The sequence below is a fragment of the Curtobacterium caseinilyticum genome, from assembly GCF_030363035.1.
In the GTDB taxonomy this organism is placed as follows: Bacteria; Actinomycetota; Actinomycetes; order Actinomycetales; family Microbacteriaceae; genus Curtobacterium; species Curtobacterium caseinilyticum.
Genome location: NZ_JAUCMN010000007.1, coordinates 55399 through 112028, shown reverse-complemented (window position 1 = coordinate 112028; position 56630 = coordinate 55399). Strand labels below are relative to the sequence as shown.

The following is a 56630-nucleotide window of genomic DNA, read 5'->3' as shown; positions in this document are numbered from 1 at the left end:
AGCCACGTGCGAGGGGAGCACGCACTGCAGACCGTATCTCGCAAGCCGATCGTTCCACTCCGCTCTCCGAGACGAACGACCTGTTCCCTTGCAAGTACCAGCCTGGAGCGAGCGCCCCTAGGAAAGCCCCCCTACTGGCCGCACAGTCTTCGGTCATCTCCAGGCGGGCCGATAGCGTTTCACGTGGAACGCTTCGGCCGCCTGTCGCTGGCCGTAGTACCCGCCGTCGTCCTGAGCGATCGGAGCTTCAGGACGCCCACCGCCGCGAACAGCGGCTTGGCGAGGACCATCTCCCCGAGCCGGTACTCGGATGCAGGGATGAGTCGATCCGCGATGATCGGGGCCTGACGTCGCAGGTACTCCCGGGCCTTCGCGGCATGGAGTCCGTTCGAGGCGATCGCGAGCCGATCGGTCCGCTCGAGTACAGGCAGCGCCAGCGCGATGTTCTCCCACGTTGACCGGCTCGCCACGTCGAGGAGGAGGGGTCCGCTCCAACCGAGCCTACGGATGCTCACCGCGAGGTGCTGGGCCTCCGACGTGTCACCCCGCACTGCTCCCCCGCAGCACAGGATGGTCACGTCGTACCCCTGGCTGCGCAGGGCTGCGGCGGAGCGGACTGCGATGCGTGCGCGCCATCGGTTCACCGGATTGGGATGCGTCTGCGGATTGACGAAGCCCAGGGCGACCACGACCGCGTTCGCAAGGGACGGTGTGCGCAGCCCGGAAAGAGTTGAAGGCCGAGTTCGCAGGGTTCGATCCGCCACGACCACAGCGGCAGCATGGACGAGCTCACCCCAGATGAACGGGGCCAGCAATGCGGTACAGACGAGGACTGTTCCACGTGGAACACTCCTGCGCTTCTGCACGATCAGCGACGGTGGTCGCGTATTGCCTGTTCGGCGAGCTCGGCGTACGTCCAGCCGAGGTCGAACCCCGACGCACTGAGCGCCTGCGGCACGAGCGAGGTCTCCGTCAGCCCGGGGAGGACGTTGGCCTCGAGGAACCACGGCGTCCCAGCGGAATCGATGATGAGGTCGACCCGCGACAGGTGCCGGAGCCCGAGCGCGGTGTGGGCGGCGACTGCAGCCTCCGCCGCGGAACGAGAGTGCTCCCCCGACAGGCGCGCCGGCGTGAAGAAGGTCGTCTGTCCCGCGTTGTAGCGCGCCTCGAACCCGTAGGTGCCGCTCTTCGGCACGATCTCGACGGCCGACAGGGCGACCGGGCCGTCCCCGGTGTCGATGATCCCGACGGCGACCTCGGTGCCGCGGATGAGCTGTTCCACGACGACGTCGTCGCAGTAGGTGTAGGCGGTGACCATCGCGCGCGGCAGGTCGTTCGCGTCCTCGACGAGGGTGACGCCCTGCGCACTCCCGCCACGTGCTGGCTTCACCGCGAGCGGGACTGGGTGCTCGGCCGCGATGGCATCGAGGACCCCGACTGCACCGAGCTCGCGGAAGACGTCGTGCGACAGGGTGACCGATCGCGGGGTCCGCACGCCCGCGCGCGCGACCAGCGCGGACGCGGTGGGCTTGTCCCATGCCAACCGCGCTGAGGTCGAACGCGAGCCGACGAACGGGATGTCCAGGGCCTCCAGGACGCCCCGCAGCGCGCCGTCTTCACCGGAAGCACCGTGGAGTGCCGGCCACACCACGTCGGGACGCGATTCACGCAGGGCCGGCAGCAGCGACGCGTCCGCGTCGCGGAGGTCGACCTGCCAACCGTAACCGGTCAGGGAGTCGGCGACCCGACGGCCGGAGCGGAGGGAGACGTCTCGCTCATGCGAGATCCCTCCCGCGACGACGACGACGTGACGACGGGTGAGCTCGGCCATGCGAGGGTCCTCCGAGGATGCTGGTGCGGAAAGTGCTGATCAGGAGACGTTCGGCGGCGGCGCAACGACCGAGGCGTTCGTCTCGGTGACGGCGCTCGGACGCGTGGCGTGCCCGAACGTCTCGATGAGCTCCAGCTCGTCGTTGATGACGGTTGCCAGGCGCTTGACGCCGACGCGGATCTGCTCGGAGGTCGGGTAGCAGAACGACAGCCGGATGTTGCCACCGCCCCGACCGTCCGCGTAGAAGGCCGTCCCCGGGGTGTAGGCGACGAGCTCCTTCACGGCGCGCGGGAGCATGCCCTTCGAGTCGAGCGACTCGGGCAGCGTCAGCCAGACGAAGAACCCACCGTTCGGCTTCGTCCACGTGAGGTCCGGCAGGAACTCGCCCAGGGCGGCCATCATGGCGTCCCTGCGCTCCGCGTAGAGCCCTCGGAAGGTGTCGACCTGCCCCTTCCAGTCTGCGGCGTCCAGGTAGGCGTTCACGACGTACTGACCGAAGGAGTTGGGCGCGAGGACCGCCGACTCGTTGGCGAGGACGAGCTTCTCGCGGATGGCGTGCGGCGCGAGGGCCCAACCCACGCGGAAGCCCGGTGCGAGGGTCTTCGAGAACGAGCCGAGGTACACGACGCCCTCGTCGTCGATCGAGCGGATCGCCTGCGGCGCCGGCTCGTCGAACCAGAGCAGCCCGTACGGGTTGTCCTCGAGCACGAGGATGCCGTTCGAACGGCAGATGTCGAGGATCTCGATGCGGCGCTCGCGGCTCATGGTGACGCCAGCGGGGTTGTGGAAGTTCGGGATCGTGTACAGGAACTTGATCCGCTTGCCCTGCGTGCGGAGGTTCGTGATGGCTTCGCGCAGGGCCTCGGGCACCAGCCCGTGCTCGTCGGTCGTGACGTGGACGGTCTCGGCCTGGTACGAGCGGAAGACGCCGATGGCACCGACGTACGACGGGGACTCGGCCAGCACGACGTCACCCGGATCGATGAACAGCCGTGTGACGAGGTCGAGCGCGTGCTGCGACCCAGTGGTGACGACGACGTCCTCGGCGCTCGCACGGATGCCCTCGAGGCTCATCACGTCGACGATGTGCTCGCGCAGGGACCGCAGACCCTGTCCCCCGCCGTACTGCAGCGCCATCGCGGCGTCCTCGGCCATCACCCGGTCGAGCGAACCCGTGACGAGCTCCCGCGGCAGCGCCGAGACGTACGGCATGCCGCCGGCGAGGGAGACCACCTCGGGGCGCGAGGCGACGGCGAACAGGGCTCGGACCTCGGAGGCGCTCAGCCCGGCGGTGCGCTGGGCGTAGGAGTCGTACCAGGGGTCGAGGCTGTTGCCGTTCGTCATCGAGTGCTCCGTTCAGTGGGACATTCCCGCCACACTACGACATCGGTCCCCGGGACAGCGGTGCGCGGCGGGGGCCGATCCTGAAGCTGTGGCCCGCCCGTCGGCAGCGTGCTCCCCGGAACGGCGAACGGCCCCGCCCTCCGAGGAGAGCGGGGCCGTTCGCGGTGTACGGGTCTGACTACGCCAGGAACTCGGCGAGGTCGGCCTCGAGCGCCGGCTTCGGCTTCGCGCCGATGACGGTCTTGACGACCTCGCCGCCCTTGAACACCTTCATCGCCGGGATCGACGTGATCTGGTAGTTCATGGCCGACTGCGGGTTGTCGTCGACGTTGAGCTTGACGATCTCGATCTTGTCGGCGTGCTCGGCAGCGATCTGGTCGAGGATCGGCGAGACGGCGCGACACGGGCCGCACCACTCGGCCCAGAAGTCGACGAGGATGGTCTTGTCGGACTTGAGGACCTCGTCCGAGAAGGTGGCGTCGGTGACGGCCTTTGCGTTGGACATGTGTGCTCCTTCGAGAAGTTCAGTGGCTGTAACGACGTCGTCGCTGCAGTATTCCGTCGAGGGTCAGGCCCGTGCGGCCTCGACGTCGATCGTGGCCGGCGACTCGGGCGTGACACCCTCGGCCTGGTCGGTCAGGGCGTCGTCCAGCTCGGCGAGGTACTTCTCCGCGTCGAGCGCCGCGACCGTGCCCGAGCCGGCAGCCGTGATGGCCTGACGGTAGGTCGGGTCGATGACGTCACCCGCGGCGAAGACACCCGGCAGGTTGGTCTTCGACGAGCGACCCTGGACCGCGATCGTGCCCTCGGGCGCGATGTCGATCTGGCCGTGGATCAGGTGCGTGCGCGGGTCGTTGCCGATCGCGATGAACAGGCCGTCGAGCGCGAGCTCCGACTCCTCACCCGTCACGGTGTCCTTGAGGGTGACGCCGGTCACTGCCGAGTCGCCCTGGATGCCCGTGACCTCCTTGTTCCACGCGAACTCGATCTTCGGGTCGTTCATCGCGCGGTCCTGCATGATCTTCGACGCACGCAGCGAGTCCTTGCGGTGGATGACCGTGACCTTGTCCGCGAACCGGGTGAGGAACGTGGCCTCTTCCATCGCGGAGTCGCCACCACCGACGACGGCGATGTTCTTCTGGCGGAAGAAGAACCCGTCGCACGTGGCGCACCAGCTCACGCCGTGGCCGGACAGGCGCTCCTCGTCGGCGAGCCCGAGGTGGCGGTAGGCCGAGCCGGTCGCGTAGATGACCGCGAGGGCCTCGTACGTCTCGCCCGAGCCGACGGTGACCTTCTTGACGTCACCGGTCAGGTCGACGGAGACGGCGTCGTCGTACAGGACCTCGGCGCCGAACTTCTCCGCCTGCTCCTGCATCTTGATCATGAGGTCGGGGCCCTGGATCCCCTCGGGGAAGCCCGGGAAGTTCTCGACCTCGGTGGTCTTCGTGAGCTCGCCGCCGGTCTCGACGCTGGACGCGACGATCAGGGGCTTGAGCTCTGCGCGCGCGGCGTAGATGCCGGCGGTGAACCCGGCAGGACCGGAACCGATGATGATGAGCTGGCGCATGCCTCGCTGCCCTTCCGTTGAGTGCTGACCGGGTCAACCCATGCTACCGGCGGGACATTCCGCCCAGCCGGTCGGCGCAGTCGGCCGTGCCTGACGGGGCCGGGCGCAGCCGTCGGTCAGCGGCCGAGGCGCTTCTTCAGCAGGGCGACGGCGTTCGCGATCTCGCCGTTCCGGGTCACGACCAGGACGCCGAAGTACACGACGGCCATGACGGCTCCCGCGAGCACGATGGTGATGAACGCGCCGGTGCGGTCGGACATCGCGAACCCGTTCTCCGAGAAGGCACCGAGCGCGAGGACGACCCCCGCTCCGGCGGCCCCGGCGACCAGGGCGGCGATGACGAACTGCAGGTGCGAGCGGGTGACGACCGGGCCCTCGATGCCGTTCAGGCGACGGCGCACCAGGACGAGCGCGATGATCGTCTGCGCGGTGCCGGCGAGCGTCGTGCACGCGGCGATCGAGACACCGACGACGGACTGCGGGAACGTGGCGACGGCCAGGGCGCCGATCACGAAGAGCACGGACTGCACGCACTGCATGAGGAACGGGGTGCGGTGGTCGTGCATCGCCCAGAAGACGCGCTGGATGATGAAGAGCATGCTGAACAGCACCAGGCCCGGCATGTAGGCGAGCAGGACCGCGCCGATGGTCAGCGCTCCGTCGAAGGTGTTCGCGAACATGCGTCCGAACGGCACCGAGACGACGATCAGCGCCACCGAGGCGAACACCGTGAACAGCCCGACGATCCGGAGCGAGAGCGAGAGGTTCCGCCGGACGGCGTCCAGGTCCCCGCGCTCGGCGTCGTGCGTCATCCGGGTGAAGTACGCCGTCGCGATCGACACCGCGAAGATCGAGTGCGGCAGCATGAAGAGCAGCCAGGCGTTCTGCAGCACCGCGTTGCCCGCCGCGCCGGTACCGAGGGACGCGACGCGCGACTGCACGATGCCGGCGAGCTGCGTCACCAGGATCATCGCGAACAGCCACCCGGCCGCGGTGCCGGTCGCCTTGAGCCCGACCCCGCGCCAGCGGAAGTCCGGACGGAACGAGAGTCCGGCGCGCTTCCAGAAGAACGGCAGGAACGCCGCCTGCGCGAACACCCCGAGCGACGCGCTGCCGGCGAGGACCGCGATCTTCGGCAGGGTCCACGCGTCGACCGACGAGTTGACGTCCTGGCCGCCGAACAGGGCGATGAAGACGACGAGTCCGGCGATCGCGATGACGTTGTTGATCAGCGGCGCCCAGGTGAACGGTCCGAAGTACTGCTTCGCGTTGAGGACCTCACCCAGGAGCGAGTACAGCGCGTAGAAGAGGATCTGCGGCAGGCACCAGAAGGCGAACGCCACGGCGAGGTCGGTCTGTGCCGGCGTGAAGCCCTTGCCGTCGTCGGCGGCCTGCTGGCTGTACACGAAGACCAGGAACGGTGCGAGGACCGTCGCGATGATGGTGATGACGACGAACACGCTCGCGCCGAGGGTCACGATCTTGTTGACGTACGCGGCACCGCCGTCGCGGCTCTGCTGCATCGACCGGACGATCTGCGGGATGAGGACCGCCGAGAGCAGGCCGCCCGCGATGAGCGCGTAGATGTTGTTCGGCAGCTGGTTCGCGAGCGCGAAGGCGTCGGCACCGGGCGACTTCGCCTGGCCGATCGCGTACGCGAGCACGAAGGTCTTGCCGAAGCCGAGGACGCGCGAGAGCATCGTGCCCGCCGCGAGCATCGCGCTCGCCCGTCCGAGGTTCCGCTCGGCCGCGGGCTCCGCGTCGACGGCGGGCTGCTGCTGCGTGCTGATGGTCGGCTCCTCGGGTTCGGTGACGGGTTCCTCGCGGTCGCGGGGTCCGTCGGGGAGGCGCGGCTCGCCTCCGTCACGCACCGGCGCGTCCGCAGGACGCGGACCCACCGGCTGCGGTGCGGGCTGTGCAGGAGCCGTCACGGTCGTGGCGCCGGCCACCGCGGCGGCGGGAGCCGCCTGCGCGACGTGGGACGGGCCTCCCGACCGGGCAGGCGCGCCGGGGGCGTCCGGCTGCACCGCGAGGGGCCGGTTCGGGTCCTCGTCGTCCTCGTCGTCGAGCTCGCCGTTGCGCCGACGGATGCGCTTGCGGACGCTGCGGAAGATGCCGAAGCCGAACAGGGCGACGAGGCCGATCGCAGCGATGGCCGTGATCACGGTCTCCCACTGCGCCTGCACGTTCAGCTCGACGGTCGAGGGCTGCGAGATCGTGACGCCGGTCGGGGTCGTCAGCGACATCGTCAGCGTGACCTTGCCGTTCGCGACCGACCGGACCGGGATGGTGGCGCGCGTCGACGACTGCGGCTGGAGCTTCACCTCGATGTCGTTGCGGACGACCCGCAGCGCGGAGCTCGAGGGCTGCACGCTCAGACGCACCGTGACGGGGTAGATCGACCGGTTGCGGATCGAGACGGGGAGCGACGACCGGTCGCCGAGCAGGGTCAACGAGCTGGAGTCCGGGATGCTGACCTTGCTGACGAGGTTCGCCCAGGACGCCACCTGTGCGTCGACGGCCGTCGTCAGAGCACGCGGTTCCGCCCGCCAGGAGTTCGAGGCCAGCGCGAGCAGCGCCAGCCGGGCGGGGGCGGTGACCGCGGTGGGGTCGTCGACGGCCGAGGCGAACCCGGTCAGGGTGCGTTCGCCGTCGACCAGGCGGCGGAGCTGGTCGAGCCGGTCCTCGCCGTCGCTGGCGGGCGCGAGCGTGAGCGACCCGGCCGTCGCCTTCGCCGCGGTCGAGAGGTCGGACGGCGAGACCCACGGGGTGTCCTCGAGGGCGTCGAGCGCGCGGCTCAGCCGGTCGGAGTTCGTCGGCCAGTCGCGGCCGAGCGTGAGGAGCACGGGACTCTCGGCGGTGCCGGCGCGGGCGGCGGTGGCGAGGGTCGCGGTGAGCTCGGCCATCGAGGCGTCCCAGTCCTGCTGGTCGGAGGCCTCGGCTGCGTCGCGGAGCAGGGTGGACATGCCCTGGTCGGAGACGAGCACGCGCTGGCTGCCGATCCGCTCGGACGCGGCGATGGTGGTGTCCGGGCCGGCGGAGGTGTTGCCGCTGGCGAGGATCGTGGTCTGCGTGCCGGCCTTCGCGAGCGCGGGCAGGTCGTCGGCGGAGACGGTGTCGTCCTGGGGCCAGGCGATGCCGTCCATCGAGTACGGGAAGTCGAGCAGGGTCTCGGTGGTGGGGAGCATCGGGGTCTGGTCCCCCTGGCCGTCGCCGGTGCTGCCCTGGTCGCCGTCCTGCGTGCCGGAGGCGTCGGTCGCGCCGGCGGTCGGGGTCGTGGGGTCGGTCGGCGCGGAGGACGCGTCGGTCCCCACGCCGTCGGTCCCCACGCCGTCGGGACTCGCGGTGTCGCTCGGCGCGGTCGGGGTGGGGGTCGGGGTGCTCGCGCCGGGGAAGTCGTCGTCGTCCACGAGCTGGTCGAGGGAGACGACCCCGGGGATGCCGTCGGCACCGGCCTGCCGCAGCCCGGTGACGTCGGCGTCGGCCCACGGCAGCGCGAAGGTCTCGTTGCGGAGCGACTCGAGCCGCTGCAGCCAGGCGGTGGCGGACGACGGGGCGTTCTCGCCGAGGATGCGGATCGACGCGATGATCCGCGGGTCGACGGCGACGGCGACGTTGTGGTCCTCCGCCGCGTCGAGCTGCTGCGTCAGCGTGCCGTCCACCGAGGTGGCGGAGGCGAGGTCGTTCGCCCCGACGAGCCCGTCGACGGTGTGCGGCAGGGTGATCGGCATCGCGACCGAGACGCCGACCGGGGTCTGCTGGAAGTCCGGGTACCAGGTGATGGCCGAGCGGGCGACCGCGAAGGTGTCCCCCGCGGTGTACTCGGCGGCGATGCGTCGGGCGCCGAAGGACGAGTACCCGCCGAGCGCGACGTTGCCGGAGACGATCGTCACGGTCTGGGTGACCGATCGGTGCGCGGGGACCTCGGGAACGTCCACCGTGTCCATCGGGGCGCCGAGGTAACCGGACGTGCTGGTGTCGCTGAGCCAGTCGGACAGGACGTCCCGCGTGCTCTCCGACCGGAAGATGTCGAGCTCGGCGGTGCCGGCGGGGACGTCGCGGTCCGTGTCGTTCGTCACCGTGACGGTGAGCTCGAGGTCCTCACCACGCCGGACGACCCCGCGGTCGGCCGGCGCGACCGAGACGGTGGTCCTGCCCTCGTCGGCGGCGGTCGGCTCGGCGGTCCGGGTGGTGGACCGGTCGACCGTTGCGGCGTGCACGGCGTCCGTGGCCGAGGGCGTGGCGACGAGACCGATGGCGACGAGGGCCGTCGCAGCGGCGGCGAGCGTGGAGCGGAAGATCTGCATACAGGAGGGCCCGAGGGTCGGTTCCGGCCGTGCACGAGCATACGAGGGGCGAGCCATGACGATCCCGTGCGCGCTCGGACTGTGCAGAACTCGTGGGCGGTCATCTGGGAAGATGGAGCCGTCATGCACTCCGTTGCCCAGGCCGTCGAACGACTCGACGCACTCGCGTCCACCGAGCCCGTCGCCCTCCTCGCTCGGGCGTTCGCCGACGCCGGACACGAGCTGGCCCTGGTGGGTGGCCCGGTGCGGGACGCCTTCCTCGGGCGCCCGGTGACCGACCTCGACTTCACCACCGACGCGGACCCGGACCAGACCCTGCGCATCGTCGAACCGATCGCGAGCGCCACGTGGGACGTCGGCCGCCAGTTCGGCACCATCGCGGCGCGGATCCGCGGCGAGCAGGTGGAGATCACCACGTACCGCAGCGACGTCTACGACGGCGAGACCCGCAAACCAGAGGTGGCCTTCGGCGACACCATCGAGGACGACCTGCTCCGCCGTGACTTCACGGTGAACGCGATGGCGCTCCGACTCCCCCAGCGCGAGCTCGTCGACGTCCACGGCGGCGTCGAGGACCTGCTCGCCGAGCGGCTGCGCACCCCGCAGGCCGCGACCGTGTCCTTCCGCGACGACCCCCTGCGCATGATGCGGGCGGCGCGGTTCACCTCGCAGCTCGGCTTCACCGTGTCGGACGAGGTCCGCGCCGCGATGACGGAGCTCGCCGACTCGATCGACATCGTCTCCGCCGAGCGGGTGCGCGACGAGTTCGTCAAGCTCCTGGCGACCTCGGAGCCCGTCGCGGGCATCCGTCTGCTGGTCGACACCGGCCTCGCCGAGCGGTTCCTGCCCGAGCTGCCGGCGATGCGCCTGGAGATCGACGAGCACCACCACCACAAGGACGTCTACGAGCACTCGCTGACGGTGCTGACCCAGGCGATCGGGTACGAGGCCGAGCGGCACGCGGGCGAGGTCCCGGACACCGTGCTCCGCCTGGCGGCGCTCCTGCACGACATCGGCAAGCCGGCCACGCGCAAGCTCGAGCCGGGTGGCGCCGTCAGCTTCCACCACCACGACCTGGTCGGCGCGAAGCTCGCGAAGAAGCGACTGCGGGCGCTGCGGTTCGACAACGACACCATCGCCGCGGTCGCGCGCCTGATCGAGCTGCACCTGCGGTTCTTCGGCTACACCGAGGGTGCCTGGACCGACTCCGCCGTCCGACGCTACGTCCGCGACGCCGGTCCGCTGCTCGAACGCCTGCACGAGCTCACCCGCTCCGACGTGACCACGCGCAACCGCCGCAAGGCCGACCGCCTGGGCTTCGCGTACGACGACCTCGAGGACCGCATCGCGGCCCTGGCTGCGCAGGAGGAGCTGGACTCGATCCGCCCGGACCTGACCGGCGACGACATCATGCGGATCCTCGACATCGCGCCGGGGCGCGCCGTGGGTGAGGCGTACCGCTTCCTGCTCGAGGTCCGCATGGACGAGGGCCCCCTCGGCGAGGACGAGGCCGCGGCGCGCCTGCGCGCCTGGTGGGCCGAGCGCGACGCGACCGCCTGACGGGACGCGACCGCCTGACGGACCGGAGCCGACCTCCACAGCCGGTGGCGCGCCTCCAGGCCGTCCGGTAAGCTACTCGGGTTGTCCTCTGCGCACTCGCGCACGACACATGCATCAACCCTCCTGCTCCGGGAACCGCCCGGAGCCGCCGAGACCAAAGGAGGTGGGTTCCGCATGCACCAGTACGAACTGATGGCGATCCTCGACCCCGAGATCGACGAGCGCACCGTCGCTCCCAGCCTGGACAAGTTCCTCGCGGTCATCCGCAACGACGGTGGCACCGTCGACAACGTGGACGTCTGGGGCCGTCGTCGCCTGGCCTACGAGATCGCGAAGAAGTCCGAGGGCATCTACGCCGTCGTCGACTTCACCTCGACCCCCGAGGCCGCCAAGGAGCTCGACCGTCAGCTCGGTCTCTCCGAGGCCGTGCTCCGCACGAAGGTCCTCCGCGCTGAAGAGGCGATCGCCCAGGTCGCCGCGCAGAAGCAGCGCGACGAGGCCCGCGCGGCCCGCAAGGCCGCGAACGCGACCGCGAGCGCCGAGTAGGTCATGGCCGGCGAAACCGTCATCACGGTGGTGGGCAACCTCACCGCGGACCCCGAGCTGCGCTACACGCAGAACGGGCTCGCGGTGGCGAACTTCACCATCGCATCCACCCCTCGCACGTTCGACCGTCAGGCGAACGAGTGGAAGGACGGCGACGCGCTGTTCCTCCGCGCGAGCGTGTGGCGCGAGTTCGCCGAGCACGTGGCGGGCTCGCTGACGAAGGGCTCGCGCGTCATCGCGCAGGGTCGTCTGCGTCAGCGCTCCTACCAGGACCGTGAGGGCCAGCAGCGCACGAGCATCGAGCTCGAGGTCGACGAGATCGGCCCGTCGCTCCGCTACGCGACCGCGCAGGTCACCCGTGCTGCGGGTGGCTCCGGCGGCGGTCGTGGCCAGGTCGGAGGCGGCAACGCTTCCGGTGGTGGCCAGGGCGCGGGCGGCGGCTGGAACGGCAACAACAACGGCGGCGGTCAGTCGGACGCACCGTGGTCGCCCCAGGGCGGCCAGCAGGGTGGCAACGCACAGTCGAACGACGTGTGGAGCACCCCCGGTGGCTCGTACGACGACGAGACCCCGTTCTGATCCCCAGCGGTCTGACGGACACACAACTTCTTCTTCTCTAAGGAATCACAATGGCTGGAAAGAGCACCGGCGACCGCCGGAAGCCTCGCGGCAAGGGCGGCAAGAACGCCGCTCCCGCGAAGTCGATCAAGGTCGGCGTCATCGACTACAAGGACGTCGCGACCCTTCGCAAGTTCATCTCGGAGCGTGGCAAGATCCGCGCCCGTCGCATCACCGGCGTCTCCGTCCAGGAGCAGCGCCTCATCGCCCGTGCCGTGAAGAACGCCCGTGAGATGGCGCTCCTCCCCTACGCCGGCTCCGGCCGCTGATCAGGAGGATCACCATGTCGAAGCTCATCCTCACCCACGAGGTCTCCGGCCTCGGTTCCGCCGGTGACGTCGTCGACGTCAAGAACGGCTACGCCCGCAACTACCTCATCCCCCAGGGCTTCGCTGTCGCGTGGTCCAAGGGCGGCGAGAAGCAGGTCGAGTCGATCCGCGCGGCCCGTGCCGCTCGCGAGCTCGCCACCATCGAAGAGGCCCAGGACCTCAAGATGAAGCTCGAGAACGCCACCATCCAGCTGTCGGTCAAGGCCGGCAAGGACGGTCGTCTCTTCGGTTCGGTCCGTCCGGCCGACGTGGCCGACGCGGTCCAGGCGCAGGGCGTCGGTTCGCTGGACAAGCGCAAGGTCGAGGTCCCCGCGACCATCAAGACCGTCGGTGACCACGAGGCCACCGTCCGCCTGCGCGAGGACATCACCGCCGTGATCTCGCTCAAGGTCGTCGCCGCCAAGTAAGGCCGCACCACCACCGTCGAAGGGCGGGTCTCCTCCGGGAGGCCCGCCCTTCGTCGTGCGTGCACGTCGCGTCCGCCGGTGGTCGCCGCACGACTCGGCTCGGCTGGTCGACGGAGGTCCCGTTGCACCCGGCGCATCGAGGACCTCGCGCTGGCTGGTTACTGCTCGCGCAGGTCCGGCGATGCTGTGAACGGCCCGGGAACACTCCCCACAGCAGGGTCCGTTGTCAAGTCGTTCTACACAGTCCCAGGGGCCGATTCCACAACCTTCAAGGTGCACTTGAACCACGGTTCTCCACACATGGTGTGAACGGGGAAACCCCAGGTCAGCAGCTCGAACGTGTGTTCGTCGTGCGACTTCTCCACATGGTCATCCACAGTTGTCCACACGGCTCCCCGGCGTGTTCCGCACCCTCTCCACAGAGTTATCCACAGGGCCGTTTGCTGGGGATAACTCTGTACCCGTAGCGTGGCCCAGCGACTCGCAGACGTCAGTGGATGTCGGTCGTCAGGGGTAGGAATTCCGTGCGGACCGTGGTCCGCACCGTTGCCACAAGAGGGAGTCCGTGTGTCGATCGCGCATCTCGATCCGTCCCCGCAGGACCTGGCCGACCGGGGTCCGGAACGGACGCCGCCGCACGACCTGCTCGCCGAGCAGTCCACGATCGGCGGCATGCTGCTGTCGAAGGACGCTGTCGCCGACGTGATCGAGACCGCGCGCGGGGTGGACTTCTACATCCCCAAGCACGAGGTCATCTTCGACGCGATCCTGTCGCTCTACTCGCACGGCGAGCCCACCGACGTCATCGCCGTGACCGACGAGCTGACGAAGACCGGCCTGCTGTCGCGGGCCGGCGGCGCCGAGTACCTGCACAGCGTGACGAGCATGGTGCCGACGGCCGCGAACGCCGGGTACTACGCCGCCATCGTCGCCGAGAAGGCCGTGCTCCGCCGTCTCGTCGACGCCGGTACCCGCATCGTGCAGATGGGCTACGCGTCCGAGGGCGAGGTCACCGACCTCGTGAACAGCGCACAGGCCGAGGTGTACAACGTCGCGGGCGGCGTGCAGACCGAGGACTACGTGCCCCTGACCGACGCCATCGGCGCCGCGATCGACGAGATCGAGGCCGCGAAGGGCCGCGACGGGCAGATGACCGGCGTGCCGACCGGGTTCAGCGGTCTCGACGCCCTGACCAACGGCTTCCACCCCGGACAGCTCATCATCGTCGCCGCGCGACCCGCCCTCGGCAAGTCGACGCTCGCCCTCGACCTGTGCCGCGCCGCCGCGCTCAAGCACGACCAGACCGCCGCGTTCTTCTCGCTCGAGATGGGTCGCGCCGAGATCGCGATGCGTCTGCTGTCCGCCGAGTCGAGCGTGCCGCTGCAGAACATGCGCAAGGGCACCGTCGACTCGCGGGACTGGACCACCATCGCGCAGACCCGCGGGCGCATCAACGACGCCCCGTTCTTCATCGACGACTCCCCCAACATGACGCTGGTCGAGATCCGGGCGAAGTGCCGTCGACTCAAGCAGCAGCACAACCTGAAGCTCGTGGTCATCGACTACCTGCAGCTGATGACCTCGGGCAAGAAGGTCGAGAGCCGTCAGCAGGAGGTCTCGGAGTTCTCGCGTGCGCTGAAGCTCATGGCGAAGGAGCTCGGCGTGCCGGTCATCGCGCTGTCGCAGCTGAACCGTGGTCCGGAGCAGCGTGCGGACAAGAAGCCGATGATCTCGGACCTGCGTGAGTCGGGGTCGATCGAGCAGGACGCCGACATGGTCATCCTGCTGCACCGTGAGTCGGCGTACGAGAAGGACAACCCGCGCCAGGGTGAGGCGGACCTGATCGTGGCGAAGCACCGCAACGGGCCGACGGACACGATCACGGTGGCGTTCCACGGGATGTTCTCGAGGTTCGTGGACATGCCGCAGTAGCGTTCTGTCGTTGTGAAGACAGGAACGAAAGTGTCTGGGAGTGCCCCAAACTGTCCGTTTCGCTCCAAGTTTGTCTGACCCTGAGTTCCAGGTTGGCAAGGGAGCGGACTAGATCGGCCTGAGCGCAGCTGCCGGGCGGCGGATCGCATCTCCTCGTCATGCGGAGTTCCGCGCTCGTCAGTGCCGGCGAAGTGGCGTCTGACCAACAGCTGTCGGTCGCCGACAGTTCGTGTCTCCATGCCGCGGATCCTGTCGTTCGGAAGCTCAGCGACAGATTGCCTGACAGTGGCGCCTCAAAGCCGTGTCGCTGCGCTTATGACCTGTCCCCTTCGCGTACAACTTGCCGCCAGGTTGGCCCGCGCGACGCGACCGAATACATTACGCACCTCCACTGCGAAGGATCGATGACCACCTATGTGAGACCAAGGTTGCCGGGAGTCGGCGCGAGTAGGGATTTCTCAGCGGTGGAGTGGTCCTGGTCGCGGCAACGGCCACAGCGCAGCTAAGTCTGGTAGCTGATCCTCTACCGGGCAGAGCCGTGTCGGGCGATCACGCCGCCGAAGGAGTTCCCGATGACGACGAAGGGCTCATCGCCGAGGTGGTCGTAGACGTCGGCGAGTACCTCGTCGGCCACGTCGACCGCGCTCTTCGTGGTCGCGGTCGCCCCGGCAGCTTCGACCCACGGAAGGTCGAGGAGCACCAGCCGCCGCGGCAGATCCTGCACCACGTCCGCCAGCGGCAGCATGATCCGGAGGTCGACACCAAACCCACGCAGGTTAATCAGCGGACGACCAGAACCAAGGACTTGCGCGACCACCGAGCAGGCTCATGAGCAGCCCGTCCCGATAGCCCGACCGGCTATCGAGCGCAGGTTCCGAGTCCGAGGAGTGTTGGACTCATTGCTCGTGCCGAGCGTTTTTGCGCCCTTGAGCTAAGACTCTACGACGAGGATTGGTGGTCTGAGTACATACGCCTGATATGGGAAACGAGTTCGGCTCTGGTCGAATGCGTCATGGAGCCGCGAACAAGAGGTCTCCACCGGCTGGGGGCGACGCTGTAGGGGTTGCCTTTCTTCGAGATAAGCGACGCTGCTCCCGTGATGACGACGCCATGGCGGGCTCGTGAGATGACGACCAGCAGCACGCGCAGTTCTTCGGCGCGCTCGCTCGCGCTCTTCGCAAGGAAACTCGGCATATTGCCCTCATCAAAACCGGGAATGAAGACCCAATCGAACTGCTGCCCTTTGCCAACGTGTGCATTCAACAAGTGGATCCCCGGTGTGATCCCTTCTGCGACGTCCTCTGCAGCTCGTAGGCGGGAGACAGCGGCCATCACAGACCCGGATTCGGCGACCATCTCGTCGAGCGCGTCAAGGGCTTCGACGAGTGCGGCGAACGTCTCTGAGTCCGCCGACTCGGCATTGGTCAGAACGTGTGTGCGCAGTTGGTCGAGGGTCGGGGTGGCGCCGAGACGGTCCACAGCGTCGTGGATCCGAGAGATGACCTCTGGGTCATCGGTGGCAAGGTCCCAGCGCCTGGCGGGCGTACCCGACCTCGTGAACGCGCTGTCCACGGGTTTCCGCCGCCAGCCTGAACGACAGATCACGCCGATTGTCGCTTCCGGCGCTCGTTCGTGGATCTCCGCTGCCGTCGTTCGCACGAAATTGGCTTCATCCGCTCCTGTCTTGAAGAAGAAGCCAGCAGCAGTTCCCCCTTCGAACCAGTTCTCAGGGTCTGCCGCTGCGAGCGGAGCGCCGCCAAGCTCGACCGAAACCGCGCCGAGGATCCGAAGAACGTTTGGCGACGATCGGTAGGACGTGCCGAGCGAGAGCGGGTCACCGCTGATCCGTCGGAGAAGACGCTCGTTCTCAGCAGGGCGAGCGCCCGTCCAGCTGTATATGCCCTGGAGCGGGTCGCCAACGACCGTGCGGCTGCGATCTGATGAACGCAGTACGATGTCCAGCTGCTGTGGGGAGAGGTCCTGGAACTCGTCCACCATCACCGATTGAAAATGGGTTCGGTACAGGCGAGCGATCTCTGGTACTCGCAGCAGCCGCTGGCCGTGACGGAGGAGATCGTCGTAGAACAACACCCCGGTGCGCTGTCGGTGTTCTTCGACGAGGACGCTACGTTGATCGCCCGTGTCACGTAGTCGGGCGAGCACCTCATCGTCGCTGTAGGGCCCGCGTTTCGCTTCGCCGAGCTGGCTATTGATGAGCGCGCGCACGCCGTCCGCTTCCCGCTCGGTGAGTCCCTCAAGGTAGGCATCAACGATGTCCGGTTGAGTGCGGTCGGTGGGTATCTCGAAGTCCACGGGGATCCCGAGGGTGCGACCGTGGCATCGGATGATCTCGGCGCTGTGACCATGGAAGTTGTGGACGACCACGAAACGCCGTTTTCGTTCGACGCCGAGGACGTCGTTCAGCCGGCCGTTGAGGTTCGTCTTCGCCTTGTTTGAGAAGGTGAGAGCCAGAATCTGGCGACCTTCTGCGAGCAGACTGATTTGCTGCAATGCCCGATGAGCGAGCAGCTCGGTCTTGCCGCAGCCTGGTGCGGCGATCACCAATAGGTTCCGCTGGTCTGTCTCGACGGCTTCGTCGAACGCCTGTCGACGAGTGGTCACGAATCCGTCCGTCGTTCGATTTCGACGAGCAGCGCATGGACGCTTTCCATGGCCTGGACCTCCGCAATCGTGAGTCCCTTGCTCACGGCCAACGCCGATGGGACTTTCCGGTTGACTCGTGGCTGGCCGCCGCTGGATCGGCAGTACTTCGCGATGGCCTCTGGCGTCATCGAGCTGATGTCTTCGGTGGCGCACGCGGCGCGGAGTGCATCGAAGTCCTTTGCGACGCCAGCATTCGTCAGACGAGTTGCCATCACTTGGACACCGAGAGCTCGGCAGTATTCGTCCTCGAGGTCGGCCTTCGAGACGAAGACGGTGCGCCCAACGACGTCGCGTTCTCGTCCGCCCACAGCGCCGATCCATTTGCCCTTCTCGGCATAGTCGACAAGACCGAGCATATCGATCCCGAATCCGGCAGGTCCGAGCAGCTTGTATACGGCGGGGAAGTTTTCGGCGCCGCCAAGTTCGAACACGGACGCCCCGATGCGGTCGAGAGAGATTCCGAGTGTTCGTGCCGCAGCCTCGACGATGAGCCGGTCGGCGACACCTTCGACCGCGATGACAATCCGGGCGGTGAGCGCTTCGATCATGCGCGGTGACCACCAGTGCGCCTGCACCCGCTCTTCGAGCGTGACACGGTCGGGATCGAGCTGGTGGCAGACACCGTTCGGATCAACGGCGACGACTGCACTTGGATCAAACTTCTGAACGATGTACGGCGAGTGCGTCACGAGGATCTTTTGGTTTCGATCCGACGCGAGTAGGTCGGCGACGGTCCGCTGGCTCGACGGGTGCAGGTGAATCTCCGGCTCATCGATCGCAATGACGTTCGCGGCGCCCTCGGCGAGATCGAACAGCGTCATGGCGATGAGTTGACGGATACCGTCGGACTGCTCAGAAATCGGAACGTATCCATCGTCGGACCGGGTGTACAACGAAACCCCTTCGAGAACCGAGGCGGTGGGGTCGGCGCTGCTTCGGACGGCGAGCTCCTCGGGTGTGATTGTTCGCGGCATCGCGTCTGAAAGTCGGTTGGCGACGCCGGACAGGAGTTCGGAGAGAGGGGCGCTCCCCGCCAGCGTGGAGTTGAAAGAGTTGAGGATCTCGCCGAGCGCCACTCGCTCATCGCCCAGGTCCGGTTCGAGTGCCCGCAGCAGCGTCTTGACTGCACCGGTCGGGCTTTCGAGCTGCGCTGCGGACGCTTGTCGGACGGCCGGGAGATACCTCCAGCCGAGAGTCGAGATCTGCTCTCTGGTCAGTGGACGGACCTCACCCCGCCCTGGGCTCCACCGCGAGATCAGCACGGAGTCCGTATCGTCCGGGTCAACGACGACTTCAAGTCGGACATCGAGCGACTCCGTCTTTGTGAGTGGGTCGCTGTCGATCTCACGGTAGAAGGCCGCTCGTTCCGTCTCCGAGAAATCGACGAACTGCACGGCGACGGTAAGTGGTTCATCCGCCGCGGCCAGGTCTTGCACCGACAGTGACTGGTAGAGCTGCGCGGCGGATCCCAGAGCGAGATCGATCGCTCGAAGCACGGATGTCTTCCCGACGTCGTTTGCTCCCACGATGACAAGATGGCTGCCGACGTGCAGGTCGAGGTCGGCGATGCGCGAATAGTTTTTGATGGTGATTCGCGATAGTCGCATCGCTGAGCTCCTCGGTCCGGTGGACGGACCGAGTCGGTGCTGACCGTCCTTCACTTCCCGAGCATCGTTGCACAGCGGTGCTAAAACTTTCAGGCGACACGAGCACGCGGCGATCCACAGGTCAATCGGCAGCGCGTCTTCCGCCGGTGCCGCTTCTGTGTCGACTCATGACCTGGAGGTGTGATGCAACCTAGGAAGCATCCCGAGGGCTGACTGCCCCGCAGACCGTTGGGTTACCGGACGAGCAGACCTGGTGCTCATGGAGCTTGGAAGCCGGCCGCCTGGAGCACCTTCTGCCCGGCGTCGGAGCGGATGTAGTCGCTCAACGCTGCGGCGAGGTCGGGGTTCTTGCTCTCCTTGAGCACCGCGATCGGGTACGTGTTGACGGCGGAGGAGGCGTCCTTGAAAGTCACTCCGTCGACCTTGCCGGCGGCGCCCTTGACGTCGGTGACGTAGACCAGGCCGGCGTCTGCCTGACCGGAGCTGACCTTCCCGAGCACGTCGGTGACGGACTGTTCCTCGCTGACGGGCTTCAACGTGATGCCGGTGGCCTGCTCGACCTTCTCCGTAGCCGCGCCGCAGGGGACGGGGCTGGCGCAGGTGACGACCTGCACGCCCGCGTTGGTGAGGTCCTTGAGGTCGGTGATCTTCTTCGGGTTGCCCGGTGCGACCGCGATCTCGAGCGTGTTCTTCGCGAAGTCCTCCGGTGAGCCCTGGAGGTCACTGCCGGCGAGCTTGTCCATGTTCTTCGTGTCCGCCGACGCGAACACGTCTGCCGGCGCGCCGTTCTGGATCTGCGTCACGAGGTCGCTGGAGCCGGCGAAGGAGAACTCGATCGTCGTGCCCGGGTGCGCGGCCTCGTACTGCTTGCCCAGCTCGGTGAACGTCTTCTGCAACGACGCGGCCGCGAACACCGTGATCGAGCCCGTCGCGGACGTCGACGACGCCGACGGCGATCACGAGCTGGCCGTCGTGCTGCCAGCGGTGCACGAGGTGAGCAGCAGCGACGCCGCAGCGACCGCGGTCAGGAGGACGGGCAGGCGGGTGGCGCGGTGCGGCATGACGGGATCCATTCGACGGGTTGCGCCGCAAATGCGGCGATCATCCGCTATTCAACACGAATCTGCGCAGGAAACCGTCGTCACGGGTTGGCTCGATCTGTACGGCCGTCGTCCTGATCACCGCTGGCGGCAGGGGTCGGGCCGGCGGTTGGCTGAGGGCATGAGAGATGAGCGTTCAGTCGCGAGCGGGTCCGATGGCAGTGCCGGCGATGCGAACTACGGCGTGATCGGGACCGGGTACGCGCAGTACCGGCGCCCGGAACCCGAGTTCACCGCGGCGATCCGGACTGCGCTCGGCGACGCGCGAACGCTGGTGAACGTCGGAGCGGGAGCGGGCTCCTACGAACCAACCGACCTGGACGTCACCGCCGTCGAGCCAAGCGCCACGATGCGTGCACAACGTCCCGCAGGACTCTCGCCGGCAGTCAACGCGACCGCTGAGGACCTTCCGTTCGACGATGACAGCTTCGACGCGGCCCTGGCGTCGTTCACCGTGCACCAGTGGCGGGATCTGCAGGCTGGGCTCCGAGAGGTCCGCCGCGTGACGCGCGATCCGGTCGTGATCCTCACCTGCGACCCAGCGGCGCTCACCCGGTCGTGGATCAACGACTACGCACCCGAAGTCATCGCCACCGAAGCCAGCCGGTACCCATCGATCGACGCTCTGCGCGTAGGACTCGGCGGAACCGTCAGCGCTGCGTCGGTGCCGATCCCACTCGGATGCGTCGACGGGTTCAGCGAGGCGTACTACGGCCGGCCCGAAGCACTCCTCGACCCCGGCGCCAGGCGCGCGAACTCCGCGTGGAGCTTCGTCGGCCCGGACGTCGAAGAACGCTTCGAGCGCACGCTGCAGGCTGACCTCGACTCGGGCGCGTGGGACGCCCGGCACGGGCAGCTCCGCGTCCAGCCGACGTTCGACGGGTCGCTGCGCCTCGTGGTGGGGCGCCCGTGACGACAGAGACGGTGCAGCGGCAGGGGAAGGTGCTGTGGCCGGTCGCGGCGTGGTTCTGGGCGTTGCAGTTCGCGGTGCTGAACCCACTGCTGGCCGTGCTCCTCGTGACGCTCTGCGGCGCGACGCCAGCCGAGGTCGGCTGGGTGCTCGGGCTCTACAACGTCGGCGGGTTCGTCGCGTCCCTGGTGATCCCGACCCTCGCGGACCAGACTCGGAACTACCTGCGGCCGCTGGTGTTCTGCGCCCTCGGCGGCGTCGCCCTCGTCGCGGTCCTCGCCCTCACGACGTCGCTCCCCGTGGTCGTGCTCGCCCTGGTCATCCTCGGCGGCCCGCCCGGGGTCGGGTCGACGCTGCTGTTCGCGCAGCTCCGCCACGAAGGCGCACCACCGGCGCAGGTCATCCGGACCCGCGCGATCTTGTCCTTCGCCTGGGTCATCGGCCCACCCCTGGCAACCCTCGTCACCGGGACGGCCGGCTCCCCAGCAGCGCTGGCGCTGCTCGCCGGCATCGGCCTGATCAACGTCGTCACCGCGCTCCTGCTCATCCGCCGTCGCGGGACCACTCACACCGATGACGCTGCGCCTCGACCGCGGCTGTTGGCGCAGCTTCGCGGGTGGAACCGCTGGGGTGTCGTCGGAGCATTCACACTCCTGCAGGCCACGAACATCGCCACCGTCACCATCGCGACCCTGTTCGTCGTCCACGAGCTTCGAGCGCCGATCATCTGGGCCGGTGCCACGCTCGGTGCTGCCGCTCTTCTCGAGATCCCCGCACTACTGCTGATTGGCCGACTCCAGGAACACCGCTCCGTCCGGCTCCTCCTCGCCGGCGGCTGGGCGTGCGGAGTCGCCTACTACGGCCTCGTCGCACTGGTCCATGAGCCGTGGCAGCTCCTGGTCCTGCAGCCACTGAACGCCTGGTTCTTCGCGACCGTCGCCGGCCTCGGACTGACCGTGTTCCAAGACGTCTTCCCGAGCCCCGGGCTCGCCTCAGGGCTCTTCACCAACACCCGCCGCGCCGGAGCCGTCCTCGCCGGCCTCCTCATCGCCGCCCTCGGCACCTCCCCCGACCCGTACCGGGCCGTGCACATCGCCGCGGCAGTCATCGTCCTCACCGTGCTGGCCGCCGCCGCTGCCGCCACCACCCGTGCACGCGACGAAGCGCGCTAGGTTCAAGGTCGTGAGCACAGACCGCGACCACCGAGTGGCGGTCCTCGTCCTCGACGGAGCAAAAGCGCTCGACGTCGGGATCGCCGCGCACGTGTTCGCAAAGCGCCCGAGCATGCCCTACGAGGTCCGCGTCTGCGCCGAACACGTCGGCACCGTCGACGGGTGGAACGGCCTCGCCTACGCCGTCAGCCACGACCTGGACACCCTCGCCTGGGCCGACACCATCCTCGTCCCCGGCTACCGGAACCCCGCCGACGTCACCACACCTCCAGCGGTCATCGCAGCACTCCGCGCCGCACACGAACGCGGCGCCCGGCTCGCCGCGATCTCGACAGGCGCGTTCACCCTCGCCGCCGCCGGCCTCCTCGACGGGCAAGCCGCGACGACGCACTGGCACTACACCGACGTCCTCCGCGACCAATACCCGGACGTCGACGTCGACGAGCACGTGCTGTTCGTCGACGCCGGCAACGTCCTCACCAGCGCCGGTGCCGCGAGCGGCATCGACCTCTGCCTCCACCTCATCCGCCGCGACCACGGCGTCGCCCTCGCCAACCACGTCGCCAGGCGCCTCGTCAGCGCTCCCTACCGAAGCGGCGGTCAAGCTCAGTACGTGCCCCGGACCATCCCCGAACCGCTCGGCGACGTCTTCGCCGCCACCCGAGCCTGGGCGCTCGACCACCTCGACGACGACCTGTCCCTCGCCACCCTCGCTCGTCAAGCGAACGTCTCCGCACGCACGTTCTCCCGGCGATTCACAGCCGGCACCGGCATCACCCCGATGCAGTGGGTCCTTCGCGCCAGGATCGACCGCGCTCGGGAACTCCTCGAACGCACTGACCTCACGATGAGCCAGGTCGCAGAAGCGACCGGGCTCCGATCAGACGCGAACCTCCGACGCCACTTCGGCAGCATCATCGGCACATCCCCCACTGCCTACCGAGCCGCGTTCCAGGAGTGAGGCAGTTGGCTCATCGACCGATCCGATCATCGGAAGCAGCTGACTGTCGTTCACACCTCCCAGTCGGATCGGTACGTCCTGTCTCGAAGCAGACTCGCGAGCTCGACATGGACCGCCATGGTTTTGTCTAGCCTCGCCGCCCTGTCGACGGTGAGAACCCCTTCGTCCCAGTCACGCTCCGAGATGTATGCCGTGTACGGGTTCACCACGCACTTGAAGTCGAGCATCAGGGACTGCGCGAGGACGCCGGTGGCCATGTAGCTGTGCGGTAGCCCGGCAGCACACACGAAGGTGACGACCTTGTCGAACCAGGCAGCGCGCCTGCCGTTCCCAGTCGCGCCGGTGGCCTCGATGAGTGACTTGACGACCGACGATGGGGCCCAGTTGTATATCGGGAACGCCAACACCACTCCATCGGATTCGCGAATGGCATCGTGCAGCGCACTGAAAGCGTCACTGTTGAACACCCGGTCGTTATCGAACGCCGGTAGCGCGAGCGTTCCGAGGTCAACGATCTCCGACCGGTGGCCCCTCGCTGCCAGGAGCGCTACCGACTGATCGGCGAGCTGGCGACTGGAACTGGCGGGATCGAGGCTGCACGAGATGACCGGCAGGCGCAGGGAACTCATCCCTGCACGGTATCGAGTCAGGAAGGGATGCAGTCGTCTCGATAGCCGATGGCTTACCGGACGCCTCGTGCTGCTCCGGCAGCAGACGAGCTGAGGGGACGAAGGTGCCTCGTCCACGCCACCGCGAACGCGATCACGATGAGGAGGATCGCGCTGACCAGCCCGGTTCCCACGGCGAGACCGCCGCGCGCGTTGGGAAGGGCGACGAAGTCGGCGAACGATGCTCCGATGGGACGGGTGAGGACGTACGCGGTCCAGAACGCCGTCACCGCGCCGATGATCGACGTCGCGCGCGCGAGAACGACGAGGATCATCGCTGCTACGAACACGAGGCCGCCGCTGAGGTAGCCGAGGTGCAAGGTGCTGGCGGCGAGGTCGCCGGCGGCGGTCCCCATCGCGAAGGTCGTGATCACGGCGGCCCAGTAGAACAGTTGCCGACGGGTGGTCGTGATGGTGTGCACGTCGACGGTGCCTTCGGTGCGGCGCCAGAGAACGAACACGGCGACGAGCGCTGCGAGGAACACCGGGGTCGACACTAAGTACGGCACACCGAGGGCGACGTGTGTGACGTCGGCGACCATCGTGCCGAACACTCCCACCATCGACACCGTCCCCCAGTAGAGCCAGGGTCGGTACCGGTCTGCCCGGAGTTGCACGACGAGGACCACGAGGAAGAGGGCCGCGGTGACGAGGACGGTCGGGGCGGGGTCGAACCGGGTGACCAGGAAGTCTGACAGCGCTTCGCCCATCCCGGTCGTGAGGACCTTGATCAGCCAGAACGACGCCGTGGGCTCCGGCACCCGGTTCCGCGAGCTCACCTGCCGTCTCCGGTCGGCTGCGACGGTGCGGACGAGGTGTTGCGGTTCTTCCGCGCGACGTGGCGGCGGCGGAGCGCGCCGATCACGATCGGGAGGATCGAGACGAGGATGATGACGATCATCAGCGCGTCGATGTTGTGGGCGATCAGCGGGATTCCGCCCAGGAGCACGCCGACGGCGGTCAGGCCGCAGGCCCAGGAGATCGCGCCGATGAGGTTGAACAGCAGGAACCGTCGGTAGTGCATCTGCGCGGTGCCGGCGGCGAGCGGCACGTAGGTCCGGACGATCGGGACGAACCGGCCAAGGACGAGGCTGAGGCCGCCCCACTTGGTGAAGAACGCTTCCGCTTCGTTGAGGCGGGCGGTGGTGAGGATGCGGGCGTCGTCCTTGAACAGTCGGCGGCCGTAGCGTTTCCCGATCCAGTAGCCGACCTGGTCACCGGCGATGGCGGCGATCGATGCCACGAGAGCGACCTGCCACGGCGTCACGCCGAGCGTGCTGCTGATGATTGCAGCAGTGACCAGGAGCGAGTCGCCGGGCAGGAAGGGGAACAGCACGCCGGACTCGATGAAGATCAGCAGTGCGATGCCGGCGAGGACGTACGGACCGAACGCGTGCAGCACGGATGCGGCGTCGAACAGGCTCACTGCGAGCGGAACGGTGGAGAGCAAGGCGGTCCTTCCAGGACAAATCTTGGCGACCGTCCAACGAGTGGGGCGGCCGACAGAGTTCAAGCGTCAGGCGGTCAGGTGGCTGCGCTGGGCGGGTTCGTCGCGGCGGAGACGGATCACGAGGAAGGTGCTGATCGCGGCGATGATGACGAGGAACACGACGCTCGTGGTGATCGTCCCGATCCCGAGTCCGCCGTCCTTCGTCGACGCGGACAGCAGGTCTCCGGTGGATGCGCCGAGCGGTCGGGTGAGGATGTACGCGATCCAGAAGCAGAGGACCGGGCCGCGGCGGCCGATGAACCAGATGGCTGCGGTGAGGGCGATCGCTCCGGCGAAGAGCAGCAGCGACGGGAAGTACCCGAGTCCGGTCTGCTCGGCGATCAGGTCGCCCGCGGCAGTCCCGAGGGCGAAGGTGAACAGGATCGCGAGCCAGTAGAACGCTTCCCGCCGGACCGTGTCGATGCTGTGGATCGAGAGGGTTCCCTCGACGCGGAACCAGATCGCGAACACGGCGATCAGCGCGACACCGAACACGGTCGTGCTGACAGCGAGAGGGACGCCGAGCCCGTCTGTGAGGTTGTCGGTGACGCAGGTGCCCACGATGCTGATCAGGACCACGGTCATCCAGTACAGCGGCGGCCGGTAGGCGCGGGACCGGAACTGCAGGACCAGGAACACGGCCAGCGCGACCGTCATGATCAGCGTCGTCAACGGCAGCCCGAGGCCGACGGTGTCGCTGAGGAGATCCGCCGCCGTCTCACCGACGGTCGTCGCGAGGACCTTGATGATCCAGAACGACGCGGTCGGGTCGGGCACCTTGTTCGAGCGTGCCCGGGTCGGCAGCGGCGCGGCGGGCGAGTGGGACATGGCGTTCTCCTCGTCGTGACGGGCGGTGCCGCGGGGTGCGGGACCGGCGATGCTCCGACGGTAGGAAGCGGTGTGCAAGACTCCGCCAAGAATCGTGCCCGGCCCCGTGGTCGGGCTTTCTTGGCTGTTCCTTGGCTGGCGGAGGTGAGGATCGGGCCTGCCGGTGCTGCTCTGAGTGAGGCAGGATCGAGCCAACACGGCGACACCGGAACGCTTCCCCCTCGCGTTCCGGTGCCGCTGGTCCGGAAGGGGTCACATGTCGGCTGGGTGGCGGTCATCGATCGCGGACACGGTGACCCGGTGGTCCAGCCGGTCTGCTTCGGAGAACGATCCGGACCGGTTGGCGTTCCGCGGGTCGGTGATCGGCATCGCGCTCCGGGTCGCGGTCGTGTCCGCCGCGCTGGTCATCGCGATCATTGGCCTCGTCGTGGTGTACGTGCTGTGGCAGCTGACACCGAACCAACTCCACGAGCGCCCCGGGCCGACCGACATCCACATCTACCTCGACACCATCGACCTCAGCATCGCGGTGATCGGTGTCGGCGGTCTCGCGATCGTCCTCGCCGGTGTCGCCGCATGGCTGATCGCCCGCCGCGCGGTGCGGCCGATCGCCGAAGCTGCCCGGATGCAGCGCACCTTCGTCGCCGACGCGAGCCACGAACTCCGGACCCCGCTCACCGTGCTCCACGCCCGCGTACAACGTCTGCAGCGCATGACCCCGGCGGACGACCGGCGGCGGCCGGTCGTCGACGAGCTGCGCGGTGACACGCAGGTCCTGATCGACATCGTCAACGACCTCCTCGACGCAGCTACCGGATCCAGCGAACCGAACGGTGCCGCCGACCTCCGGGCGGCGATGGACGTGGTGCACCGCGACATGAGCGTGCTCGCGGCCGACCGGAACGTGCACCTCGACATCGATCCGATCGACGCGCGCGTGGGGGTGTCCGAGACGCAGCTGCGCCGCTGCCTGGTCGCGCTGACCGACAACGCCATCGGCCACACACGAACCGGCGGACAGGTGCGTGTCACCGCGGTAATCGACAGGGCTCGTGTGACGATCCGCGTCGCGGACAACGGTCCCGGCGTCGTCGGCATCGAGCCGGCACGGGTGTTCGACCGCTTTGCCCACGGCACCCCCGTCGACGCCACCGCGACGACGACTACCCGCACCGGGTACGGCATCGGGTTGGCGCTGGTCCGCGACATCGCCCTCAGAGCAGGCGGCGATGCAGTCGTCGAACACACGGACAGCAGCGGCACGGTCTTCGCGCTCCACCTCCCGATCGCAGCGACCAGCACATCGGAACACGACCGGAAGGCCCACTGATGATGCCCCGACTGCTCCTCGTCGAAGACGACCCCCGGCTCGGTCCGCTCGTCGCGGACGAGCTCGGTGAACAGTGGATCGTGACACTCCGCACGGATGGAGAGTCCGCGCTCGAGGCTGCCGCCGAGGAGTACTTCGACGTGATGGTCATCGACCGTCGACTCCCGGGAATCGACGGCACCGAAGTCGTTGCGGCACTCCGGCAGCGACGGATCAGCACCCCCGTGCTGATGCTCACCGCCCTCGGCATGGTCCACGACCGTGTCTCCGGGTTGGACGCCGGCGCGAACGACTACCTCGTCAAACCGTTCAACTTCGACGAGCTCACCGCCCGGCTCCGGGCACTCACCCGCGACTACACCGGGGTCGGCAGCAGCGTCGAGATCGGCGGGTGGGTGTTCTACCCGGAGGACAACAGCATCACCTCCCCCTACACCGGACGGGTGATGTTGACCGAGAAGGAGACCGCCCTGCTGCGACTGCTGACCAGCGAGCCATCGCGGGCGTTCACCCGGCAGCACCTGCTGTCCGCGGTGTTCGACAACGGTGAGCAGCTCGGCACGGTCGACACGTACGTCCACTACATCCGCCGGAAGACGGACCGCGACCTGATCAGCACCATCCGCGGTGTCGGCTACCGGCTGGGAACACCCGCCTGAGATCCCCGATCAGTCGTCGAACAGGCCCTCCCGCTCAGCTTCCGTAGCCACTGCGAGCAGCGCAGCTCCGACCGAACCAACCACCACCAGCAGCGCGACGGCCACTGCGCACACGATCCACACGCCCACGGGGAACCACCTCCGAGGCAACCCTCGATGTAGAACACCAAGGAACGACCAAGCCTCAGCCCCATCCCCCGGCTCGCCCCGGTCCGCGTCAGTTTGCTGACGTGACGGGCCGGGTCGCGATTGGTGCCAACCACTGCGTCAGACACACCGCGGTGCACGCACCAGCCGCCATGATCGCGGCGAGCACCACGATCTGGAAGCGCCCGGCGTCCAGCGGCGACAACCCGCCGAACACCGCTCCAACGAACGCGCCGGGCAACGTCACCAGCCCGGTCGTCTTGGTCTGATCCACCGTCGGCACGAGCGCCGCACTGACCGCCCGACGCACCAGCCGTTCCGTCGCACGCCGAGGTGACGCTCCAAGCGCGAGCCACCCCTCGACCTCGTCCCACTGATCGGCCACGAGCTCCCGGAAACGCTGGCCGCTGATGGTCGCGATCGTCATCGCGTTCCCGATCACGATCCCGCCGATGGCGAGCGCGTACCGGGGGCTGAACTCCACCGCGCCCATCCCGAACACGACACTGCCGGTCACCAGAACACCGACCCCCATGGATACCGCCACCGGGATCACCATCGAGGACACGCTGCCGAGTCGACGCGCCGCAGTCAGGACGGCGACGGAGAACATCACCAGAAGTGCCACCCCGATCAGCAGCGGCGACCGGATGATCCCGCTCAGCACCAGGCTGATCACCGCCAGCTGTGCCGCCCCACGCACGATCGCGACGGCTGGCGCCCACGGCGCTTCCGCCCGCGCCAGGACCAGCACCGCAGACGCGGCCCCGAGGAGCACCACCACGCCGAGCAGCGCGTGGGTCAGCTGATCAGCCACGCGTGCTCCAAACACTCACGTCTGAACTGTAGGCCTCTGGCTCCGCGGCCCCTGCGGCACGAAGAGTCCGACCGACCATCCCGCCGGTGTCCGATAGCCGATCGGTCAACCGGACGCACGGCGGGATCTCACCCAACGCGGCTGGTGCGCAACGGTGCCGACGAGTACCAGCACGCGTGGGACGCCGAGGGTTGAACTGCACCCCCGCTGCAGCGCCGTCGTGTGACTAGTCGCTGCTAGAGCGTGTGGCCCGTATCCAGCCCACATGCTCTAGCAGCACCAGCCCAATGGTCGACGCGGGGGCGTCGACCCGACGGTGGGAGTCCCACACCCAGCGAGCTTCCACCGTGGTCGTCGTCCTAGGAACCTATGCCCAGGTGGGCGCCGCCGGCGACGTCCAGGGAGACCCCCGTGACGTAGCGGTTGGCCGGGTCGGTGAGGAAGGTGATGGCGCTCGCGACCTCGTCGGGCTCGGCGAACCGCTGCATCGGCAGCTGGGCGGCGCGGGCGTCGCGGGCGGCCTGTGCGGACCCCGACTGGTCGGCGAGTTGCGACCAGAGCGGGGTGTTCACCGGTCCGGGGTTGACGGCGTTGACCGAGATGCCCGCCGGGCCGAGGATCTTCGCCATCGACCACATGATGTGGAGCACCGCGATCTTGCTGGCGTTGTAGGGAAGGTAGTCCACCCGCGCTTCCTTCGCGGCCACGGACGACAGCAGCAGGATGGTGCCGGCGGTCCCGGCGTCGCGCATCGTGTTCGCGGCCTCGCGGGTGATGGTGAAGGTGCCGGTGGCGTTGATGCGCATGATGCGCTCGAACTCCTCGGTCGTCGTCATGAGTGGGTCCGGGGTCCCGCCGAGTACGCCCGCGGCGTGCACGAGGACGTCGATGCGGCCGTGCTCGGCGACGACCTGTCGGACAACGTCCGTGGTGCGCTGCTCGTCGGTGACGTCGAGCTCGTAGAACCCGTCGATGGGCTGGCCGTCGAGCGGCGCACGGTCTGCTCCGACGACGAGGTCGCCGCGAGCACGGAGCGCGGTGACCACGGCGGCACCGATCCCGCCGCTCGAGCCGGTAACGAGCGCGATCTGGCGGACCGCCGTCGCTGCTACTGCGTCGCTCTGCTGGACCATGTGCGTCCTTCCTGTTCCTCGGTCGGCAGCCCTGCCGCGGCGAGGATCCGATCGAGGAGTTGTTGTGTCTTCACTGCTTCCCACCCGGAGGTGAGCGGTTGCTGCCGGTCGCGGACGCGATCGAGGAAGTGGCGGACGGCGTCGGCGAAGCCGAAGCTCTCGGTCGCCGTCGCCCAGCCGAAGGCCTCAGGGCTCATCGACCGCACCGTGCGGACGCCGTCGACGGTCACCGCGACGGAGTCCGGCGCGATGACCTCGGCGGAGCGCATCTGTCCATACGCGTCGAGCTTCTCGCCCCAGGCCCCGGCAGCACGGGCCGCCACGAGGACGCCGGTGTTCCCGGTCGAGAACCGGACGAGAGCGGCGGTGCCGTCCTCCTCCCACTGGTCCGTCCCGGCGGCCGCCGCCGTCACGTCGACGACGTCCCCGCCGCAGAACCACCGGAGCAGGTCCACCATGTGGATGGCGTTCTCGAAGGTCGCCCGGTACTCCGAGCCGGCGCGGTTCTTCTGCGCGACGCAGAACGACGCGCCCGACTCCCCGAACGCCTCGCGCGCGGCGACGTAGACCGGGGCGAAGCGTCGGTTGAGCCCGACCATGAGGACCCGACCGTGCTCGTCGGCGAGTTCGGCGAGGCGGACCGAGTCGGCGGCGGAGGTGGCGAGGGGCTTCTCGCAGAACACGTCGACACCGGCACGGAGCGCGCTCTCGACCGCGGCGACGTGCTCGGAGCGCGGGGTGAGGACGAAGACCGCGTCGAGCGTCTCGGCCGCGAGCATCTCGTCGACACTGCGGTACACCGCGCCGAACCCCCACCGCCGCTGCAGGGCGCTCGGGTCGTCGCGCCGCGACACCAGCGCGCGCAGCTCGACGTCGTCACGCTGCACGAGGGTCGGCAGCTGCGCGATGCTGGCGATGTTGCCGGCACCGACCACGCCGATGCGGAGCGCGCTCACGAGCGGACCCCGGCGCCCTGGTCGGCCCCGTGCAGCTCGAGCTGGAGCAGGAGGTTCCGCAGGTGGTCGGCGCCACGCCGGAACCCGGTCTCCGGGTCGTCGAGGTCCTGCGGGTGCCACCGGTACTCGTACTCGAGGGAGAGCACGTCGTCGTAGCCGACCTCGAGCAGGCGTCGGAGGATCCGCGACCAGGCGAGCGAACCGTCGCCGACGACGCGCGACGTGACGGCGCGCTCCTCGGCGTGCACCCGGGCCGTCTCCGAGGCGACGAACGGAGCGTCCGGGTCCTTGAAGACGAGGTCCTTGACGTGCACGTGGCCGATGAGGTCCCCCTGCACGGCGAACGCCGCGTCGACGTCCTCGTCGTGGGTGAAGGTGAGGTTCGCCTGGTCGTAGAGGACCCGGACGGCGGGCGAGCCGACCGCGCGGACGAGGGCGGCCGTGTCCCGGGCGGTCTGGGTCATCGTGCCGAAGTGGTTCTCGGCGCAGAGCACGACACCGGCATCGGCCGCCGGGCCAGCGAGGTCCTCGAAGGAGTGGACGAGCTGCGACCAGTGCGCCGCGTGGTCCTGCTGGTCCGGCTGCCACGCTCCGGAGTACACGCGCACACGGTTCGCACCGATCGCCTGCGCCGTGTCGATCGCCGATCGCAGTTCGTCCACCGCGTCGCTGCGGACGCGCTCGTCGGTAGCGTTGATCGCGGTCGTGTACGGGGTGAGCCCGACGATCGGGACCCCCTCCCCGTCCGCGACCCGGGCCGCCTCGGCCGCGGCAGCCGCGTCACGGACCGGCAGGCCGCTCCGGTAGTCGTCCTGGTAGATGACCTCGGCGGCGTCCAGGCCGGCGCGGCGGAACAGTCGGAGTGCTTCGGGAACGGTCTGGTCGGGCGTGCCGAGCGTGTGGCCGGCGATCTTCATGGGAGGTCCTTCCTGGTCGTGGTGGTCGGCGTCGTCCAGTCGGCGGGTCCGACCAGGCGTGGAGGGTCCTGCACCCGTGAGCGGTCGACAAACTCGAGGATGAGTCCCCAGTCGGTCCGCGCGTACACCCAGCGGTTCCCGGCGACCGCGGGGCTGTCACCCCCGACCTCCTTGCGGTGCCCGAGCACCTCGACGCTCGGGTGCTCCGCGATGGCCTCGACGACGGCGTCGACGTCCTCGACCACGAAGCAGAGGTGGTGACCGCCGGCGTCGCTCGCACGGGGGAACACCGCGGACCGGTCGTCGCTCCACCACTGGAACAACTCGATGTTGAGGTTCGGCGGCAGACGCAGCATGGCCAGCTCGAGACGCGCGTCCGCGGGCACACCGAAGTGCAGCGGCATGAACGACGCGTCCGGTCCCCGGGTGGAACGGTAGAGCTCCTCGGCGCCGAGCACGCCGGTGAAGAAGGCAATCGCTGCCTCGAGATCGGGGACGGTGAACGCGGTGTGGTCCACCCAGCGCAGACCCGGCAGCGTCCGGGAGTCGGTCATGATCGGGGTCCTGAGGTCGAGGATCGGATGAGCAGGGACGGTGGGAGCACCTCGTGTCGGACGGGACCGCCGTCGAGGAGGCTCTCGCCGAGGTCGACCGCGATGCGCCCGAGGTCCCCGATGGGCTGTCGGACACTGGTGAGCCGGGGCGCCACGTGCGCGCCGAGATCGAGCCCGTCGAACCCGACGACGGACACCTCGTCCGGCACCCGGTGACCGCGCGCTTCGAGCTCGGCGATCACGGCGAACGCGATGACGTCGTTCGACGCGATGATCGCGGTGGCGCGGACCGGCTCGGCGAGCCAGTGATCGACGATGCCGCGGCCGAGCTCGACGCCGTCCGGAGCTCCGAGCACGAGCGGCGCGACGCCGTGTCCTGCCGCGATCTCCTCGTACGCCTCGTGACGGTCCTGCGCCGTGTAGGTGCCGACGATGCCCGGGGCGTACGCGATGGCACGGTGCCCGAGCAGCGCGAGGTGCTCGAACGCGAGCTCGACACCCCGGCGGCTGTCCACCGTCACGGTCGGCACCGACGGGTCGTCCTCCACCCGGTCGAGCACGACGACGCGGTTCCCCGAACCGTAGGTCCGCAACGCCTCGAGGTCGACGCGGGTGGACGGAGCGACGATGCCGAACGGTGAGTACATCGCCTGCATCGCGGTGACGTACCCGGCCGTGGAGCTGCCGTCGTTCTCGGTGACGCAGAGGACGAGCTGGTAGCCGCGCTGTTCCGCCGCCGCTGCCGTCGCACGGGCGAGCTCGGCGAAGAAGGGGTTCGTGATGTCCGGGATGACCAGCGGCACGAGTGTACTGGACCGGCGGCGGAGCGCTTGGGCGAGCGGGTTCGTGGCGTACCCGAGCTCTGCAGCGACCCGGAGCACGTGTTCGCGGGTCTGCGTCCGAACGGCGGACGGGTTCGAGAACGCGCGGGAGACAGTCGAACGGTGGACACCCGCCGCTGCCGCGACGTCGTCGATGCTGGCGTTGGTCATCGCTGCACCCCCTCGGTTCCACCGACGTGCCAGATGCGGGCCATCGTGTCCTCCAGGTCGTCGAGCGTGGGCATGCCACGGAACCCGTCGGCGAGCGAATCGGCGACCGCGTCGACGAACCGCGTGTAGAGCGGGTCGCTGTCGACGTCGATCACGGTCTGCTCGGTGATGCCGTCGGTCCCGGTGAACCGCGCCGTCCCGTCCGTGTCGATCGAGACGAACCCGTCCGTGCCGGCGGCGGTGAAACTGCAGTAGCGCTTGGTGGGCGCGTCCGGGAAGGCGTAGCCGACCTCGATGACGGCCTCGGCGCCGGCCGCGGTCGCGAGCACCAGTGTGGCGTGGTCCTCGACGGCTTCGCCGTGCAGTGCGTGACTGCGCGATCGGAGGCTGACCGCCGCCGGACCGAGGTGCTGGAGCGCGAGGTCGACGAAGTGCGGGCCGAGGTTGACGAGTGCTCCTCCGCCGGCGCGCGCCGGGTCGAGCATCCAGGGGCTCCCGCTGTGGCGGTACCGGTTCGGCGGACCGGCGATGAACGACGCACGTTCGTAGCTGATCCGACCCGCTCTCCGGAGCCAGGCATCCACCGGCCCGCCCCGCTGCACCAGTGCGACCGTGGCCGGGACGTCGGCGGCGTGTGCGGCGGCCACGACGGAGCGGAGTTCCGCCAGGTCCACGCCGAGCGGCTTCTCCACGGCGAACGGGATCCCGCGGTCGACGAGCGTCCGGCAGACGGCCGCGACCTCGTCGTGCGGACTGAGGACGTAGGCCAGATCGATGTCCGGGAACGCGAGCGCTTCGTCGACCGAAGCGACCATCGGGGCGTCCCAGGCGGCAGCGTCGGCGATGGCGGCGGGCTGGGCGTCCTGGACGGCGAGCACGTCGTGCCGACGCAGGACCGCGTCGCGGTACAGCGGTGTGTGCCAGTGCGAAGCGCCCAGGACGACGACACGGGTGCGGCCGGGTCCGCGGGATGCGGGTTCGCTGGTCACGTGACTTCCTCGTCGTTGCGGAGCATTTCTGAGATCGATTGCTGAGATCGATTGCAGTGATCGTGCCACGCGAATCGAAATCGTGTCAAGCCTGGGAGCCCGCTGAGTCGACGGCGTCCGGAAAGTGGTGTATCCACTTGACCCATGCCTCAGAAACTCGACGTCCTCAACACCATCCGCGACTCCGGCAACGTGCTCATCGTCCGCCTCGACACCGCCGACAAGGCCTTCGATGCCGCTTCGGCCGCGGTCGAGGGCGGCATCCGCGCCCTCGAGATCACGCTCTCGATCCCAGGAGCGCTGCGGGTCATCGAACGGCTCTCGGAGCGCTTCGCCGATCGCGGCGTCGTGTTCGGTGCCGGCACCGTCCTGGACGAGCACGCGGCGTGGGCGAGCATCCAGGCCGGCGCACGGTTCCTCGTCAGCCCGAACCTCAACCCGGCCATGATCCGGGTCGCGAACCGCTACCAGGTCGCGACGATCAGCGGCGCCTACACGCCCACCGAGGTGCTCGACACGGCCGAAGCCGGTTCGGACATGGTGAAGATCTTCCCGACCGAGGCCGGGGGGATCCCGTACGTCAAGGCCATGCTCGCCCCGCTCGCGCAGATCCCGATGGTGCCGGCCGGCGGCGTGACGACCGCGAACGTCGGCGAGTGGTTCGCCGCCGGGGTCACGGCCGTCGGCGTCGGCAGTGCGATCACGAAGGCCGGCGGCCCAGAAGGCGACACCACGAAGATCACCGCGGCCGCTGCGGAGTTCGTCGAGGCGATCGAGCGGGCACGGAGGTGACGGGGGCGCTGCCCAGCGCGTTCATCACGCTCGGAGGCGCGGGGTCCGGCAAGAGCACCGTGTCGAAGCAGCTCAGCCGGATGACCGGAGCCGTGTACCTCGACAAGGACACGATGTCCGGCGCCCTGGTCCAGGCAGCCCTCGAGGCACTCGGACACGACCCCACGGATCGCGAGTCGAACCCGACCTACGTCGAGCGCATCATGCCGCTCGAGTACCGGACGCTGTTCGCCGTGGCCGCGGACAACCTGGCGCTCGGCCACTCGGTGGTGCTCGATGCGCCGTTCGTCGCGTACCTCGACGATCCGGCGTTCCTGTCACGGTCGACGGTCGCTGCCGGCTGGCCCGCCACGAACGTCCACGTCGTCCACGTCCGAGCCTCGGCCGAGATCGTCCGGGCCCGGCTCCAGGAGCGGGGGCTCGATCGGGACCGCGCGAAGCTCGCGGACTGGGACGCGTACTGGGCGCGGTTCGGTGCACGCGCCTGCACCTGGGACGGGGCGCACCACGCCACGATCCGCAACGTCGACGCGGAACAGGCCGCCGCCGACCTCGAGCGCTTCGTGATCCAGACGAGCGCTTGACAGGCCCCGAGGGCCGTGCGAGGGTCTGTAACAGCGTTACCCAGTAACGCTGTTACAGACCCCGATGACGAGGAAAAGCAATGGCGCTCCAGGACGATGTCACCAACGGCATGAAGGTGCTGCACCTGCTCGCACCCGAAGCCGACGGCCTCGGCGTCAGCCAGGTCGCGACCAGCCTCGGTCTCAACAAGGCGATCGCGCACCGTCTGCTCGCCGCCCTCGTCGCGGCCGGCTACGTCGCCCAGAACCCGAAGACCTCGGCCTACTCGGCGACGCACCGCCTCGGTGCCCTCGGGCTCCTGCAGCTCTCGGCGTCCGGCCTCGACACGTGGGCACAGCGCGAACTGGACGCGCTCGCCACGACCAGCGAGGAGCTCGTCCGTCTCGCGGTCGCGTCCTCCGACTCGCTGCAGTGGATCGCGAAGGCGCAGGGGTCGAACTCCTCCCTCCGGCTCGACCCGGTCATGGGCAGGGACGCTGTGCCGCACGCGACCGCTTCCGGGAAGGCCTGGCTCGCCACGCTCGCCCCGGACGAGGCGCAGCGGGTCATCGACCAGCATCACCTCACCCCGCAGACCCCGCGGACCGTCGTCGACCCCGAGGCACTCGCCGAGGAGCTCGCGTCGGTACGTCACCGCGGGTACGCCACCACCTACGAGGAGATGGACCCGGGCATCAGCGCCGTGGCCGCCCCCATCTTCGGCGCTGGCCGTGACCGCCCCGCCACGGGCACGATCAGCATCGCCGGCCCGTCCGTGCGCATGACCCGGGCACGTCTGGCCGACCTCGCACCGGCCGTCATCGCGGCGGCCGACGAGATCGCCGCCACCTGGCCCTCCTACGCGTACCTCACGTCGGAATCCGTCAGCGCGTAACCCGAACCCGAACCGCACCTCCCAACACCCTCGTCCTCCCGCCCGTGGAGGGCCCCTTCTCCGGCGCGCCCACGCGTCGAACTTCGGCGTGCCCCCGAACGCACGCAAACCACTCGAACAGGAGAGCTCAATGACGACCTCACGATCGGTGTCAAACGCAATGACACCAGACGGCGCGAACCCGCTTGAGCACAAGGGCCGCACGAAGAACCTCCTCGCCGGCACCATCGGCCACTTCGTCGAGTGGTACGACTGGTACCTCTACGGCCTGCTAGCCGCGGTGTTCTCTGCGCAGATCTTCCCGACCCACTCCCAGTTCGCGTCCCTCATCGCAGCCTTCCTGACATATGCGATCGGTTTCATCGTCCGGCCACTGAGCGGCATCATCCTCTCCCCGGTCGCTGACCGGTACGGCCGTCGCCGGGTCATGGCACTTGGAATCTCGGGGATGGCGCTCGGCGCGCTCATCATCGGCCTCACCCCGCCCTACGCGAGCGTCGGCGTCCTCGCTCCCATCATGTTCGTGGTCGCCCGAATCCTCCAGGGCATCTCCGCGGGCAGCGAGGGGCAGAGCGCCATTGCGTACCTCGTCGAGCATGCGCCTGCAAAGCGTCGAGGCCTCTTCGGGTCCTTCACCAACTTGGCCAGTGGGCTTGCGACGCTCGCAGCGACTGGTGCCGCAGCCATCGTCACGTCCTCGTTCGCTCCGGACGCTCTCGCCGCATACGGGTGGCGGTTCCCGTTCATCTTCGGCGGGATCATCGGTGTGGTCGGCCTCGTCATGCGAGCACGATCGGACGAGTCCCCGGAGTTCGAAGCCAGCGCCTCGATCGACCAGAAGTCGGCGCCCAAGAAGCTGCTGGAACTGCTGCGCAATCACCCGAAGGCGATCTTCCAAACGGCCGCATTGTCGGCACCGACGGTGGCGTACTACACCTGGGCGACGTTCCTGCCGACCTACGCGAATCTCACCTCCGGACGGGACCTCGCCTCGACGCTCGTGGGGAGCGTGATTGGTCTGGTGCTCCTGGTGATCGTCGTCCCGATTACGGGCCACCTCTCCGACCGCCTCGGACGTCGCAAGATCTTCCCGATCATCGGTGCGATTGGCATGATCGTGCTGTTCTATCCGCTGCTCCTGTTGCTGAACGTTCCCGGGTTCGGCACCTATGTGGCTGTCGCTGCGTCGGGCTGGTTGGTCCTCGGCATCTGGCAGTCCGTCTATCCGACCATTCAGGCGGAGCTCTTCCCGGCTGCGGTCCGCGTCTCTGGGATTGGCTTCGCGCATCAGCTGGTCATCGCCCTCTTCGGTGGTACCGCACCGTTGATCGCTGCCGCTTTCGTCGGTGCCGGACACCCGATGCTCGTCGCGGTCTACATGATCGTCATCGTTGCCATCTGCCTGGTCGTGTACTTCACCCTCCCGGAGACCGGCAGCCGGAACCCGCAGGCGACTGTCTCGGTGACGGACAGCATCACTGTGGTCGAGGACAAGACAGCAAAGGACCCGTCGCCACGGAAGGGCAAGTCCGTAGGGGCCTAACTCACGCAAGCCTCGGTACGACACCAGAACAGAAACGAACGGAAGTCCCTCATGATCATCAACACGTTCTCGTACCTCTGGTCCAAGGAAGCCACCGACGCGATCTTCGAACTCGTCGACCATGGGTACACGACGTTCGAGATACCGATCAGCTCTCCGCACTGCTGGCCGGAGGAGATCGACGCCGCCGAACGGGCGTCGACGCGCGCCCGTCTCGACCAGGCGGGGGCGTCCATCCGGTCGCTCAACGCCGGCGGGTACGACCTCAACCTCGCGAGCCCGGCGGCGAGCATGCGGCGCAAGAGCATCGAGCACATCTCCTCTGTGATCGACCTGGCCGCAGAGTGGGGCGCCCGGGACGTCGTCATCTCCCCCGGCACACGGCGGCCCATGATCTCGCCCACGCTCGACCAGGTCCACGGCTGGATGTACGAGAGCCTCGAGGAGCTCCTCCCGATCGCTCGCCGGAGCGGACAGCGGCTCCTCTTCGAGAACACGCCGTACTGCTTCGCTCCGACGGTCGGCGACCTCGCCCGGATCGTCAGCACCGTCGACGACGACGCGCTCCGCATCGTGTACGACGCTGCGAACGCCGCGTTCATCGAGGAGGACCCGGTCACCGGCCTGCTAGCGCACGCCGACGCCATCGGCCTGATGCACGTCTCCGACACCGGGACCAAGACCTGGGGTCACGACCCCATCGGCACCGGTGTGATCGATTGGGAAGCGCTCGGCGCAGCCGTGGACGCGACGATCGGTACCGAGAACGTCGTGCTCGAGGTCATCCGCGAGGAGAACCCTCTGGTTGAGTTCGACACCGCGATTACCGAACTGCGCGACAGGGGATGGAAGATCTCGAGTGCCAGTACCCCGGCGCTCGTTCCGACGAACAAGGAGGACGCTCGATGAGAGCACTCGTCAGTGGCGGAAGCAGCGGCATCGGTGCCGCGGCGAGCGTCCGAATCGCAGAGGCAGCGCTGGCCCGCGGCGAACGGGCGATGATCGCAGTGTGCGGGTACGAGGCCAACGACCGGCAGCGCGACGTCGTCGAGCAGATCCAGTCCCTTGGCGGGACCGCGATCGCACTCACCGGCGACCTCGGCGACCCGACCGTCCCCGGACGGCTCGTCGCGGAAGCAGCCGACAGCTTCGGCGGACTAGACGCACTCGTCGCGAACGCGGGCGTGGCGAGCCCGGCGCCGTTGAAGGACGTCACACTCGACGAGTGGGACGAGATGTTCGCCGTGAACCTCCGCGGCGCCTGGCTCCTCGGAAAAGCCAGCTACGACCACCTCAAGGCCAGCGGCGGAGCTGCGTGCTTCACGTCCTCGATGTCCGGACAGCTCCCGCACGCCGGGTCGGGACCCTACAGCCCTACCAAGGCGGCGTTGACGATCATGGCGCAAACCTTCGCGCTGGAATGGGCCCCCGATGGCATCAATGTCAACGTCGTGTCCCCCGGCATGACGCGCACCGCGATGACCGAGAAGATGTACCTGGACCCAGAAGTCAAGGCAGCACGGGAGGAGATCATCCCCCTGCACAGGATCGGTGAGCCCATCGACATCGCCAATGTCATCGAGTTCCTCGTCAGCCCGCTTGCCGGGTACGTCACGGGACAGGACATTTGCGTCGATGGCGGCTTCTCGAAGTCGATCCTCAGCCACATCCCCGGGCGACCGAGCTCGAAGTAGAACAGAGCACTCGGGACGGGCGCGGGCTGGTCACTTCACGCGGGATGCCGAGCGCTCAAGCTGCTGTCAGAGCGTCAGCACCGCGATCGACAGCCCTCGGATCTGCTCCGCTTGTGTGAGCGCTGCCGCCGGGTCGTCGATGCCGACGGTGGTCACGTCGAGGGCGCTGAGGTCGATGACGCCCGCCTGGACCTGACGCCAGACGCGGAACGCGGTCTCCTCGGAGCACATCCATGAGCCGCGCAGGGTGATCCGGCGCCGCATGAGCTGGTCGTACGGGATCGGGAGGAACTGGCGGACCCCGCCGAGGAGGACCATCGTGCCGTCGGTCCGGACGCTGTCGAACCCGGCCATGGTGAGGTCCGGGGTCGGTGTCGGTCCGAGGGCGTCAATGACGACCTCCGCCTCGCCGCCGAGAGCAGCGCCGATCGCCGCCGCGTCAGCGTCGCGGGTACCGACGGACCGGACGGTACGCACGCGGCTGTCCAGGGCCTCCAGGCGGTCGAGGCTGCCGGTGTCCCGTCCCACGGCGACGACCAGCGCAGCGCCACGAGCGAGCGCCAGGAGGACGGCTGCTCCGCCCATCTGACCACTTGCACCGAGGACGACGACACGGTCACCGGCCGTCATCCCGCTGCGCTCGACCGCGCCGGCCGCGACGCTCAACCAGGGCAGGAACGCGAGCTTCGTCGGGTCGGGATACGCGTCGGCACCGGGGAGGGCGAGCACGGCCGATCCGGGCATGACGGTGCGCTCGGCGAACGTGCCGGTCCGCCAGACCCGACGCATCCGGTCCGTGGTCGCCGTCGTCGTCCCACGGCCACCGATCCCCGTCCACCCGAGGAGGACCTCCTCCGGCTCGGCGACCCGTCCGCTCCGGAGGAACCCGGTGCACAGCGCCGTCTCGCCGGGCCGGACGGTCGTGACGTCGTCCGCAACCTCCTCGACGATCCCGATGCCGCCGATGCCGAGCACGGTCGGGGTCGCGATGCCACCGCGGCCACCCTCGACGAGCACCCGCGTGTAGGCGGGGACCTGCACCGCCAGCATCCGCAGCACCACGCCGCCGCTGCGGACGGGCGGGTCCGCCACCTCCTCGACGCTGAGTGCCGAGCCGAGTCCGTCGAGTGTCCATGCCTGCATGACTGCAGTCTCCGTATGCGCCGGGAACGCATCCAGAGCCGCCGCATACTGGTACCCGGACCACCAGGGAGGGACGGCGTGAGCGACGTCACCGAGCAGCAGCGCCGGGAACTCGGCGCGTTCCTGCGGGCGCGACGGGAACGGGTGAGCCCGGCCGACGTCGGGCTGCCAGGGTCGTCCCGCCGTCGGACCCCGGGCCTCCGTCGCGAGGAGCTGGCGATGCTCGCAGGGATCAGTCCGACCTGGTACACGTTCCTGGAGCAGGGCCGGGACGTCCGCCCCTCGCGCCAGGTGCTCGACGCGCTCGCACGAGCGCTCGGGCTCGCCGACGCGGAGCGGACACACCTCATCGCCATCGCCGCGGACGTGCCCGCTGCGACGCGCTCGGACGAGGTTCTCGACCCGGAGGTCGCGCGGGTCGTCGACCTCCTCGACCCGGCCCCGACGTACGTGACCGGGGAGACCTTCGACCTGCTCGCGTGGAACACGGCGGCGGCCCGACTGTTTCGCGGCGCACTGACAAACGGCGAACACCCGAACCTCGTCCGATGGGTGTTCCTCGCCCTGGACGCCCGCGACGTCCTGCCGGACTGGACCGACGTGGCGCAGGGGCTCCTCGCACGGCTCCGCGCCCGAGCCGGACGGCACCCGGGCGCCGCGGCCTACACGGACCTCGAGGACGATCTGCGCAGTGCCAGCCCGGAGGCCGACCAGTGGTGGTCGCGGTACGACGTGGGCACCGAGGGGGCCGGCATCAAACGTGTCCGCCTGGTCGGAGGGCAGGTGCAACGGCTGGCGTACACTTCGTTCGACATCGCTGACCGACCGGGCCAGACCATGACGGTCTACCGCGGGGCCTGACCCTGTGTCTCGATAGCCGATCCGCAGACGGGCGCGGCGACGTGGCTAGCTGTCTAGCCATCGTGCCCTGCACCAGGACGACGCCTGGTCCGGCCCCCTGGCGGAGGTAGCCGATCGAGGTGCCGTCCCGAGACGTGACGTGCTCGGTGACGATGCTGTGAGCCATGGCGTCACCATGACATCGACCACCAAGCGTCTCGGTAGTTGATCACCTGCCGGTGCGTTCCTCACGTCCGGTCGACTATCGCTCCCCGGGGTTGTAGTCTGACTCTTGTCGGGGTGAAGCGTCGGAACGCCCCGTGCCGATCGGCTCTCATGGCGCGCAGATCCTGCGTGTTTGGAGTCCTCATGCACACCCCCGACATCAAGCCCACTCTCGTGATGGGTGCCCGCGGCAGCGTCGGCCGTCACGTCCTCGACGCGCTCCTCGCGCAAGGCGTACCCGTGCGCGCGTCAGCCCGGAAGCCCGAGCCAGGTCGGTTCCCCGCCGGCGTCGACGTCGTCACCGCCGACCTCACCGACCGACCCAGCCTCGACGCTGCCTTCGCCGGCATCGGTCAGGTGTTCCTCTACGCCAACCACGACGGCGTCGCCGGCGTGATCGACGCCGCCCGGAACGCCGGAGTCAGCCGGATCGTGCTCATGTCCTCCGGCAGCGTCATCCACCCCACCTCCAGAGGCAACGCGATCACCGAAGAGCACCGCGAGGTCGAGGACGCGTTCGCCGCAGCGGACGACCTCGACGTCGTACCAATCCGGCCGCTGGTCCTCGCGACCAATGCGCTCGGCTGGTCGTGGCCCATCAAGGCCACTTCCTCGGTCGCGCTGTACCAGCCGGACGCTCTCACGGCACCGATCCACGAGAAGGACATTGCCGCCGTCACGGTCGCGGCTCTGACCGGCACCACCCTGCCGGCAGTGAGCAACCTGCTCACCGGTCCCGCCCGGATCTCGCAACGCGAGCAGGTCGCCGCGATCGCAGCGGCGACGGGGAAGAGCATCGAGGTCACCGAGCTCGACCGTGCTGCGGCAAGTGCGCAGTTCGCTCGGTTCATGCCCGCTGAGGAAGCCGAGGCGGTGCTGCAGTTCCTCGACGACGCCGCAGCCGGCAACTCCCCCGCCACGACCACCATCGCCAACGTGCTCGGCCGCCCGGCGATCGGGTTCGACGAGTGGGCCGCTGATCACGCCTCGGACTTCTGACACCGGAAGGTCACCCTCATGACGAAAGCATCGCTCGGAAAAGTCCTCCTCACCGTCACCGCCGTCTACGCCGGCGCCGGACCGTTCGTGTTCGACTGGAACAGGACACACATCCACAACCCCGATTGGCCGCCCCACGCGAAGTTTCACAACGCGCAGACCATGAGCCTCGGCGCGGCGCTGTCCGCCGCCGCGCTCACTGCGATCTGGGGCAACGGGCGCTGGAATCGGAACCGACTCACCGTTGCCGCGACCGCCGCGTCCTTGTACTGGGGCACACAACTCACCGCGTCGGCGTACCCGGGCGTCGCGATGGCAGACCCACCGGCGAAGACGAGCCGGCAAGGACCACAGACCTACGTAGCTGCCGCGGCACTGGCGGTGAACGGAGTCGCAGCCATCCTCGAACACCGCCGCATTCACCCATAACAGTCGACTGGACAGTGTGCCCGTCGTCGAGCGGAACCACCATCCACTCGACGACGGCGCACCAACCTTCCAGACCCGAAGAACACCGGAGGATCAGATGACCGCCTACGACGTCGAAGCGTGGCACGACCTGTTCGTCATGACCGGCGGCGCAGCAGCAGCACTCGCCGGACTGATCTTCGTCGCCGTGTCCCTCAACCACGAAGCGATCCTCGAAATCGCCGCCCTGCCAGCTCTCGCCGCTCGCACGTTGAGCATCCTCATCAGTCTGGTCCTTCTCAGCCTGGTCTGCCTCGCACCTGGGCAAACGCGAGTCCTACTCGGTGTGGAAGTTCTCGGGATCGGGATCGCCCTCGCCGCCATCGTGCTCACCACGACCATCCGCAACATCGGCGGCGCCGACCAAGCACAGTGGCGAGTCAGCCTCATCGCACTCGCCATCATCGGCTCCCTCCCCGCCATCGTCGCCGGATCCTCCCTCATCGCCGGCTTCGGCGGCGGCCTGTACTGGCTCCTCGTCCAGTGCATTACCGGCATCATCGTCGCCGTCTACTACGGCTGGATCCTCCTGATCGAAATTCGCCGATAGCGGTACAGAGGACGGTGGCATCGATGGAGTCGAAGACGGCAACAGCGTCTCGATAGCCGATCGTCGACCGGACGTCTCAGCCGCTCAGGCAGTGGTGAACACCAGGGATGCGTTTTGTCCACCGAATCCGAACGAGTTGTTGAGCGCTGCCCGCAGCGGAGCACGCCGGGCGGCGCCGGCGACGACGTCGAGGTCGACTGCGGGGTCGAGCTGTTCAAGGTTCCTCGTTGGCGGAACCGTCCCCGTCTCCAGCGCGCGGAGGGTCAGGATCGCCTCGACTGCACCGGCTGCACCGAACATGTGCCCGATAGCCCCCTTCGGCGCCGTCACGAGCGCGTGCCGTCCGACGGCTCGGCTGACCGCGGCAGCTTCTCCGATGTCTCCAACCAGGGTGCCTGTTGCGTGGGCATTGACGTGATCGACGTCAGTGCCGGTGAGACCTGCCATTCGGATCGCCGCGGTCATCGCGCGTTCCTGCTCGCCGCCGCCTTCCAGGGGTGCGGTGATGTGGTGCGCGTCGGACGTGATGCCCCAGCCGGCGAGCGTTCCATGAGAGCGCTGACGACGTGCGGCGGTGTGTTCGGCGCGTTCGAGGACGACCAAGCCGGCTCCCTCGCCGAGGACGAACCCGCGACGATCGACGTCGAATGGGCGAGAAAGGGTCTCCGGGTCGTTGCCACCCGCCTTGGCGAGTGCCTGCGACTGCGCGAAGGACGCCATCGTCACCGGAGTCACCGCGGCCTCGGTTCCCCCAGCGATCACAACGTCCGCCTCACCAGTCACGATCAACCGCGCAGCGACAGCGATCGCCTCAGCCCCGGACGCGCACGCCGAAACCGTCGTGTACGCACCAGCGCGAGCGCCGTACTCAATGCTGATCTGCGCCGCAGCAGCATTCGCCATCAGCATCGGCACGGTGCGCGGCGACACCCGCCGGGCACCACTGGCACCAAGGACGTCGTGGGCATCGAGAAGCGTCTCGATACCGCCGATACCGGTCCCAACGACCACTGCGAGTCGATCGCTGTCGACGTCCGGTGATCCGGCATCTGACCATGCCTCTGCTGCGGCGACGAGCGCGAGCTGCTGACTGCGATCTAACCGGTTCGCCCGGACTCGGCTGAGCGCTCCGTCGGCGTCGAGCGCCGCGGGTGCCCCGACCCGGATCGGTACCTGTTCCCAAAGCGCGCCCTGGCGGTCGAGCTGGCGAACGCCGGACTGACCAGCGATGAGCGCGTCCCAGAGCGGCCTGACGCCGTGCCCGAACGGTGAAACCGCGCCGTAGCCCGTGACTGAAATGTCCATGATGCTCCTTCTTGTACGCCAAACAAGTTGAGTTGTATCCCGTACAATTTGGGGGTGGCAAACGTGATGGACTCTGGCACACCACGAGGCGCAGCGACGCGCGCGCGCATCCTTGCGGCGACGGCAGGGCTCTTGAGTGTGGCCGGACCGCGCAACCTCACGGTCAGCGAGATCGCCCGAGCGGCCGGGGTGTACCCGAACCAGATCACCCACCACTACGGGTCGAAGGACCGGCTGGTGCTCGACGCCGCTTTCGCGCTGTTCCTTCGCGATACCACCCGACTACAAGCGGCCGGACGCCGGGCCGTGGGTGCTGAGCAGTTCCGCGAAGTCCTTGCCCGGACCGCGCTCGCGATGCCGTCAACGGTCACTGTCGTGCAGGCACTGGCCAACAACGGCGGCGACGCGGCACAGCGCGAGCGCGTCAGGCTCTTGCTTGCTGTCCTCTTCCGACAGTCAGAGCGCTACCTGGAGCGCGTGATCAGGGAGCACGGCTGGACGAGCGTGGCCGGCGCCGACAGGGACGCGCGGACATTCTGGAGCACGGTCTTCGGTGCGACCCTTCTCGCATCCGCAGGCGTCAGCGGCAACGCAAGCGATCTCAACCTCGCTGCGACCATCTCCGTCACCGACCCCCTCCAACGACCACACATCGCGTCTCGATAGCCGATAGGCTTGCGGACCCTTCCAAGGTTGGTCGATCTCGCGAGGGTCAGCTCGTTCGATTGGTGTCCGTGGGAGTTGGGGGGTCTGCCCGAAGCCTTCTTGCGGCGGGTTCCTCGGAGTGTGACGATGCAGCGTCCGCGAACCGGCCGCCGCCCACGGCCTCGGTACGGCGGACGAGCTCGTTGACGAGGTCCTCGTCTTCCGGCTCGAGCTCATCGTCCGGAGCCACCTCAACCATTACCTGCGACGCGGGGCCCAGGAGCATCTCCGTGAGAACACCAACGCCGTCATCGTCCGCCGTTGGGATCTCGACGATGTCTGTCGTACCGTTCTCACCCAGCGCGGCCGCGTAGGCCAGGACCGCATCCGCGATCGCGTCGCCCGTCATCACCCGGTTTTCGCCGTACACCACGTACTTCATGCGCCCACTCAACGCCAAGCGTCCCGAATGACTGCCCTGCTGACTCCCTATGGTGCGCGGAGTGTCGGAGGTCAGTGCAAAGATCAGCGCAGAATGCCCTCCGACGATGAGTCTCCCGTGAACGTGGACCGCCGCGGCACCTCCATCGATGACGCGGTCGCCTTCTACGAGGGCGTCTACTCCAGCGACAACATCCACGTCGGCCGTTCCGCCGCTGACGGCTTCTCGTGGCGATTCCGCGCAGTCGGCGACGAGAACGTCGCTGTTGGGACATCGTCGGTTGCCGCAAACAGGTGGGGCACCGTCGGCCAGCAAGACGTCTACATGCTCGCATGGGCGACCGGCCCCGGACTGACCCTCGACAGTGCTGCGCGCAGTCCGATCCAAATGGTGCCGGGAACGCCGGTGATGTATCCCAGCGACCGCGAGTTCGAGTTCGAGGCGCGCCCCACAACGCAGCACCTCATCCGCTTCGACAAGACATTCCTCGAATCGGTCGCAGCCGCGCATGCAGGGATGATCCCCGGACCACTGAAGTTCACAACCACCGCGAAGCCGGACGCTGCTGCGCGCCTTCGGCAGGTCATCCGGTCCGCATCCCCGGAACTGTTGAACTCGGCAACCGATCGCGCCCGGCGATCTACGCTGAACATGCTGGTTGCGGAAGCTGCCGTCGAAGCCTACGACGCCACCCCCACACTCGACATCCTCCGGCACGAGGGGCCCGCGTCCATGCGGCTGGCGCAGGAGTGGATGATCGCTAATGCCCACCGACCCATCACCGTGACTGATGTCGCCCGTGCCGTCGGGATCAACAGTCGGGGGCTGCAAGCGAACTTCCAGCGACACGCTGGCGAGAGTCCACTGTCGTTCCTGCGCACCGTCCGGCTGCACCATGTGCGCGCGCAACTGGTCATTGCCGAACCCGACGTCACAACCGTGGCTGAGATCGCTCGCCGCTGGGGGTTTGGGCACCTCGGCCGGTTCGCCGCATACTATGCCAACGCGTTCGGGGAGCTTCCCTCGGAAACCCTCCGACGCGGCTAGCAGTGCTGCCGGTCCGTCGGGACAGCAATGGCCCGGAGCGGGATGTGGCTAGTGGCGCTGCTAGTCGTCGGCGGGTTCAGGCGATGACGTCAATACGAAAAGCCCTGGAATCGTCGTCGCCTGGCCACGCACATGCGTCGTCGCAATCATGCCGCCAGGCCGGCTCCCTCAAGGGAGCCGTCCGCTACCCGATCGGCTACCGGGCGCCGCCATTGCGCAGATCGAACAACCGGAAGGCCTCGCTCACGGTCAACACTGCCGCGGCAGCAGACGGCCCGATGTCACGAGCCAAGTCGCCTCGTAGCTCGACGATCGTGTCGCGGACGTCCGTCCTGCGCTCGTTCCGACCTGCTCGGGTCACGGCGTACGACCGTTGGCCGTGCGCCGCTGCGCTCCCCATGCGCCAGAGAAGGCTGACACCGCTGTTGAGCGTTTGATTGCCTTCGGGATGCACAAAGCTGGAGGCCTTGGCGATCACATCGGTGTTGTTGAGTTTGGCGACAGCGGAAGATGGAAGGGCCAGTTTTGTGGCGACGTTCTTGCGATCCACTTGCCGCTGCTCGAGGTTCGCTTCGGTCTCGGCTCGAAGTGCCGCTTGAGTAGCGTCGAGTGCTGACAGTCCGCGGACCATCGCGAGCTCATCCCGTGAGTCCTGCATTTGGAGCCGCATTGCGTGCGCCCGACGCTCCGCGCGCAGCGTTGGCGCTAGGACCCAAACGGCTTGCGAACCTGTCAGTAGGGCAGTCCGCAGCGCGGTCATCTGCGCGGTCGGGTACAAGGTACCCGTCGCTCTCATCGCAGAGAACGTGAACTCGAGATGCTCCACTGCGACAACGATGGCGTACCAAGCGATTCCGGAGACGTGCAGGCCAGGGTGATCGTCCCCTCCAAGCGCGCTTCCCGGCAGGATCGGAGGCGCATCGTTCGTCCGAATCGACCATTGATCTGTCGTCTCAGCCATACGCGTCACGCGCTGTTGCCAGCTTTCGTGAGACTGGTCAGATTCAGTCATGCCGCGACATCGGGCAAGTGGGGGCGGTAGCCATGGCCCCAGTGTGCCGGATGCCACCTACCGCTCGAGGAGAAGCGAATGCGGTCCTCAGGTCTGACTAAGGCTGTCCGATAGCCGATCCGCTACCGGTCGGACGGGACACCGTCGAGCGCCGCCGGCACGCGCACCTTTGCGAAACCGAGTGCTATGTCAGTCGCAAGGAGGACCCAGCCGAGTGAGTTGCTTTGGGCGATGAGCTAGACGGCGCCAACGGTCAGAAACAAGCCCAGGAGCACCAGCGCTAGTGAGATCGCCGCCCAACGCATGCTCCGGAGTGTACGAGAAGTGCGTGCTCTTCAACTGAGCGGGGGTGCTTCTGGCGGTTGTAGGAGCGTGTATTGGTAGCCGTTGCGTGCCATCGGTCGGTGCAGGCGATGATGCGTGGCTGCCCAAATCCGCCCGTTGTACTGCAACCTTTCCGGGGCGGTTCCCCGGAGGGTCAGGGTGATGTCAGGACCGGCGGGCTCTTGGAGGACGAGGGTCCGCAGCACTCCTGCGGGGTCGAGCGTGATGTGAGTTGCTGAGTCCGACATGGTGTTCTTCTCGATCTCTGCGGTCAGCCGGTTCATGCCAGCGCACGGGGGCGAAGGCAAGTCGACCGATCGGCGTGCCGTGCTGTGTCGGCGGTGAGCATGACTGCTCACAGCGCCTCAGACCTGCGTTCTGCGAGGCTGTCTGGTGCGCCGCCCACCGCATCGTCGGAGGTGTCGGGGGTGAAGTGGATTCGTTCGGCGGCGCGGGTGATGTCTTGGGCGCGAGCGATCTGGGCATCTTGCGCGGTCTGCGCATCAGCACGTGACTGGCGCATGGCTGTTAGGGCGTTGGTGCTGATCTCGTGGATCAGGTTCGCGATGGCGGTGGCGAGACCGCGTTCGAGCTGGCCGAGGTTGGTGTTGCCGATGATCAAGCGCCGGTCGTGGACGGCGAGGGTCACATCCCGGTAGCCGGCACGCTCCAGCGAGTGATGACTCGCTGAGCCTTCCAGCGCCGTGAGCTCCTGCGGGTTGGGTCGCCGATTGAAGACGGCGGGAACGTCGTAGAACCGTTCGGCTGCGTCGGTGCCGAGAGACGTTGGGAGGCCGGACGCAACGACGCCCGTCAGTGCGAGGTGCTGGTCAGCAGTGGTGGATGAGCCGGTCATGGTGACTGCTTCCGTCGACGGTGGTGACCGCCAGGGTGCGTGCGTCGCTGCGAGCATCGTGGTCGGAACCGTCTGACGGCAGTCTGCTCCTCGCCGCTGGTGACGGCGTGCAGGTTCCGAACGGCGGCGACCAGGGACCCCTTCATCGTTCATCATCCGGGGACGAGGAGGGTGGTGACATGAGGACACGACTGCAAGCACGCGGGCGATGGGGCTGGCCCGTCGCCGCGCTCGAGGGGCACTCGATCGGCCGGGTCCGGCCGCAGCGCGACGGGTTCCGAGCGCTCGCGCATCAGCAGGACGGCGTCGTCCGACTGCTCGGCCTGTTCGACAGCAGGAGCCGCGCGCTCCTCGCCGTGGAAGCGGCGGACAAGCGGCTGCACGGCATTCCCGACCGAACGTTCACGGGTGGAACGCATCCGGAGGCCGTAGCGTTGCATCAAGCGCGGATGCGTCAACTCTCCGGATCGGTCGAAGGATCGCTCACCACAGAAGGTCGATCCTCGATGACGACCACCCCGCTCGCCCTCGGTTTCACCCGGACCCGACCCGGTCCGGGCAGCCGCAACGGTACATCCACCTATTCCGCGCTCCTGGCGCAGGTGAAGGAGAACGGCCTGCTCCGTCGGCGCACCGGTTTCTACTGGTCCCTGTTCGGCAGCCTGGTCGCGGGTCTCGCGCTGGCGTGGGTCGCGTTCGCCTTCCTCGGCGACTCCTGGTTCCAGCTCATCGTCGCCGGAGCGCTCGGTGTCATCTTCACCCAGTTCGCGTTCCTGTCGCACGAGGCCGCCCACCGCCAGGTCTTCGCCTCACAGAAGTGGAACGACCACGCCGGCCGGTGGCTCGGCACGTTCCTGGTGGGCTTGAGCTACTCGTGGTGGATGAACAAGCACACCCGCCACCACGGCAACCCGAACACCGTCGGTAAGGACCCCGACATCGCATCAGGTGTCCTCCGCTTCACCCCCGAGGACGCCGCCAACGCACCGCGCGGCTTGCACAGCTTCACCGGGCACCAGGGCTGGTTGTTCTTCCCCCTCCTCACGCTCGAGGGCCTCAATCTGCACTGGAACGCCGCCCGAGCCATTGCCGTCGGGGCGAGCACGAAGGCCGATCGTCGCGGCCGCACCGTCGAGGGGACGCTGCTCGTCGCCCGGTTCGGCATCTACCTGACGGTCGTGTTCTGGTTCCTGCCGTTCGGCATGGCCTGCGCGTTCCTCGGGGTGCAGCTCGCCGTGTTCGGCGTGATGATGGGCGCCTCGTTCGCCCCGAACCACAAGGGCATGCCGACCATCGCGCACGACGCGAAGGTCGACTTCTTCTCCCGACAGGTCCGCACCTCCCGCAACATCCGCGGCGGCTGGTGGGTGTCGTTCCTGATGGGGGGCCTGAACTACCAGGTCGAGCACCACCTCTTCCCGTCGATGCCGCGGCCCGCGCTCAAGCAGGCCCGCCTGCTCGTCCGCGACCACTGCGACACCCTCGACGTGCCCTACACGGAGACCACGCTGCTGCGCTCCTACGGCATCGTCGTCCGCTACCTCAACCGGGTCGGACTCGCCGCACGCGACCCCTTCGCCTGCCCGATGGTCGCCGAGCTCCGCATCCACTGACCCCACTCTCGCTCTTCCCACCTCCGACAGGAAGCATCACCATGAAGACCGTCATCGTCCTCCTCACCCTCTGGGTCATCCTCGCGATCGTCGGCTTCGCACTGAAGGGCCTGCTCTGGCTCGCGATCATCGGCATCGTCCTGTTCGTCGGGACCCTGATCTTCGGCGCAGTCCGCCGTGCCGGACGCAAGGCCAGGCGCGTCAACTGAACCCGGCAACACCCTCACTCGCATCCGTGCGCACTGCCGCGGTCGTCCTCAACCCGACCAAGACCGACCAACATCGACTGCAGGGGGTACTCGACGCGGCTGCCGTCCGGCACGGGTGGGCATCGACCCGCTGGTACCCGACAGCGGCTGACGACGGCGGCCGCGCCGCCGCACGAGCAGCCGCCGACAGCGCCCCCGACGTCATCCTCGCCGTCGGCGGCGACGGAACACTGCGAATCGTCGCGGAGCAACTCCGGGGCACCGGAATCCCCGTCGCAGTTCTCCCGACCGGCACCGGGAACCTCTTCGCCCGCAACCTTGGCCTGCCCCGCAACGACGTCGACGCGGTCATCGACACCGTCTTCACCGGCACCGACCGGCAGATCGATCTGGGACTTGCGGAGCTCACCCACGCCGACCACTCGACAAGCGAACACGTGTTCCTCGTCATGGCGGGCATCGGACTCGACGCGAGCATGGCCGCCGACACCAACGCCTGGGTCAAGAAACGCTTCGGCTGGGTGGCGTACTCCGACCCCATCGCCCGGTCCGTGATCGGCAACCGTCAGATCCCCATCCGCTACACGCTGGACAACGGCCCAGCACGCTCGATGCGGGCGCACACGATCATCGTCGGCAACTGCGGCACCCTCACCGCCGGCGTCCTGCTCCTGCCGCGCGCGGAACCCGACGACGGCATCCTCGACGCTGTCGCGTTCCGGCCCAACGGCTGGTTTGGGTGGACCAAAATCGGCTACACCCTCACCCTCAACCGGTTCTTCGCCCGCACCGGCTTCGGGCGTGTGCTCGCCAAGGTCCTTCCACGATCACGTGCACTCCCCACCACCCGGGCACGGAACCTCCGCCTCGACCTGGACACACCGGAACGCGTTCAGCTCGACGGCGACCCATTCGGAACGGTCCGATCAGTGACTCTCACCACCCACCACCACGGCCTCACCCTCCGCACGGCACCGCTTCGCAGCGCCCAATAGCCACCCGGGCGCTCCCGAGCTCGGGATCGGGTTTGTGCCGTTCTCGCCGCTCGGCCGTGGATTCCTCTCCGGCACCGTCACTCGGAAGGACGACCTCCCCGAGGGGGACGCGCGGCGGAACCTCCCCAGGTTCTCCGCCGAAGCCATCGATGCGAATCTCCGCGTCGTCGAGGCGCTGAAGGTCATCGCCGATGAGAAGGGCGTGACCACCGCACAGCTTGCGCTGGCGTGGCTGATCCAAGCCGGCACTGTCCCGATCCCGGGCACGACCAAAGCGTCCCGAGTCAAGAAAATGTCGCCGCTGCTGACCTGGTGCTCACCACGAGCGATCTCGACCGCATTCGAAGCTACTTCCCCGCACGGGGTGGCTGTTGGCACAGCCGGACCGACCTGCGGTACTCAGGAGGTACCGCGAGTCGCTGCTGCCGTCCGGCAAACGATCCTCTAGCGGACGATTGAGCGCGGTCAGCCTCCGTTGGGCGGCGCCGGCGTCATGATTCGATCGTGCCCTGCCAGGGCCAGTGGCCGCTAGCCGCTCCTGCAACGGCCACCTGCGCCTCACCGCTACGCTCACCAGTCGTAAAGCTGCCATGGCAGGGCGAGAGCACCCGGCGCTTCCTGTGACGGGTGCTCTCTTCTCACGCCTTCGTTGGCTCGAGTTGCCCTTCAGGTCTCAGCTCAGCGCTGGTTGTACTCGTTCGCTGCCAGGACGACCTCTGTGGCAAACGTGCCCTGCGTGATCGCAGTGGCACCGCCGTCGACGGGGATCGTGACGCCGGTCACGTAGCCGGCGAGGTCACTCGCGAGGAACGTGGCGACCTTTGCGATGTCGTCAGCGGTGCCGACCCTGCCGATTGGCTGCGTTGCTCCGAGGCGGTCGGCGAGGAAGCCCGCGAACGGCACCGCTTCCTCGAGCGGAACCCCGAAGCTGCGCGCCATGATCGGCGTCATGATGATGCCCGGAGCGATCGCGTTCGACCGGATCCCGAGCGGAGCGAGTTCCGCCACCGCCTGCCGGACAATTCCAATGACTGCGTGCTTGGAAATCGTGTACCCCGCGGCCGCCCAGCCGCCCTGCATTCCCGCAGCCGACGCCGTCGAGATGATCGATCCGCCGGTGCCCTGCGCCTGGAACTGCCGGGCAGCGTACTTATGACCGAGGAGTACCGACCGGGCCACGAGCGCAACGGTCTTGTCAAAACCGGCCGCACCGAGCTCGAGGATCGGCGACGGGTCCCCTTGCGCGCCCGCATTGTTGTACATCACGTCGAGCTTGCCAAAGCGCTCGACAGTTGCCGCCACGAGCGCTTCAATTGCGGCCTCGTCGGTGACGTCCGTGTGGAAGTACGTGGCGCTCTCGCCGAACCGGTCGACGATGGAAGCGCCGAGGTCGTCCTGGATGTCGGCGATGGCGACCTTCGCACCCTCGGCAACGAAGCGTTCGACCGTTGCGAGTCCGATGCCGCTGGTGCCACCGGTGACGATGGCGACCTTGCCTTCGAGCAGTCCTGTCATGGTTGTTGTCCTCGTAGTCCTGGCCCGCGGGTTCGTGCGCCGTCGGTCGGGCCGACCCCGACGGCGTGATCCGTCATCGTCGACGGACTGCTCCTGACGCGAACGCGTCGATAGTCTGCATGTAGGTCTCTTCGGGGCCGGCGCCCGTGGTGACCATCGCCTCGAGCGCGATACGGGTCGCGCTCGCCACGGCGGCCGCAGCAGCACGAGCAGCGACGGTGTCCGCCGGAATCCCCAGCCGCGGCGCCAGGACGGGCGCAAGGGAGCGCTCACCGTCGTGCACCTTCCGCAGGAACACCGACCACATCTCTCGGTCGGCGAACACCAGCGGGAACAGCGCGGACGTGCGTTCGGCGACGCCCCCGAGCAGGCTGGCGCGGAACGCCGCGAGAAGCACCGACGACACATCGGTTTCCGGCGCCGCCTCAAGGATCGCCTCGTCGAAGCGGCGCGTGGTCCAGTCAAACACCGGACTCACCGATTCCGCCTTGACCGGAAAGTAGCGGTGGAAGGAGCGCTGCGATATCCCGGCAGCCTCCGCGATCTCCGCGATCGGCAGATCGGTGGTGCCGCGGCTGATGAAGAACTCACAGCAGCGGACCGATGCATGGAGTCGGGAACCCTCCAATGCCGTCAGACCTTCATCGCTCACAAGGGCACCCTACGCTCGGCTGGCAGAAACTGCCACCTGAGCGCTTTGGCCGTGATCCGGCCCGGTGCGTCCGATAGCCGGTCCTTCAACGGGCGCGTCAGCGTGACCTGCTCTGACTGCACTTTGTTCTGTCTCAGATGCCTAGTCCGTTGATGTTCTCGCCCAGGGCCCCGTATGCGAACGTCGGTGCCGGCTTCTACTGTCGCGGTCATGGGTCGTCGTCGTTCGGATCGTTGGGTGCCCGGGTCGCCGTTCTCGCTTGAGGAGGATGCTCGTGGGACGGAGGTGGGTGAGTTGCCGGAGCCGTTGCCGGTGCATGCGTGGTTTCAGTTGCCGGACCGGCTGACACGTCGAAGTGACGCCGAGGCGTACCGCTTCACCCGAGACGCTGTGTGGGTGGAAGCGGGTCGAGGTGAGACCAAGCTCGCCGCTTGGGTGTGGCGTAGTTCCGTGAAGCACCGACGCCCTTCAACCGGACCATCGAGCTAGCCTGCCGGTCCTACTCAGTTGAGCAGGTTGTGGCGGAGGTCGTAGCCGGTGTCGGCGAGGAACTGCAGCCGGTCGCGTACTTCTTGCAGCGAAGCTGCGTCGTCGTCGTTTCGGAAGTCGGCGCGGAGGAGCGTGTTGGCGGTGATGGTGTCGTCGGTGCTGTCCTTGAATCCGGCGGCGGCTGCGGTGAGGAAGATCGTGGGGTCTGCTGGGCGGATGAGTTCGGTGCCGGAGTAGCCGATCGTGTCGGGTTCGAAGCCGAGCGCAGCCATGTCGACTTCCTCCTCGGTGAACGCGACGAGCCGGTACGGCATCTCGCGTTTGCTAATGGCGGGGTAGCCGGGCCGCTCGGAGATGGCGCGGCCGGAGATGCGGCATCCGGCGCTAATGAGCCGTTCGGCCTGCTCGACGAGCGGCAGGTCGGACGTCCACCTGGTCCTGACCCCGCCGGGCCCGGGGTAGCAGGCAATTGCGAAGTCGACGAGCCCGCCCACCTGTCGCGACTCCCAGCCGATGTCGGTGCGGTGCACGCGTTTCCCGAGGCGTGCGAGCGCGTCATCGACCTGGCCAGGGGTGAGCCCAGCCCGCACCAGCCCGTCGAAGGTGGAGCCGTTGACCGCGAGCATGCGTGCTACGGCGAACGTGAAGTAGATCGGTGCCGCATCCTTCCACCGCTCCTTTGTGCCGAGGGCCTGCTTGCCGTCGATCCAGACGCGGCGCCGGTCGACGTCGACCAGCAGCACCGTCGCCGTCTGTTCCGCGAGCGCGATCTGCGTCACCGTCACGGTGCGCGGTGCTAACAGGAGCAGGTCAACGTCCGTTTCCTCGCCGCGAGGCCGCTGCGTCAACGAGGGGAAGCGTGCGCGGCGGCCGTCGGCGAGGCGAATCGTGTCGTGCGACTCCACGACCGCGCGAAGTCCAGCGAGCCTGAGGACAGCGAGGGTGTCAGTGAGGTCGGTGGTGTCCCCGAGGCCATACGGCATCGTGATCTGCGGCCTGCCGGAGTACGCGGCGGCCACCCATTCAAGCCGCGGACCCATCAGCTGCGCTCGTCCGAGGTGTCGGGCCGGGTGAGGGCGATAAGCCAGCGGGTTTCTTCGAGAAACGGTTCCCACCCGTCGCGGGTATCACCGTGTGCAGGTTCGCAGATGTTGCCGGTGGCGGTGCTGCGGATGATGACCTGCCGCAGCACGGTGCTGGATGGGTCGCGGAAGAACACCTGCCCGTTCACCCCGGTGGCGTCGTAGGCGACATTGAAGAGGAACAGGTCGGGCCGGCGGGTCATGGTCGCCACCGTCGTCCACGGAACAGGGCGATGATCGTCGTCAGGGGCCGGCCTTCCCGTATCCAGTCGAGCGGCGTCAGGACTCGGTCGTCGACGGTGAGGAAGTCGAGGGGTGTGGTCATGAACTCGGTCATCGCTGCTGCGTCGAGGAGCGGTTGCGGTGCTGCCGCGTAGAGGAGGTCGAGGCCGGGCAG

58 protein-coding genes (1 of these 58 running past the window's edge) are annotated in these 56630 nt (G+C 68.1%); 27 read left to right on the top strand and 31 right to left on the bottom strand.

The features are described 5' to 3' along the window. Positions 1-179: 179 nt before the first annotated feature. The 6 genes from QUG93_RS11270 to QUG93_RS11245 all read right to left on the bottom strand — a co-directional run bounded on the left by QUG93_RS11270 (position 180) and on the right by QUG93_RS11245 (position 9049). The gene (locus QUG93_RS11270; protein ID WP_289473961.1) at positions 180-689 is read right to left on the bottom strand and encodes an ElyC/SanA/YdcF family protein; all 510 of its coding nucleotides are present in this window, start codon (positions 687-689) and stop codon (positions 180-182) included. A gap of 179 nt (positions 690-868) precedes the next feature. After that, positions 869-1831 (bottom strand): D-alanine--D-alanine ligase family protein, encoded by a 963-nt coding sequence (locus QUG93_RS11265; RefSeq protein ID WP_289473960.1) that lies wholly within the window; start codon positions 1829-1831, stop codon positions 869-871. A gap of 39 nt (positions 1832-1870) precedes the next feature. Then, entirely contained in the window at positions 1871-3175 is a 1305-nt protein-coding gene (locus tag QUG93_RS11260; RefSeq protein WP_289473959.1) for an aminotransferase-like domain-containing protein, read from the bottom strand. A 178-nt stretch (positions 3176-3353) separates the two neighbouring features. Beyond that, a complete protein-coding gene (trxA, locus tag QUG93_RS11255) occupies positions 3354-3680 on the bottom strand; it encodes a thioredoxin (RefSeq protein WP_022832611.1) in 327 nt (108 codons plus the stop codon). Positions 3681-3743: 63 nt separating this feature from the next. Further along, on the bottom strand, positions 3744-4742 hold the full coding sequence (gene trxB / locus QUG93_RS11250; protein ID WP_289473958.1) for a thioredoxin-disulfide reductase: 999 nt from the start codon (positions 4740-4742) through the stop codon (positions 3744-3746). A gap of 116 nt (positions 4743-4858) precedes the next feature. Further along, the gene (locus QUG93_RS11245; RefSeq protein ID WP_289473957.1) at positions 4859-9049 is read right to left on the bottom strand and encodes a DUF6049 family protein; all 4191 of its coding nucleotides are present in this window, start codon (positions 9047-9049) and stop codon (positions 4859-4861) included. Between the two features lie 123 nt (positions 9050-9172). Between QUG93_RS11245 and QUG93_RS11240 the strand changes: the two genes are divergently transcribed. The 6 genes from QUG93_RS11240 (at position 9173) to dnaB (ending at position 14441) form a co-directional block, all read left to right on the top strand. After that, complete coding sequence (locus QUG93_RS11240; protein ID WP_289473956.1) at positions 9173-10609, top strand: CCA tRNA nucleotidyltransferase; 1437 nt, start codon at positions 9173-9175, stop codon at positions 10607-10609. Between the two features lie 174 nt (positions 10610-10783). Continuing rightward, on the top strand, positions 10784-11155 hold the full coding sequence (gene rpsF / locus QUG93_RS11235; RefSeq protein ID WP_058728349.1) for a 30S ribosomal protein S6: 372 nt from the start codon (positions 10784-10786) through the stop codon (positions 11153-11155). Positions 11156-11158: 3 nt separating this feature from the next. Further along, positions 11159-11734 (top strand): single-stranded DNA-binding protein, encoded by a 576-nt coding sequence (locus QUG93_RS11230; protein WP_289473955.1) that lies wholly within the window; start codon positions 11159-11161, stop codon positions 11732-11734. Positions 11735-11784: 50 nt separating this feature from the next. Further along, a complete protein-coding gene (gene rpsR / locus QUG93_RS11225; protein WP_017887834.1) occupies positions 11785-12042 on the top strand; it encodes a 30S ribosomal protein S18 in 258 nt (85 codons plus the stop codon). Positions 12043-12056: 14 nt separating this feature from the next. Then, the gene (gene rplI / locus QUG93_RS11220) at positions 12057-12509 is read left to right on the top strand and encodes a 50S ribosomal protein L9 (protein ID WP_289473954.1); all 453 of its coding nucleotides are present in this window, start codon (positions 12057-12059) and stop codon (positions 12507-12509) included. A 567-nt stretch (positions 12510-13076) separates the two neighbouring features. After that, positions 13077-14441 (top strand): replicative DNA helicase, encoded by a 1365-nt coding sequence (gene dnaB / locus QUG93_RS11215; RefSeq protein ID WP_289473953.1) that lies wholly within the window; start codon positions 13077-13079, stop codon positions 14439-14441. Positions 14442-14964: 523 nt separating this feature from the next. On the opposite strand, the gene QUG93_RS11210 is transcribed toward dnaB, so the two are convergent. The 4 genes from QUG93_RS11210 to modA all read right to left on the bottom strand — a co-directional run bounded on the left by QUG93_RS11210 (position 14965) and on the right by modA (position 19608). After that, a complete protein-coding gene (locus tag QUG93_RS11210; RefSeq protein ID WP_289473952.1) occupies positions 14965-15258 on the bottom strand; it encodes an alpha/beta fold hydrolase in 294 nt (97 codons plus the stop codon). Positions 15259-15380: 122 nt separating this feature from the next. Further along, entirely contained in the window at positions 15381-17063 is a 1683-nt protein-coding gene (locus tag QUG93_RS11205; RefSeq protein ID WP_289473951.1) for a UvrD-helicase domain-containing protein, read from the bottom strand. Then, on the bottom strand, positions 17060-18712 hold the full coding sequence (locus tag QUG93_RS11200) for an ATP-dependent nuclease (protein WP_289473950.1): 1653 nt from the start codon (positions 18710-18712) through the stop codon (positions 17060-17062). Before QUG93_RS11200 ends, QUG93_RS11205 begins: the two co-directional genes overlap by 4 nt. A 257-nt stretch (positions 18713-18969) precedes the next feature. Then, positions 18970-19608 carry a molybdate ABC transporter substrate-binding protein gene (gene modA / locus QUG93_RS11195; protein WP_353067768.1) on the bottom strand — a complete coding sequence of 213 codons (639 nt, stop codon included), beginning with the start codon at positions 19606-19608 and terminating at the stop codon, positions 18970-18972. On the opposite strand from modA, the gene QUG93_RS11190 reads away from it, so the two are divergent. Genes QUG93_RS11190 through QUG93_RS11180 form a run of 3 tightly spaced genes read left to right on the top strand, consistent with a single transcriptional unit; the run spans position 19592 to position 22855 of the window. Then, positions 19592-20725 carry a class I SAM-dependent methyltransferase gene (locus QUG93_RS11190; RefSeq protein ID WP_353067767.1) on the top strand — a complete coding sequence of 378 codons (1134 nt, stop codon included), beginning with the start codon at positions 19592-19594 and terminating at the stop codon, positions 20723-20725. The two genes, modA and QUG93_RS11190, sit on opposite strands and share 17 nt — an antisense overlap. Next, positions 20722-21894: an MFS transporter gene (locus tag QUG93_RS11185; RefSeq protein WP_289473949.1), complete on the top strand. Its 1173-nt coding sequence runs from the start codon at positions 20722-20724 to the stop codon at positions 21892-21894. Before QUG93_RS11190 ends, QUG93_RS11185 begins: the two co-directional genes overlap by 4 nt. Before the next feature lie 10 nt (positions 21895-21904). Then, positions 21905-22855, top strand: coding sequence for a GlxA family transcriptional regulator (locus tag QUG93_RS11180; RefSeq protein ID WP_289473948.1), 951 nt, complete (start codon positions 21905-21907; stop codon positions 22853-22855). Positions 22856-22905: 50 nt separating this feature from the next. Here the strand turns inward: QUG93_RS11180 and QUG93_RS11175 are convergent, their stop codons facing one another. The 4 genes from QUG93_RS11175 to QUG93_RS11160 all read right to left on the bottom strand — a co-directional run bounded on the left by QUG93_RS11175 (position 22906) and on the right by QUG93_RS11160 (position 25840). Then, positions 22906-23484 (bottom strand): NADPH-dependent FMN reductase, encoded by a 579-nt coding sequence (locus tag QUG93_RS11175; protein WP_289473947.1) that lies wholly within the window; start codon positions 23482-23484, stop codon positions 22906-22908. A gap of 53 nt (positions 23485-23537) precedes the next feature. After that, positions 23538-24302, bottom strand: a complete 765-nt coding sequence (locus QUG93_RS11170) for a COG4705 family protein (RefSeq protein ID WP_289473946.1) — start codon at positions 24300-24302, stop codon at positions 23538-23540. Then, positions 24299-24973, bottom strand: a complete 675-nt coding sequence (locus tag QUG93_RS11165) for a DedA family protein (protein ID WP_289473945.1) — start codon at positions 24971-24973, stop codon at positions 24299-24301. The genes QUG93_RS11170 and QUG93_RS11165 overlap by 4 nt, the downstream gene beginning before the upstream one ends. Positions 24974-25039: 66 nt before the next feature. After that, positions 25040-25840 carry a COG4705 family protein gene (locus QUG93_RS11160; RefSeq protein WP_289473944.1) on the bottom strand — a complete coding sequence of 267 codons (801 nt, stop codon included), beginning with the start codon at positions 25838-25840 and terminating at the stop codon, positions 25040-25042. A 340-nt stretch (positions 25841-26180) separates the two neighbouring features. Here QUG93_RS11160 and QUG93_RS11155 point away from each other — a divergent pair, with 340 nt between their 5' ends. Further along, the gene (locus QUG93_RS11155; RefSeq protein ID WP_289473943.1) at positions 26181-27170 is read left to right on the top strand and encodes a sensor histidine kinase; all 990 of its coding nucleotides are present in this window, start codon (positions 26181-26183) and stop codon (positions 27168-27170) included. Further along, a complete protein-coding gene (locus tag QUG93_RS11150) occupies positions 27170-27829 on the top strand; it encodes a response regulator transcription factor (protein ID WP_289473942.1) in 660 nt (219 codons plus the stop codon). The genes QUG93_RS11155 and QUG93_RS11150 overlap by 1 nt, the downstream gene beginning before the upstream one ends. 217 nt (positions 27830-28046) lie before the next feature. Here QUG93_RS11150 and QUG93_RS11145 read toward each other — a convergent pair whose 3' ends face one another. From QUG93_RS11145 to QUG93_RS11115, 7 genes are all read right to left on the bottom strand, one after another. Further along, positions 28047-28793 (bottom strand): ABC transporter permease, encoded by a 747-nt coding sequence (locus tag QUG93_RS11145; RefSeq protein WP_434533105.1) that lies wholly within the window; start codon positions 28791-28793, stop codon positions 28047-28049. A 359-nt stretch (positions 28794-29152) separates the two neighbouring features. Next, positions 29153-29926 (bottom strand): SDR family NAD(P)-dependent oxidoreductase, encoded by a 774-nt coding sequence (locus QUG93_RS11140; protein WP_289473941.1) that lies wholly within the window; start codon positions 29924-29926, stop codon positions 29153-29155. Next, entirely contained in the window at positions 29902-30882 is a 981-nt protein-coding gene (locus QUG93_RS11135) for a Gfo/Idh/MocA family protein (protein WP_289473940.1), read from the bottom strand. The genes QUG93_RS11140 and QUG93_RS11135 overlap by 25 nt, the downstream gene beginning before the upstream one ends. Beyond that, the gene (locus QUG93_RS11130; RefSeq protein WP_289473939.1) at positions 30879-31799 is read right to left on the bottom strand and encodes a sugar phosphate isomerase/epimerase family protein; all 921 of its coding nucleotides are present in this window, start codon (positions 31797-31799) and stop codon (positions 30879-30881) included. The genes QUG93_RS11135 and QUG93_RS11130 overlap by 4 nt, the downstream gene beginning before the upstream one ends. Then, positions 31796-32353, bottom strand: a complete 558-nt coding sequence (locus QUG93_RS11125; protein ID WP_289473938.1) for a VOC family protein — start codon at positions 32351-32353, stop codon at positions 31796-31798. Before QUG93_RS11125 ends, QUG93_RS11130 begins: the two co-directional genes overlap by 4 nt. Further along, positions 32350-33345 carry a LacI family DNA-binding transcriptional regulator gene (locus tag QUG93_RS11120; protein WP_289473937.1) on the bottom strand — a complete coding sequence of 332 codons (996 nt, stop codon included), beginning with the start codon at positions 33343-33345 and terminating at the stop codon, positions 32350-32352. The genes QUG93_RS11125 and QUG93_RS11120 overlap by 4 nt, the downstream gene beginning before the upstream one ends. Further along, positions 33342-34334, bottom strand: a complete 993-nt coding sequence (locus tag QUG93_RS11115) for a Gfo/Idh/MocA family protein (protein ID WP_289473936.1) — start codon at positions 34332-34334, stop codon at positions 33342-33344. The genes QUG93_RS11120 and QUG93_RS11115 overlap by 4 nt, the downstream gene beginning before the upstream one ends. 144 nt (positions 34335-34478) lie before the next feature. On the opposite strand from QUG93_RS11115, the gene QUG93_RS11110 reads away from it, so the two are divergent. The 6 genes from QUG93_RS11110 (at position 34479) to QUG93_RS11085 (ending at position 39822) form a co-directional block, all read left to right on the top strand. Then, positions 34479-35126, top strand: coding sequence for a bifunctional 4-hydroxy-2-oxoglutarate aldolase/2-dehydro-3-deoxy-phosphogluconate aldolase (locus QUG93_RS11110; protein ID WP_289473935.1), 648 nt, complete (start codon positions 34479-34481; stop codon positions 35124-35126). After that, entirely contained in the window at positions 35123-35710 is a 588-nt protein-coding gene (locus tag QUG93_RS11105) for a P-loop nucleotide/nucleoside kinase family protein (protein ID WP_289473934.1), read from the top strand. The genes QUG93_RS11110 and QUG93_RS11105 overlap by 4 nt, the downstream gene beginning before the upstream one ends. An 80-nt stretch (positions 35711-35790) precedes the next feature. Beyond that, positions 35791-36585 (top strand): IclR family transcriptional regulator, encoded by a 795-nt coding sequence (locus QUG93_RS11100; protein ID WP_289473933.1) that lies wholly within the window; start codon positions 35791-35793, stop codon positions 36583-36585. 130 nt (positions 36586-36715) lie between these two features. Continuing rightward, positions 36716-38128 carry an MFS transporter gene (locus QUG93_RS11095; protein ID WP_289473932.1) on the top strand — a complete coding sequence of 471 codons (1413 nt, stop codon included), beginning with the start codon at positions 36716-36718 and terminating at the stop codon, positions 38126-38128. Between the two features lie 51 nt (positions 38129-38179). Then, entirely contained in the window at positions 38180-39037 is an 858-nt protein-coding gene (locus QUG93_RS11090; RefSeq protein WP_289473931.1) for a sugar phosphate isomerase/epimerase family protein, read from the top strand. Continuing rightward, on the top strand, positions 39034-39822 hold the full coding sequence (locus QUG93_RS11085) for an SDR family NAD(P)-dependent oxidoreductase (protein WP_289473930.1): 789 nt from the start codon (positions 39034-39036) through the stop codon (positions 39820-39822). The genes QUG93_RS11090 and QUG93_RS11085 overlap by 4 nt, the downstream gene beginning before the upstream one ends. Before the next feature lie 66 nt (positions 39823-39888). Here the strand turns inward: QUG93_RS11085 and QUG93_RS11080 are convergent, their stop codons facing one another. Beyond that, complete coding sequence (locus tag QUG93_RS11080; protein WP_289473929.1) at positions 39889-40965, bottom strand: zinc-binding dehydrogenase; 1077 nt, start codon at positions 40963-40965, stop codon at positions 39889-39891. Positions 40966-41043: 78 nt separating this feature from the next. On the opposite strand from QUG93_RS11080, the gene QUG93_RS11075 reads away from it, so the two are divergent. From QUG93_RS11075 to QUG93_RS11060, 4 genes are all read left to right on the top strand, one after another. Beyond that, positions 41044-41826, top strand: coding sequence for a helix-turn-helix transcriptional regulator (locus QUG93_RS11075; RefSeq protein WP_289473928.1), 783 nt, complete (start codon positions 41044-41046; stop codon positions 41824-41826). A 348-nt stretch (positions 41827-42174) separates the two neighbouring features. Beyond that, the gene (locus tag QUG93_RS11070; RefSeq protein ID WP_289473927.1) at positions 42175-43029 is read left to right on the top strand and encodes an SDR family oxidoreductase; all 855 of its coding nucleotides are present in this window, start codon (positions 42175-42177) and stop codon (positions 43027-43029) included. 18 nt (positions 43030-43047) lie between these two features. Then, positions 43048-43458, top strand: a complete 411-nt coding sequence (locus QUG93_RS11065; protein ID WP_289473926.1) for a DUF6640 family protein — start codon at positions 43048-43050, stop codon at positions 43456-43458. 16 nt (positions 43459-43474) lie between these two features. Then, positions 43475-44047: a hypothetical protein gene (locus QUG93_RS11060; protein WP_289473925.1), complete on the top strand. Its 573-nt coding sequence runs from the start codon at positions 43475-43477 to the stop codon at positions 44045-44047. Between the two features lie 84 nt (positions 44048-44131). On the opposite strand, the gene QUG93_RS11055 is transcribed toward QUG93_RS11060, so the two are convergent. Further along, entirely contained in the window at positions 44132-45352 is a 1221-nt protein-coding gene (locus QUG93_RS11055) for a beta-ketoacyl-[acyl-carrier-protein] synthase family protein (RefSeq protein WP_289473924.1), read from the bottom strand. Between the two features lie 54 nt (positions 45353-45406). Here QUG93_RS11055 and QUG93_RS11050 point away from each other — a divergent pair, with 54 nt between their 5' ends. Beyond that, entirely contained in the window at positions 45407-46018 is a 612-nt protein-coding gene (locus QUG93_RS11050) for a TetR/AcrR family transcriptional regulator (RefSeq protein WP_289473923.1), read from the top strand. A 46-nt stretch (positions 46019-46064) separates the two neighbouring features. Here QUG93_RS11050 and QUG93_RS11045 read toward each other — a convergent pair whose 3' ends face one another. Then, positions 46065-46439: a hypothetical protein gene (locus QUG93_RS11045; protein ID WP_289473922.1), complete on the bottom strand. Its 375-nt coding sequence runs from the start codon at positions 46437-46439 to the stop codon at positions 46065-46067. A 117-nt stretch (positions 46440-46556) separates the two neighbouring features. On the opposite strand from QUG93_RS11045, the gene QUG93_RS11040 reads away from it, so the two are divergent. Then, positions 46557-47486 (top strand): AraC family transcriptional regulator, encoded by a 930-nt coding sequence (locus QUG93_RS11040; RefSeq protein ID WP_289473921.1) that lies wholly within the window; start codon positions 46557-46559, stop codon positions 47484-47486. A gap of 196 nt (positions 47487-47682) precedes the next feature. On the opposite strand, the gene QUG93_RS11035 is transcribed toward QUG93_RS11040, so the two are convergent. Further along, positions 47683-48498 (bottom strand): hydroxymethylglutaryl-CoA synthase family protein, encoded by an 816-nt coding sequence (locus QUG93_RS11035; protein ID WP_289473920.1) that lies wholly within the window; start codon positions 48496-48498, stop codon positions 47683-47685. Between the two features lie 679 nt (positions 48499-49177). Further along, positions 49178-49678 (bottom strand): hypothetical protein, encoded by a 501-nt coding sequence (locus QUG93_RS11030; RefSeq protein ID WP_289473919.1) that lies wholly within the window; start codon positions 49676-49678, stop codon positions 49178-49180. 506 nt (positions 49679-50184) lie between these two features. Between QUG93_RS11030 and QUG93_RS11025 the strand changes: the two genes are divergently transcribed. From QUG93_RS11025 to QUG93_RS11010, 4 genes are read left to right on the top strand one after another with little or no spacing between them, the layout of a single operon-like run. Further along, positions 50185-51291 carry a fatty acid desaturase family protein gene (locus tag QUG93_RS11025; protein ID WP_289474086.1) on the top strand — a complete coding sequence of 369 codons (1107 nt, stop codon included), beginning with the start codon at positions 50185-50187 and terminating at the stop codon, positions 51289-51291. Between the two features lie 41 nt (positions 51292-51332). Continuing rightward, positions 51333-51500 carry a hypothetical protein gene (locus tag QUG93_RS11020; protein ID WP_224442027.1) on the top strand — a complete coding sequence of 56 codons (168 nt, stop codon included), beginning with the start codon at positions 51333-51335 and terminating at the stop codon, positions 51498-51500. A 26-nt stretch (positions 51501-51526) separates the two neighbouring features. Further along, entirely contained in the window at positions 51527-52495 is a 969-nt protein-coding gene (locus QUG93_RS11015; RefSeq protein ID WP_289473918.1) for a diacylglycerol/lipid kinase family protein, read from the top strand. Positions 52496-52520: 25 nt separating this feature from the next. Beyond that, positions 52521-52943 carry an aldo/keto reductase gene (locus QUG93_RS11010; RefSeq protein WP_289474084.1) on the top strand — a complete coding sequence of 141 codons (423 nt, stop codon included), beginning with the start codon at positions 52521-52523 and terminating at the stop codon, positions 52941-52943. Positions 52944-53173: 230 nt separating this feature from the next. Here QUG93_RS11010 and QUG93_RS11005 read toward each other — a convergent pair whose 3' ends face one another. The 5 genes from QUG93_RS11005 to QUG93_RS10985 form a co-directional block, all read right to left on the bottom strand. Further along, complete coding sequence (locus tag QUG93_RS11005; RefSeq protein ID WP_289473917.1) at positions 53174-54010, bottom strand: SDR family NAD(P)-dependent oxidoreductase; 837 nt, start codon at positions 54008-54010, stop codon at positions 53174-53176. 73 nt (positions 54011-54083) lie between these two features. Then, positions 54084-54662 carry a TetR/AcrR family transcriptional regulator gene (locus QUG93_RS11000; protein WP_289473916.1) on the bottom strand — a complete coding sequence of 193 codons (579 nt, stop codon included), beginning with the start codon at positions 54660-54662 and terminating at the stop codon, positions 54084-54086. 503 nt (positions 54663-55165) lie between these two features. Continuing rightward, the gene (locus QUG93_RS10995) at positions 55166-56170 is read right to left on the bottom strand and encodes a hypothetical protein (RefSeq protein WP_289473915.1); all 1005 of its coding nucleotides are present in this window, start codon (positions 56168-56170) and stop codon (positions 55166-55168) included. Between the two features lie 20 nt (positions 56171-56190). Then, entirely contained in the window at positions 56191-56436 is a 246-nt protein-coding gene (locus QUG93_RS10990; protein ID WP_289473914.1) for a hypothetical protein, read from the bottom strand. After that, positions 56433-56630 carry the 3' portion of an antitoxin VbhA family protein gene (locus tag QUG93_RS10985; protein ID WP_289473913.1) on the bottom strand. The gene runs 666 nt beyond the window's last position, so 198 of the gene's 864 nt are visible here — the last part of the coding sequence; its start codon lies off the right edge, out of view; it ends in the stop codon at positions 56433-56435. The genes QUG93_RS10990 and QUG93_RS10985 overlap by 4 nt, the downstream gene beginning before the upstream one ends.

Coding starts and splice junctions, on each gene's coding strand:
- QUG93_RS11265 (WP_289473960.1), bottom strand. CDS start 1,831: ATGGCCGAGCTCACCCGTCGTCACGTCGTCGTCGTCGCGGGAGGGATC.
- QUG93_RS11260 (WP_289473959.1), bottom strand. CDS start 3,175: ATGACGAACGGCAACAGCCTCGACCCCTGGTACGACTCCTACGCCCAG.
- trxA (WP_022832611.1), bottom strand. CDS start 3,680: ATGTCCAACGCAAAGGCCGTCACCGACGCCACCTTCTCGGACGAGGTC.
- trxB (WP_289473958.1), bottom strand. CDS start 4,742: ATGCGCCAGCTCATCATCATCGGTTCCGGTCCTGCCGGGTTCACCGCC.
- QUG93_RS11245 (WP_289473957.1), bottom strand. CDS start 9,049: ATGCAGATCTTCCGCTCCACGCTCGCCGCCGCTGCGACGGCCCTCGTC.
- QUG93_RS11240 (WP_289473956.1), top strand. CDS start 9,173: ATGCACTCCGTTGCCCAGGCCGTCGAACGACTCGACGCACTCGCGTCC.
- rpsF (WP_058728349.1), top strand. CDS start 10,784: ATGCACCAGTACGAACTGATGGCGATCCTCGACCCCGAGATCGACGAG.
- QUG93_RS11230 (WP_289473955.1), top strand. CDS start 11,159: ATGGCCGGCGAAACCGTCATCACGGTGGTGGGCAACCTCACCGCGGAC.
- rpsR (WP_017887834.1), top strand. CDS start 11,785: ATGGCTGGAAAGAGCACCGGCGACCGCCGGAAGCCTCGCGGCAAGGGC.
- rplI (WP_289473954.1), top strand. CDS start 12,057: ATGTCGAAGCTCATCCTCACCCACGAGGTCTCCGGCCTCGGTTCCGCC.
- QUG93_RS11200 (WP_289473950.1), bottom strand. CDS start 18,712: ATGCGACTATCGCGAATCACCATCAAAAACTATTCGCGCATCGCCGAC.
- QUG93_RS11175 (WP_289473947.1), bottom strand. CDS start 23,484: ATGAGTTCCCTGCGCCTGCCGGTCATCTCGTGCAGCCTCGATCCCGCC.
- QUG93_RS11160 (WP_289473944.1), bottom strand. CDS start 25,840: ATGTCCCACTCGCCCGCCGCGCCGCTGCCGACCCGGGCACGCTCGAAC.
- QUG93_RS11150 (WP_289473942.1), top strand. CDS start 27,170: ATGATGCCCCGACTGCTCCTCGTCGAAGACGACCCCCGGCTCGGTCCG.
- QUG93_RS11140 (WP_289473941.1), bottom strand. CDS start 29,926: ATGGTCCAGCAGAGCGACGCAGTAGCAGCGACGGCGGTCCGCCAGATC.
- QUG93_RS11130 (WP_289473939.1), bottom strand. CDS start 31,799: ATGAAGATCGCCGGCCACACGCTCGGCACGCCCGACCAGACCGTTCCC.
- QUG93_RS11125 (WP_289473938.1), bottom strand. CDS start 32,353: ATGACCGACTCCCGGACGCTGCCGGGTCTGCGCTGGGTGGACCACACC.
- QUG93_RS11120 (WP_289473937.1), bottom strand. CDS start 33,345: ATGACCAACGCCAGCATCGACGACGTCGCGGCAGCGGCGGGTGTCCAC.
- QUG93_RS11110 (WP_289473935.1), top strand. CDS start 34,479: ATGCCTCAGAAACTCGACGTCCTCAACACCATCCGCGACTCCGGCAAC.
- QUG93_RS11100 (WP_289473933.1), top strand. CDS start 35,791: ATGGCGCTCCAGGACGATGTCACCAACGGCATGAAGGTGCTGCACCTG.
- QUG93_RS11095 (WP_289473932.1), top strand. CDS start 36,716: ATGACGACCTCACGATCGGTGTCAAACGCAATGACACCAGACGGCGCG.
- QUG93_RS11090 (WP_289473931.1), top strand. CDS start 38,180: ATGATCATCAACACGTTCTCGTACCTCTGGTCCAAGGAAGCCACCGAC.
- QUG93_RS11085 (WP_289473930.1), top strand. CDS start 39,034: ATGAGAGCACTCGTCAGTGGCGGAAGCAGCGGCATCGGTGCCGCGGCG.
- QUG93_RS11080 (WP_289473929.1), bottom strand. CDS start 40,965: ATGCAGGCATGGACACTCGACGGACTCGGCTCGGCACTCAGCGTCGAG.
- QUG93_RS11070 (WP_289473927.1), top strand. CDS start 42,175: ATGCACACCCCCGACATCAAGCCCACTCTCGTGATGGGTGCCCGCGGC.
- QUG93_RS11065 (WP_289473926.1), top strand. CDS start 43,048: ATGACGAAAGCATCGCTCGGAAAAGTCCTCCTCACCGTCACCGCCGTC.
- QUG93_RS11055 (WP_289473924.1), bottom strand. CDS start 45,352: ATGGACATTTCAGTCACGGGCTACGGCGCGGTTTCACCGTTCGGGCAC.
- QUG93_RS11045 (WP_289473922.1), bottom strand. CDS start 46,439: ATGAAGTACGTGGTGTACGGCGAAAACCGGGTGATGACGGGCGACGCG.
- QUG93_RS11035 (WP_289473920.1), bottom strand. CDS start 48,498: ATGACTGAATCTGACCAGTCTCACGAAAGCTGGCAACAGCGCGTGACG.
- QUG93_RS11030 (WP_289473919.1), bottom strand. CDS start 49,678: ATGACCGGCTCATCCACCACTGCTGACCAGCACCTCGCACTGACGGGC.
- QUG93_RS11025 (WP_289474086.1), top strand. CDS start 50,185: ATGACGACCACCCCGCTCGCCCTCGGTTTCACCCGGACCCGACCCGGT.
- QUG93_RS11020 (WP_224442027.1), top strand. CDS start 51,333: ATGAAGACCGTCATCGTCCTCCTCACCCTCTGGGTCATCCTCGCGATC.
- QUG93_RS11005 (WP_289473917.1), bottom strand. CDS start 54,010: ATGACAGGACTGCTCGAAGGCAAGGTCGCCATCGTCACCGGTGGCACC.
- QUG93_RS10990 (WP_289473914.1), bottom strand. CDS start 56,436: ATGACCCGCCGGCCCGACCTGTTCCTCTTCAATGTCGCCTACGACGCC.